This is a genomic window from Halomonas sp. TA22 (assembly GCF_013009075.1).
Taxonomy (GTDB): domain Bacteria; phylum Pseudomonadota; class Gammaproteobacteria; order Pseudomonadales; family Halomonadaceae; genus TA22.
On sequence record NZ_CP053108.1, the window covers coordinates 2,223,469 to 2,279,299 of the forward strand.

The 55,831-nt window shown below is 62.4% G+C and carries 53 protein-coding genes and 1 other RNA gene (2 of these 54 running past the window's edge); 31 read left to right on the forward strand and 23 right to left on the reverse strand.

Going from position 1 to position 55,831, the window contains the following annotated elements; all coding sequences use genetic code 11:
* The 3 genes from hemW to HJD22_RS10385 form a co-directional block, all read left to right on the forward strand.
* Positions 1 to 164: the final stretch of a radical SAM family heme chaperone HemW gene (gene hemW, locus HJD22_RS10375; protein WP_248730213.1), read on the forward strand. The gene continues 1,015 nt to the left of window position 1, outside the view; only the last 164 of its 1,179 coding nucleotides appear in the window; its start codon lies beyond the left edge, outside the window; its stop codon occupies positions 162 to 164.
* A gap of 40 nt (positions 165 to 204) precedes the next feature.
* Positions 205 to 879, forward strand: coding sequence for an OmpA family protein (locus HJD22_RS10380; protein WP_208655321.1), 675 nt, complete (start codon positions 205 to 207; stop codon positions 877 to 879).
* A 68-nt stretch (positions 880 to 947) separates the two neighbouring features.
* Positions 948 to 1,802 (forward strand): 23S rRNA (adenine(2030)-N(6))-methyltransferase RlmJ, encoded by an 855-nt coding sequence (locus tag HJD22_RS10385; protein WP_208655320.1) that lies wholly within the window; start codon positions 948 to 950, stop codon positions 1,800 to 1,802.
* 9 nt (positions 1,803 to 1,811) lie between these two features.
* Here the strand turns inward: HJD22_RS10385 and HJD22_RS10390 are convergent, their stop codons facing one another.
* The 5 genes from HJD22_RS10390 to rpmH form a co-directional block, all read right to left on the reverse strand.
* Positions 1,812 to 3,266: a sodium/glutamate symporter gene (locus HJD22_RS10390; RefSeq protein ID WP_208655319.1), complete on the reverse strand. Its 1,455-nt coding sequence runs from the start codon at positions 3,264 to 3,266 to the stop codon at positions 1,812 to 1,814.
* Positions 3,267 to 3,317: 51 nt separating this feature from the next.
* Positions 3,318 to 4,688, reverse strand: a complete 1,371-nt coding sequence (gene mnmE / locus HJD22_RS10395) for a tRNA uridine-5-carboxymethylaminomethyl(34) synthesis GTPase MnmE (RefSeq protein ID WP_208655318.1) — start codon at positions 4,686 to 4,688, stop codon at positions 3,318 to 3,320.
* A gap of 101 nt (positions 4,689 to 4,789) precedes the next feature.
* Positions 4,790 to 6,478 (reverse strand): membrane protein insertase YidC, encoded by a 1,689-nt coding sequence (gene yidC, locus HJD22_RS10400; protein WP_208655317.1) that lies wholly within the window; start codon positions 6,476 to 6,478, stop codon positions 4,790 to 4,792.
* A gap of 96 nt (positions 6,479 to 6,574) precedes the next feature.
* Positions 6,575 to 6,982, reverse strand: a complete 408-nt coding sequence (rnpA, locus tag HJD22_RS10405; RefSeq protein WP_208655316.1) for a ribonuclease P protein component — start codon at positions 6,980 to 6,982, stop codon at positions 6,575 to 6,577.
* Positions 6,983 to 6,995: 13 nt separating this feature from the next.
* Complete coding sequence (rpmH, locus tag HJD22_RS10410) at positions 6,996 to 7,130, reverse strand: 50S ribosomal protein L34 (RefSeq protein WP_010626003.1); 135 nt, start codon at positions 7,128 to 7,130, stop codon at positions 6,996 to 6,998.
* 491 nt (positions 7,131 to 7,621) lie between these two features.
* On the opposite strand from rpmH, the gene dnaA reads away from it, so the two are divergent.
* The 4 genes from dnaA (at position 7,622) to gyrB (ending at position 13,889) form a co-directional block, all read left to right on the forward strand.
* Positions 7,622 to 9,100 (forward strand): chromosomal replication initiator protein DnaA, encoded by a 1,479-nt coding sequence (gene dnaA / locus HJD22_RS10415; RefSeq protein WP_208655315.1) that lies wholly within the window; start codon positions 7,622 to 7,624, stop codon positions 9,098 to 9,100.
* Positions 9,101 to 9,146: 46 nt separating this feature from the next.
* Positions 9,147 to 10,250 (forward strand): DNA polymerase III subunit beta, encoded by a 1,104-nt coding sequence (dnaN, locus tag HJD22_RS10420; protein ID WP_208655314.1) that lies wholly within the window; start codon positions 9,147 to 9,149, stop codon positions 10,248 to 10,250.
* 67 nt (positions 10,251 to 10,317) lie between these two features.
* Positions 10,318 to 11,445, forward strand: coding sequence for a DNA replication/repair protein RecF (recF, locus tag HJD22_RS10425; RefSeq protein ID WP_208655313.1), 1,128 nt, complete (start codon positions 10,318 to 10,320; stop codon positions 11,443 to 11,445).
* A gap of 23 nt (positions 11,446 to 11,468) precedes the next feature.
* The gene (gene gyrB, locus HJD22_RS10430) at positions 11,469 to 13,889 is read left to right on the forward strand and encodes a DNA topoisomerase (ATP-hydrolyzing) subunit B (protein WP_208655312.1); all 2,421 of its coding nucleotides are present in this window, start codon (positions 11,469 to 11,471) and stop codon (positions 13,887 to 13,889) included.
* A 53-nt stretch (positions 13,890 to 13,942) separates the two neighbouring features.
* Here gyrB and gmhB read toward each other — a convergent pair whose 3' ends face one another.
* From gmhB to glyQ, 3 genes are all read right to left on the reverse strand, one after another.
* Positions 13,943 to 14,515: a D-glycero-beta-D-manno-heptose 1,7-bisphosphate 7-phosphatase gene (gmhB, locus tag HJD22_RS10435; RefSeq protein WP_208655311.1), complete on the reverse strand. Its 573-nt coding sequence runs from the start codon at positions 14,513 to 14,515 to the stop codon at positions 13,943 to 13,945.
* A gap of 178 nt (positions 14,516 to 14,693) precedes the next feature.
* Positions 14,694 to 16,760: a glycine--tRNA ligase subunit beta gene (gene glyS, locus HJD22_RS10440; protein WP_208655310.1), complete on the reverse strand. Its 2,067-nt coding sequence runs from the start codon at positions 16,758 to 16,760 to the stop codon at positions 14,694 to 14,696.
* A gap of 2 nt (positions 16,761 to 16,762) precedes the next feature.
* Complete coding sequence (gene glyQ, locus HJD22_RS10445; RefSeq protein ID WP_208655309.1) at positions 16,763 to 17,725, reverse strand: glycine--tRNA ligase subunit alpha; 963 nt, start codon at positions 17,723 to 17,725, stop codon at positions 16,763 to 16,765.
* Positions 17,726 to 17,841: 116 nt separating this feature from the next.
* Here glyQ and rfaD point away from each other — a divergent pair, with 116 nt between their 5' ends.
* Both rfaD and waaF read left to right on the forward strand, forming a co-directional pair.
* On the forward strand, positions 17,842 to 18,798 hold the full coding sequence (gene rfaD, locus HJD22_RS10450) for an ADP-glyceromanno-heptose 6-epimerase (protein WP_208655308.1): 957 nt from the start codon (positions 17,842 to 17,844) through the stop codon (positions 18,796 to 18,798).
* Positions 18,791 to 19,834 carry a lipopolysaccharide heptosyltransferase II gene (gene waaF / locus HJD22_RS10455; RefSeq protein WP_208655307.1) on the forward strand — a complete coding sequence of 348 codons (1,044 nt, stop codon included), beginning with the start codon at positions 18,791 to 18,793 and terminating at the stop codon, positions 19,832 to 19,834. Before rfaD ends, waaF begins: the two co-directional genes overlap by 8 nt.
* Before the next feature lie 8 nt (positions 19,835 to 19,842).
* Here the strand turns inward: waaF and HJD22_RS10460 are convergent, their stop codons facing one another.
* Positions 19,843 to 21,465, reverse strand: a complete 1,623-nt coding sequence (locus tag HJD22_RS10460; protein ID WP_208655306.1) for a sulfatase-like hydrolase/transferase — start codon at positions 21,463 to 21,465, stop codon at positions 19,843 to 19,845.
* A 127-nt stretch (positions 21,466 to 21,592) separates the two neighbouring features.
* Between HJD22_RS10460 and HJD22_RS10465 the strand changes: the two genes are divergently transcribed.
* Positions 21,593 to 22,375 (forward strand): glycosyltransferase family 2 protein, encoded by a 783-nt coding sequence (locus tag HJD22_RS10465; RefSeq protein WP_208655305.1) that lies wholly within the window; start codon positions 21,593 to 21,595, stop codon positions 22,373 to 22,375.
* Here HJD22_RS10465 and HJD22_RS10470 read toward each other — a convergent pair.
* Positions 22,326 to 23,414: a glycosyltransferase family 9 protein gene (locus tag HJD22_RS10470; protein ID WP_208655304.1), complete on the reverse strand. Its 1,089-nt coding sequence runs from the start codon at positions 23,412 to 23,414 to the stop codon at positions 22,326 to 22,328. The genes HJD22_RS10465 and HJD22_RS10470 overlap by 50 nt on opposite strands.
* 36 nt (positions 23,415 to 23,450) lie before the next feature.
* Here HJD22_RS10470 and HJD22_RS10475 point away from each other — a divergent pair, with 36 nt between their 5' ends.
* Together HJD22_RS10475 and HJD22_RS10480 are read left to right on the forward strand one after the other, a co-directional pair.
* A complete protein-coding gene (locus tag HJD22_RS10475; protein ID WP_248730214.1) occupies positions 23,451 to 24,626 on the forward strand; it encodes a glycosyltransferase family 4 protein in 1,176 nt (391 codons plus the stop codon).
* Positions 24,623 to 25,666: a glycosyltransferase family 9 protein gene (locus tag HJD22_RS10480; protein WP_208655303.1), complete on the forward strand. Its 1,044-nt coding sequence runs from the start codon at positions 24,623 to 24,625 to the stop codon at positions 25,664 to 25,666. The genes HJD22_RS10475 and HJD22_RS10480 overlap by 4 nt, the downstream gene beginning before the upstream one ends.
* Here the strand turns inward: HJD22_RS10480 and HJD22_RS10485 are convergent.
* Positions 25,618 to 26,376 carry a 3-deoxy-D-manno-octulosonic acid kinase gene (locus HJD22_RS10485; RefSeq protein WP_208655302.1) on the reverse strand — a complete coding sequence of 253 codons (759 nt, stop codon included), beginning with the start codon at positions 26,374 to 26,376 and terminating at the stop codon, positions 25,618 to 25,620. The genes HJD22_RS10480 and HJD22_RS10485 overlap by 49 nt on opposite strands.
* Between HJD22_RS10485 and HJD22_RS10490 the strand changes: the two genes are divergently transcribed.
* The 3 genes from HJD22_RS10490 to waaA are packed head-to-tail and all read left to right on the forward strand — an operon-like array spanning position 26,375 to position 30,151.
* Positions 26,375 to 27,448, forward strand: a complete 1,074-nt coding sequence (locus tag HJD22_RS10490; protein WP_208655301.1) for a glycosyltransferase family 9 protein — start codon at positions 26,375 to 26,377, stop codon at positions 27,446 to 27,448. The genes HJD22_RS10485 and HJD22_RS10490 overlap by 2 nt on opposite strands.
* Positions 27,438 to 28,868: a bifunctional D-glycero-beta-D-manno-heptose-7-phosphate kinase/D-glycero-beta-D-manno-heptose 1-phosphate adenylyltransferase HldE gene (gene hldE, locus HJD22_RS10495; RefSeq protein ID WP_208655300.1), complete on the forward strand. Its 1,431-nt coding sequence runs from the start codon at positions 27,438 to 27,440 to the stop codon at positions 28,866 to 28,868. The genes HJD22_RS10490 and hldE overlap by 11 nt, the downstream gene beginning before the upstream one ends.
* On the forward strand, positions 28,868 to 30,151 hold the full coding sequence (gene waaA / locus HJD22_RS10500; RefSeq protein WP_208655299.1) for a lipid IV(A) 3-deoxy-D-manno-octulosonic acid transferase: 1,284 nt from the start codon (positions 28,868 to 28,870) through the stop codon (positions 30,149 to 30,151). Before hldE ends, waaA begins: the two co-directional genes overlap by 1 nt.
* 7 nt (positions 30,152 to 30,158) lie before the next feature.
* Here waaA and rpiA read toward each other — a convergent pair whose 3' ends face one another.
* Entirely contained in the window at positions 30,159 to 30,830 is a 672-nt protein-coding gene (gene rpiA / locus HJD22_RS10505) for a ribose-5-phosphate isomerase RpiA (protein WP_208655298.1), read from the reverse strand.
* Positions 30,831 to 30,977: 147 nt separating this feature from the next.
* Between rpiA and ilvA the strand changes: the two genes are divergently transcribed.
* Positions 30,978 to 32,537: a threonine ammonia-lyase, biosynthetic gene (ilvA, locus tag HJD22_RS10510; RefSeq protein WP_302051031.1), complete on the forward strand. Its 1,560-nt coding sequence runs from the start codon at positions 30,978 to 30,980 to the stop codon at positions 32,535 to 32,537.
* A 323-nt stretch (positions 32,538 to 32,860) separates the two neighbouring features.
* Here ilvA and HJD22_RS10515 read toward each other — a convergent pair whose 3' ends face one another.
* The 3 genes from HJD22_RS10515 to HJD22_RS10525 all read right to left on the reverse strand — a co-directional run bounded on the left by HJD22_RS10515 (position 32,861) and on the right by HJD22_RS10525 (position 34,175).
* The gene (locus HJD22_RS10515; RefSeq protein WP_208655296.1) at positions 32,861 to 33,547 is read right to left on the reverse strand and encodes a 5-formyltetrahydrofolate cyclo-ligase; all 687 of its coding nucleotides are present in this window, start codon (positions 33,545 to 33,547) and stop codon (positions 32,861 to 32,863) included.
* 20 nt (positions 33,548 to 33,567) lie between these two features.
* Positions 33,568 to 33,752: non-coding RNA, 6S RNA (gene ssrS, locus HJD22_RS10520), on the reverse strand.
* Positions 33,753 to 33,875: 123 nt separating this feature from the next.
* On the reverse strand, positions 33,876 to 34,175 hold the full coding sequence (locus tag HJD22_RS10525) for a cell division protein ZapA (protein WP_208655295.1): 300 nt from the start codon (positions 34,173 to 34,175) through the stop codon (positions 33,876 to 33,878).
* Between the two features lie 124 nt (positions 34,176 to 34,299).
* Between HJD22_RS10525 and HJD22_RS10530 the strand changes: the two genes are divergently transcribed.
* From HJD22_RS10530 to ubiH, 3 genes are all read left to right on the forward strand, one after another.
* Positions 34,300 to 34,872, forward strand: coding sequence for a UPF0149 family protein (locus tag HJD22_RS10530; RefSeq protein WP_208655294.1), 573 nt, complete (start codon positions 34,300 to 34,302; stop codon positions 34,870 to 34,872).
* 61 nt (positions 34,873 to 34,933) lie between these two features.
* Complete coding sequence (gene pepP, locus HJD22_RS10535) at positions 34,934 to 36,271, forward strand: Xaa-Pro aminopeptidase (RefSeq protein ID WP_208655293.1); 1,338 nt, start codon at positions 34,934 to 34,936, stop codon at positions 36,269 to 36,271.
* A 104-nt stretch (positions 36,272 to 36,375) separates the two neighbouring features.
* Entirely contained in the window at positions 36,376 to 37,587 is a 1,212-nt protein-coding gene (gene ubiH, locus HJD22_RS10540; RefSeq protein WP_208655292.1) for a 2-octaprenyl-6-methoxyphenyl hydroxylase, read from the forward strand.
* A 60-nt stretch (positions 37,588 to 37,647) separates the two neighbouring features.
* Here the strand turns inward: ubiH and HJD22_RS10545 are convergent, their stop codons facing one another.
* Positions 37,648 to 39,033 (reverse strand): uracil-xanthine permease family protein, encoded by a 1,386-nt coding sequence (locus HJD22_RS10545; RefSeq protein WP_208655291.1) that lies wholly within the window; start codon positions 39,031 to 39,033, stop codon positions 37,648 to 37,650.
* Positions 39,034 to 39,220: 187 nt separating this feature from the next.
* On the opposite strand from HJD22_RS10545, the gene HJD22_RS10550 reads away from it, so the two are divergent.
* The gene (locus HJD22_RS10550; RefSeq protein ID WP_208655290.1) at positions 39,221 to 40,441 is read left to right on the forward strand and encodes a UbiH/UbiF/VisC/COQ6 family ubiquinone biosynthesis hydroxylase; all 1,221 of its coding nucleotides are present in this window, start codon (positions 39,221 to 39,223) and stop codon (positions 40,439 to 40,441) included.
* Between the two features lie 25 nt (positions 40,442 to 40,466).
* On the opposite strand, the gene HJD22_RS10555 is transcribed toward HJD22_RS10550, so the two are convergent.
* From HJD22_RS10555 to gpmI, 3 genes are all read right to left on the reverse strand, one after another.
* A complete protein-coding gene (locus tag HJD22_RS10555) occupies positions 40,467 to 41,750 on the reverse strand; it encodes a S41 family peptidase (protein ID WP_208655289.1) in 1,284 nt (427 codons plus the stop codon).
* A gap of 107 nt (positions 41,751 to 41,857) precedes the next feature.
* A complete protein-coding gene (locus HJD22_RS10560) occupies positions 41,858 to 42,967 on the reverse strand; it encodes a peptidoglycan DD-metalloendopeptidase family protein (RefSeq protein WP_340163042.1) in 1,110 nt (369 codons plus the stop codon).
* 61 nt (positions 42,968 to 43,028) lie between these two features.
* Complete coding sequence (gene gpmI, locus HJD22_RS10565; protein ID WP_208655288.1) at positions 43,029 to 44,600, reverse strand: 2,3-bisphosphoglycerate-independent phosphoglycerate mutase; 1,572 nt, start codon at positions 44,598 to 44,600, stop codon at positions 43,029 to 43,031.
* A 252-nt stretch (positions 44,601 to 44,852) separates the two neighbouring features.
* Here gpmI and HJD22_RS10570 point away from each other — a divergent pair, with 252 nt between their 5' ends.
* The 8 genes from HJD22_RS10570 to ruvX all read left to right on the forward strand — a co-directional run bounded on the left by HJD22_RS10570 (position 44,853) and on the right by ruvX (position 50,283).
* Entirely contained in the window at positions 44,853 to 45,275 is a 423-nt protein-coding gene (locus HJD22_RS10570) for a rhodanese-like domain-containing protein (protein ID WP_208655287.1), read from the forward strand.
* A gap of 44 nt (positions 45,276 to 45,319) precedes the next feature.
* On the forward strand, positions 45,320 to 45,826 hold the full coding sequence (secB, locus tag HJD22_RS10575) for a protein-export chaperone SecB (RefSeq protein WP_208655286.1): 507 nt from the start codon (positions 45,320 to 45,322) through the stop codon (positions 45,824 to 45,826).
* A gap of 36 nt (positions 45,827 to 45,862) precedes the next feature.
* Positions 45,863 to 46,588 carry a 16S rRNA (uracil(1498)-N(3))-methyltransferase gene (locus HJD22_RS10580; RefSeq protein ID WP_208655285.1) on the forward strand — a complete coding sequence of 242 codons (726 nt, stop codon included), beginning with the start codon at positions 45,863 to 45,865 and terminating at the stop codon, positions 46,586 to 46,588.
* A 37-nt stretch (positions 46,589 to 46,625) separates the two neighbouring features.
* Complete coding sequence (locus tag HJD22_RS10585; RefSeq protein ID WP_208655284.1) at positions 46,626 to 47,315, forward strand: S1 RNA-binding domain-containing protein; 690 nt, start codon at positions 46,626 to 46,628, stop codon at positions 47,313 to 47,315.
* A gap of 71 nt (positions 47,316 to 47,386) precedes the next feature.
* On the forward strand, positions 47,387 to 48,358 hold the full coding sequence (gene gshB / locus HJD22_RS10590; RefSeq protein WP_208655283.1) for a glutathione synthase: 972 nt from the start codon (positions 47,387 to 47,389) through the stop codon (positions 48,356 to 48,358).
* A 25-nt stretch (positions 48,359 to 48,383) separates the two neighbouring features.
* Positions 48,384 to 49,256, forward strand: coding sequence for an energy transducer TonB (locus HJD22_RS10595; RefSeq protein ID WP_208655282.1), 873 nt, complete (start codon positions 48,384 to 48,386; stop codon positions 49,254 to 49,256).
* 32 nt (positions 49,257 to 49,288) lie between these two features.
* The gene (locus HJD22_RS10600) at positions 49,289 to 49,846 is read left to right on the forward strand and encodes a YqgE/AlgH family protein (RefSeq protein ID WP_208655281.1); all 558 of its coding nucleotides are present in this window, start codon (positions 49,289 to 49,291) and stop codon (positions 49,844 to 49,846) included.
* The gene (ruvX, locus tag HJD22_RS10605) at positions 49,846 to 50,283 is read left to right on the forward strand and encodes a Holliday junction resolvase RuvX (RefSeq protein ID WP_208655280.1); all 438 of its coding nucleotides are present in this window, start codon (positions 49,846 to 49,848) and stop codon (positions 50,281 to 50,283) included. The genes HJD22_RS10600 and ruvX overlap by 1 nt, the downstream gene beginning before the upstream one ends.
* Here ruvX and HJD22_RS10610 read toward each other — a convergent pair.
* On the reverse strand, positions 50,247 to 50,957 hold the full coding sequence (locus tag HJD22_RS10610; RefSeq protein ID WP_208655279.1) for a hypothetical protein: 711 nt from the start codon (positions 50,955 to 50,957) through the stop codon (positions 50,247 to 50,249). The genes ruvX and HJD22_RS10610 overlap by 37 nt on opposite strands.
* A 128-nt stretch (positions 50,958 to 51,085) precedes the next feature.
* Positions 51,086 to 52,117 carry an aspartate carbamoyltransferase gene (locus tag HJD22_RS10615; protein ID WP_208655278.1) on the reverse strand — a complete coding sequence of 344 codons (1,032 nt, stop codon included), beginning with the start codon at positions 52,115 to 52,117 and terminating at the stop codon, positions 51,086 to 51,088.
* Positions 52,118 to 52,307: 190 nt separating this feature from the next.
* Between HJD22_RS10615 and HJD22_RS10620 the strand changes: the two genes are divergently transcribed.
* Entirely contained in the window at positions 52,308 to 53,162 is an 855-nt protein-coding gene (locus tag HJD22_RS10620) for an SDR family oxidoreductase (protein ID WP_208655277.1), read from the forward strand.
* A gap of 15 nt (positions 53,163 to 53,177) precedes the next feature.
* On the opposite strand, the gene HJD22_RS10625 is transcribed toward HJD22_RS10620, so the two are convergent.
* A complete protein-coding gene (locus HJD22_RS10625) occupies positions 53,178 to 54,035 on the reverse strand; it encodes an IclR family transcriptional regulator (protein WP_208655276.1) in 858 nt (285 codons plus the stop codon).
* A 94-nt stretch (positions 54,036 to 54,129) separates the two neighbouring features.
* Entirely contained in the window at positions 54,130 to 54,657 is a 528-nt protein-coding gene (gene uraD, locus HJD22_RS10630; protein ID WP_208655275.1) for a 2-oxo-4-hydroxy-4-carboxy-5-ureidoimidazoline decarboxylase, read from the reverse strand.
* Between the two features lie 109 nt (positions 54,658 to 54,766).
* Between uraD and uraH the strand changes: the two genes are divergently transcribed.
* Together uraH and HJD22_RS10640 are read left to right on the forward strand one after the other, a co-directional pair.
* Positions 54,767 to 55,120, forward strand: coding sequence for a hydroxyisourate hydrolase (gene uraH / locus HJD22_RS10635; RefSeq protein ID WP_208655274.1), 354 nt, complete (start codon positions 54,767 to 54,769; stop codon positions 55,118 to 55,120).
* 33 nt (positions 55,121 to 55,153) lie between these two features.
* A protein-coding gene (locus HJD22_RS10640) for a urate hydroxylase PuuD (protein WP_208655273.1) crosses the window boundary here: on the forward strand, positions 55,154 to 55,831 show its 5' portion. Its footprint extends 528 nt past the window's final position; the window shows 678 of its 1,206 coding nt (coding positions 1–678); its start codon is at positions 55,154 to 55,156; its stop codon lies off the right edge, out of view.

Sequence of the window (55,831 nt, forward strand, 5' to 3'; positions counted from 1 at the left end):
TTTCGACCTGGCAGGGAACCACCGGCCAAGAACTGAGTCTTCTCAGTCACCGCTTGAAGGAAGCTAGAAAAAAAGGACTTCTTGTGGAAGATGGGAAACGGCTTCAAGCTTCGCCGCGAGGCCTATTATTCTTGAACGAGTTGCTGGCACTAATTGATGAGTGAGCCAGTTCTCTACGTTCCGACTTCGAGGAGTCAAAACGCAATGCTCAAGGCACTTCGTCTGGCTTATCCCCTTGCCGCCGCGCTGCTGTTGGCGGGATGTGCGACTTCCGACCCCTACGGTGGACAGACTCAACGTGGTAGCACCGTGACCGGTGCCGGGATTGGAGCGGCGGTAGGCGCCGCTGCAGGGGCATTGAGCGGTAGTGGAAGTACCAGCCGTCGCGATCGCGCCCTGATCGGTGCTGCGGTAGGTGCCGCAGCCGGCGGTGGTATCGGTGCCTATATGGATCGCCAGGAAGCCCAGCTGCGCGAAAGCATGCAGGGCACGGGTATCCAGGTCGATCGCCAGGGCGACGACATCGTGCTCAACATGCCAAGCAGCGTCACCTTCGGTTTCGACTCAAGCGAACTGACCTCCACCGCCCGCTCCGCGCTCAACGATGTTTCCAGCGTGCTTCGTGAATATCCCGAGACGCGCATCAATATCGCCGGCCATACCGACAGCACCGGCTCGGCGGATTACAATCAGCGCCTCTCCGAGCGTCGTGCCGAATCGGTGGGCAGCTATCTGGCCCAGGGCGGCGTCGATCGCAGCCGCCTGAGCATGCGCGGCTACGGCTTCTCGCAGCCAGTGGCCAGCAACGATAGCGAAACGGGCCGTGCGCAGAACCGTCGCGTTGAGATCACCCTGACGCCGATCCAGCAGTCCATGTAACGACTGGCCTGGTACCGCGCGACCCGCGAGGCATTGCGCCTCGCGGGTCTTTTTTATGGAAGAGTGCCATGCTTGCCTATCAACACGTCTACCATGCCGGCAATTTTGCCGATGTTCATAAACACCTGACACTGTTTGCTACGCTCGAACATATATTACGTAAAGAATCTCCCGTTACGTATATCGACACTCATGCCGGTCGTGGTCTTTACCCGCTTGTCGCCGAAGAGACCCAGAAACTGCAGGAGTACCGGCAGGGAGTCGATCTGCTGTGGAAACACAGGGCGTCACTGCAGCGGTCGAACCCGCTATTGGGCGATTGGCTCTCCTGCCTGGCAGAGGTTCAGGCTTCCCGCGAGAGCGAGCTCAGCCACTATCCGGGCTCGCCCTGGTGGCTTGGTCGCAGGCTACGGCGTCAGGATCGATTGCAACTATTCGAACTGCACCCCGGTGAGCATCAACATCTCGAAGCCCAGTCGCTGCCGCGCAATGCCACTCGTACCTATGGGGATGGTCTGAAGGGAGTTGTGCAGATACTGCCGGCCGCGACACCCCGCATCTGCGTACTGATCGACCCCAGCTATGAGCAGAAGGCAGAGTATGCCCGCGTCGCCGACGTAGTGACCAGTATCGCGCGCAAGGCTCGCCATGCCCAGGTGCTGGTCTGGTATCCGCTGCTGCCGGCCGGGCGTCACCGTGAACTGCTCGAACGACTTCTCGACAGCGGACTGCGCAAGTTGTGGCGAAGCGAGCTGAGTCTGCGTGCCCCCGGCGATAGCCAGCATGGCATGTACGGTAGCGGCATGCTGATCTTCAATCCTTCCTGGGGGCTGGACGGGCTTTTAGGCGAGGCTCTCCAGCCTGTCGTTGCCTTGCTTGGGCGCGAGGCGCGCTACGAGGCCGACTGGTGGGTACCGGAGTGACGCCTCGGCTCACTCCTCACTCTCACGGGAGGGGTTGAGGCGGCCCCGCCCCCGGTTCGGCACCACTCTCCCGAAGTAGAGCAGTCCGAACAGCAGCCAGGCCAGGGTCAGTACAGAGGTGAGTGCCAGTATCGCCACGGGACCGAACTGCGCGATCAGCGGCAGGGCCGCCGCGGTGAAGAGCCCGCCGCCGACGATAGGCTCGAACATCAGCTGCTTGTAGCCGAAACTTTCCAGCGCCCCGGATTTGTTCTTGGGATCGGCCATGCGCATCAGCAGCAGGCCGGTCACCGTCACGCCCATGGATTGGCCGAAATCGCCGATGCCGCGTTCGAACCAATTCTCCGGAATCACTCTCGGCGCGATCACCAGCAGCACGAACAGCGACCAGCCAATGCCCGCCGCCGCCAGCAGCAGGAAAGGCACCAGGTAGTCACCAAGCGTGGTCAGGGAGAGCGTGGCCAGTGCGGCCACTATGGTGTAGTCCAGAGCGGTGCCGGAGATCCGTGACATGGTGCGCGACGATACCTGCCGCTCCCAGCCCTGCCGAATGATCACCAGTTGAAGCAGTACGCCACCGATCATCGCCATCGGAAACAGTGGCACATGCGCCATGATTTCGATGCCCCCGTCGCGGGCCCAGGTCAGCTGCTCGATGAGTTGCAACGCTTCTAGAATCAGCCAGCCGATCACGATGGCGATACCCACCAGACCTAGATGAAGGCTCATGGGGTCGGTGGTACCGGCTTCCAGTTCGAGATCCTTCTTGAACTCGCGATACTCCTCCTGGCTGGGCTGAGAGGCGTCGGCATGCATCAGTGCATCGGGATTGACGTCGCCGCTGGGACTGACGATCTGACGCCTGGCCGCGATATTGATCAATAGCGTGCCCATCAGCACGCCACCGACAATCCCTACCGTGGCAAGGCCCAGGGCCAAGTCGGCACCCTCCTCGAAGCCCAGCTCGGAGAACGTATCGGCCATCCCTGCGGCCGTGCCATGTCCGCCCTCGAAGCCGATTTCGATCAACGCCCCGGCCATGGGATTCATGCCGAAGAGCGGCGTCAGTACCAATAGAGCCAGGGTCAGGCCAACCACATATTGGCCCCAAGCCATGGTCTGCCCAACAGCCACCTGAGGACCAGCACGTAGCCAGATGGTGCGCAGTCCGGGAATCGGCTTGCCCAGAAAGAGCGCAGCGAAGACCACACTGATCAGCAGCCCGGGCAGTTCCGTCCAACTCTCCAACACGTAATCGGGAAACAGGCCGCCACCCTCATCGAAAGGGCTCTCGATGAAGTGGCCCAGCACCTCGGGGCCAAGCAGTAGCATGAACAAGCCACCGATGACGGAGCTTGGCAAGAACAGCTGCTGCATCCAGTCGGCCCTGGTTCGCAGCATATTACTGAGCAGCAGTACCAGGCCGATTAGCAGCAGGGCAACGAACAGATGGGCGACATTCATGCGGTGAGTAACTCCTTTTCCCACTGTCCGGTTATTAGCAAAGCGTAGCCGTTACTTGCCGATGCAGAAACTGCCGAATATCTCACCGAGCAGGTCATCGGCGCTGAACTCTCCCGTGATTTCGCCCAGCGCCTGCTGAGCATCGCGCAGGTCTTCCGCCAGCAGCTCGCCAGCGCCATAGCCTGCCAGCTGCGCTTCGCCGTTAATTAGTGCTCGCTTAGCACGATCCAGAGCGTCGAGATGACGGCGTCGGGCGGAGAATCGCCCTTCGGTGGTGGCGCTGAAACCCATTACCGACTTGAGATGATCCTTCAAGTTATCCACACCCAGGCCGGTCTTGGCGGAGAGCCTGATGACCGGTGTGGATGTGGATAATGCTATTCCGGGCGCCTCGAGGCTGGTATCGATCTTGTTGCGCACCAGCGTAAGACGTGAGGCATCCGGCAGCCGGGCGACGAACTCGGGCCAGATGGCCATCGGGTCGGTCGCGGTCGATATGGTGGCATCGACCAGTAGCAGTACGCGATCGGCGCGCTCGATCTCGTCCCAGGCACGGGCCACGCCGATCTTCTCCACGGCATCGGGAGTATCGCGCAGCCCGGCGGTATCGATGATGTGCAGTGGCATGCCATCGATATGGATGTGCTCGCGCAGTACGTCGCGGGTGGTACCGGCGATGTCGGTGACGATAGCGGTCTCCTGCTCGGTCAGGGCGTTGAGCAGGCTCGACTTGCCGGCATTGGGGCGTCCGGCGATCACCACGCTCATGCCTTCGCGCATCAGCGCGCCCTGGCCGGCCGCTGCACGCACCGCAGCAAGCTCGGTGGCGACCGACTCGAGCATTGCCGCCACCTTGCCGTCACCGAGAAAGTCGATCTCCTCCTCGGGGAAGTCGATCGCCGCCTCGACATAGATGCGCAGCTCGATCAGGCGCTGCACCAGGGCCGTGACTCGGCGCGAGAACTCCCCCTGTAGTGAGCGCAGGGCATTCTCGGCGGCAGCCTTGGAGCTGGCATCGATCAGGTCGGCAATGGCCTCGGCCTGGGCCAGATCGAGTTTGTCGTTGAGGTAGGCACGCTCGGAGAACTCGCCGGGACGTGCCAGGCGCGCACCGAGACCCACGCAGCGCTCGAGCAGCAGATCCATGATCACCGGTCCGCCATGGCCCTGAAGCTCCAGCACGTCTTCGCCGGTGAAGGAGTGGGGACCTTCGAAAAGCAGCGCGATGCCCTGGTCGATGACCGCCTGCTCGCCCTTGAACGGGCCATAGTGCGCTTGGCGGGGGGCGGGACAGCGGCCGAGCACCGCCTCGGCGATGAGGCGGCAGCCGGGGCCGGAGACGCGAATGATGCCCACGCCTCCGCGCCCGGGCGGGGTGGCAAGCGCGGCGATGGTGTCCTGGGTGTAGAGGGCGGTGGCCATGATCACTCCCTTGCTGGCAGAGCAGACATTGTCATGTCGCCTGCCTGGAAACGCCAGACCCCCGCCGGGGCGGGGGTCTGGAGAGGTGCGTGTGGCGGGCGTCAGTTCTTGGTCTTCATACCCTTGCCGACGCTTGGATCGTTTTCGATCTTTCGCGTGATGGTGTACTGCTGGATGATCGAGATGCAGTTGTTGACTACCCAGTAGATCACCAGGCCGGCCGGGAACCACAGGAAGAAGAAGGTGAAGACGATCGGCAGCATCTTCATGATCTTCGCCTGCATCGGATCCGGAGGCGTGGGGTTGAGCAACTGCTGCACGAACATCGAGGCGCCCATCAGGATCGGCAGGATGAACAGCGGATCGCGTACCGACAGGTCCTGGATCCAGAACATGAAGGGCGCGTGACGCAGCTCCACCGACTCTAGCAGCATCCAGTAGAGGGCGATGAACACCGGCATTTGTACCAGGATTGGCAGGCAGCCGCCCAGAGGATTGATCTTCTCCTTCTGGTAGAACTTCATCATCTCCTGGGACATCTTCTGGCGGTCGTCGCCATACTGCTCCTTGAGGCGCTGCATTTCTGGGCCCAGCTTGCGCATGCGGGCCATGGACTTGTAGGCCTTGGCGGAGAGCGGCCACAGGGCCAACTTGACTAGAATGGTCAGGAACACGATTGACCAGCCCCAGTTGCCGATCAGGTCGTGAATCTGGTCGAGCAGCCAGAACAGCGGGTTGGCCAGGAACCACAGCCAGCCGAAGTCGACGGTCAGACGCAGATTGGGGGCCACGGCCTCCAGGCGCTCCTGGATCTTGGGACCCATGTAGAGCGTGGCGCCTAGTGTCGCTTCGCCATCGGCCGCCACGTTGTAGACAGGACCGGCGAAGGCCGCCACGTTGCGGTCACGGGAGTCGGTAGTGGCGTAATAGAGGTTCTGCTGGTTCTGTGCCGGTGCCCAGGCAGTGGCGAAGTAGTGCTGGATGATCGCTACCCAGCCACCTTCGACGTCGCGGTTGTTGAAGCGGCCGCGCTGGATGTCGTCGAAGTCGATCTTTTCGTAGCGGGCATCCGGCGAGGAGTAGGCAGCGCCGAGATAGGAGCTCATGCCCATGGCCACGCCGCTGGTCGGGTCCGGACTGTTGTCGCGTGCCAATTGCCCGATGAAACGCGCTGTCACCGGCGCCTCGGTGTTGTTGGCCAAGTAGTAGTTCACGTCCACCGCATAGTTGTCGCGGCCGAAGGTGAAGCGCTTGACGATGTCGATACCGTTGACCTCGGCGGTGAGGTCCACCACCAGCGAGTCTTCGGTTTCCGTCAGGCGATACTCGGTCTGCTCCGTATCGAAGGCGATACGACCTTGGTGGCCTTCAAGCTGTAGACCGGATTTCGCCACATAACTGCGTGCTCCGCCGTCGGAGAGCAGCACGAAGGGGCGATCGGAGTCCAGTGTCAGCTTATGCTGGGGCAGGGCGGCATAGATGATATCTCCCCCCTGCGGGTCGATGCGCACGTCCAGCACATCGGTGATGACCGCGATCAGATCACGACCGGCGGTCTCCTGGTCAGTCTCGCCAGGCAGCGCCTCCGCAACCGTCCCGGTGGGGCTATCGCTGGGAACCGCCAGTCCACCATCGCCCTCATCGGCAACTCTGGGGCTCGTCTCACCGCTGGTGAAGGCGGGTGCATCCGGCTCAGGGGCAACCTGGCCGTAATCCTGATTCCACTGCACGACCAGCAAATAGGCCAGTACAGCCAGAGGAACCAGCAGAAGAAGTCGTTTTACATCCATGAGGGTCCTGCCCGATGGGTAATGAACATTCTACCGCGCAACCAATCTTCGCAGTCTCGTTACACACGAAAGCCTGCCGATGGCAGGCTAAGGTCGTCACCGTGTAGGTGACAGCGGCATGTCCTGAGAGGGGGGAGCTGCCGGCCGCTTGCGAACGTCCTTTTCCAGACGCCGCCACATGCCTGAAAGTTGGCGATGTAGGGTGGCGTTATCCAGCTCATGTACGCCTCGCCGCGAAAGGACAACGATATCCACTGCGGGGAGGCGATGCTGCCGAAGACGAATCGATTCGCGAACGAGTCGCTTGAGGCGGTTGCGGTCTACGGCACGCTTGACATTCTTCTTGCTGAACACAAGGCCGACTCGGGGAGCCTCCAGGCCGTTATCGCAAGCCAGGGCCAGTAATCCCTTACCGTGTACCTTGTGTGCAGCATGATCGAAAACGTGCCGGTACTCTCCGGCGTTCAGCAGTCGCAGGCGCCGAGGAAATCCCAGACAGGACACACGCAATCCGAGATCAGGCGCTCAGACGCTTGCGACCCTTGGCGCGACGACGCGCCAGGACGGCACGACCGTTCTTGGTGGCCATGCGGGCACGGAAGCCGTGCACGCGCTTGCGCTTGAGAACGCTAGGTTGAAAGGTGCGTTTCATAACGATTGATTCCCACGTGGTTAATTGGACTGAACGTCAATGGTGAGGCGCCCTGGCTCCGGCGGGGAACCTGGGGTGATTCGGCTCAAGACCGGAAATTCTAGAGAATTCGGCGCCTCGGTGCAATTTTTCCTGTCGCTTTAGGGTAGCTATTTGCATCGAAAGGGAAGGCAAGCGGCTGACTCGCTGACATAAGCTTCTCGCGGCAGCCGTCCGCTGACAAGGTATGCTTGTTTTCAAATATGTGGATAACCTTTGTAAGTTTTTGCCTATTTCTTTTTAAAACAATTAATTGGCTCTGTTTTAGATTACATGGGATTGTTGATAACAGTGACGCCAATTATTGGTCACCTGAAAGGGTGCGATGATCGCAGGAAAATGAATCCATGAGGCTTGAGTTTTCCACAGCGAGGCGAGGCGCCGGCTGTGTGGATAACTCGACCCTTGAGCGATACAATATTCGGCCATTCGTCAACGCAAGGTGAGGTCGCGTGTCGGTCGCTCTTTGGCAAGAATGTCTCAAATACCTGCAGGACGAGTTGAGCTCGCAACAGTTCAATACCTGGATCCGCCCCTTGCAAGCCGAGGTGGGCGATACCAACGAGCTCTGCCTGCTGGCACCCAACCGCTTCGTGCGGGATTGGGTGAGCGACAAGTATGTCAAGAGAATCAATGAGCTGCTCAGAGAGCTCGCACCTGCTAAACCGCTCAAGGTCTCTCTGGCGGTAGGTAGTCGGCGTGCCTCGACGGCACCTCAACCCCGCGACCTAGGCCATCCCGTATCGGCAGGCGCGAGACAGTCGGTTTCAGCTGCGGTACAAACCGCGTCGCGTACCGATGACGGTGAAGAGCGCGAGGTCGACCAGCTTCGTGAAGAGGGCGGCTCGAAGGCGCCTGGCCGAGGCGGTGCCAATCAGCGCCAGGTGCAAGTCGAGGGGAGCCTCAAGCACCAGAGTAGCCTGAACCCCAACTTCACCTTCGACACCTTCGTTGAGGGCAAGTCGAACCAGTTGGCCCGAGCGGCATCGCGTCAGGTATCGGAGAATCCCGGAGGCGCCTACAATCCGCTGTTTCTCTATGGTGGCGTTGGCTTGGGCAAGACCCACCTGATGCATGCGGTGGGCAATCAGCTTGCCAGCCGGCGCGAGAACGCCAAGGTGGTCTACCTACACTCGGAACGCTTCGTTGCCGACATGGTAAAGGCGCTCCAGCTCAACGCCATCAATGACTTCAAACGTTTCTACCGCAGTGTCGATGCCCTGTTGATCGATGATATCCAATTCTTCGCTGGTAAGGAGCGCTCCCAGGAAGAGTTCTTCCACACCTTCAATGCGCTGCTCGAAGGTGGTCAACAGATGATTCTGACTTCCGACCGATATCCCAAGGAAATCAATGGTGTAGAGGAAAGGCTCAAGTCTCGCTTCGGGTGGGGACTGACGGTGGCGATCGAGCCGCCGGAGCTCGAGACGCGGGTAGCGATCCTGATGAAGAAGGCCGATCAGGCCAAGGTAGATCTGCCTCACGATGCCGCGTTCTTCATCGCCCAGAAGATCCGCTCCAACGTGCGTGAGCTTGAAGGTGCACTGAAGAAGGTAATCGCTGACTCGCACTTCATGGGCAAACCGATCACGCAGGATTTCATTCGAGAGTCGTTGAAGGATCTGCTGGCCCTGCAGGACAAGCAGGTCGGGGTAGATAACATCCAGCGAACGGTCGCCGAGTACTACAAGATCAAGCTGTCGGACCTGCTCTCCAAGCGTCGTTCGCGTTCGGTGGCGCGCCCTCGCCAGGTCGCCATGGCACTCGCCAAGGAGCTGACCAATCACAGTCTGCCCGAGATTGGCGATGCGTTCGGTGGTCGCGATCACACCACGGTCCTGCACGCCTGCCGCAAGGTGCAATCATTGAAGGAAGAGAGCGCGGACATCCGCGAGGACTACAAGAATCTGCTGCGGTTGCTTACCAGTTGATCGCAACGCAAGCTATCGAAACTTCTGGATCTAGAGTGGAGCCCACATGAAATTTTCCATCTCCCGCGAAGCCTTGCTGCGCCCATTAACGCTGGTGGCGGGCGTGGTCGAGCGGCGTCAGACGCTGCCCGTGCTTTCCAATGTGCTGATTCAGGTTCAGGACCATCAGCTGGCGTTGACGGGTACCGACCTCGAGGTCGAGCTGATCGGACGTACCGCGCCCGCCCAGGTGGAGGAGCCGGGTTCGGCAACGGTACCGGCTCGCAAGCTGATGGATATCTGCAAATCGCTGCCGGAGCAAGCCGAGATCAGCTTCGCGCTGGAGGAGGGTCGAGCGGTACTGCGTAGCGGTCGGTCGCGTTTTACCCTCTCGACCCTGCCGGTCGCGGAGTTTCCCAATATCGAGGATAGCCAGGGCAGCGTCGAACTCAGTCTGCCCCGGGGTACGCTCAAGCACCTGATCGACTCCACCTCGTTTGCCATGGCACAGCAGGATGTTCGCTACTATCTCAACGGTATGCTGCTCGAGCTTCGCTCCAACCTGGTGAGAACCGTGGCGACCGACGGACACCGTCTTGCCGTGTGTTCACGCTCGGCGGACATCGAGATCGAGCCGGCACAGAAGCTGATCATCCCCCGCAAGGGAGTGCTCGAGCTGGTTCGCCTCCTTGATGACAGCGACGAGCCCGTGAGTCTGACGATCGGTGCCAGCCATGTGCGAGCGCATACCGGTGATTTTACCTTCACCTCCAAGCTGGTCGACGGCAAATTTCCCGACTATGAGCGTGTGGTTCCGCGCGGTGGCGACAAGGTCTTCATCGCCGAGCGTGCCGAGCTCCGCCAGGTGCTGTCGCGCACGTCGATCCTCTCCAACGAGAAGTACCGCGGCGTGCGTCTGCACCTCGAAGAGGGCAATCTGCGCGTGATGGCCAACAATCCAGAGCAGGAGGAGGCCGAGGAGAATGTGGCGATCGAATATAGCGGTGCCGCTATGGAGATTGGTTTCAATGTGGGCTATCTCATTGATGTTCTTGGTGTTTTGTCGGAAGATCGGGTTCAGATGACATTAGCGGACCCGAACAGCAGTGCGCTGATGGAGGAGCCGGGCGGTGGCGATGCCATGTACGTGGTCATGCCGATGCGCCTTTGAGCGTTTCGCTTAAGCCTCCCTCCAGGGGCGTCCCCAGTGGGTGCCCCCAATCCCGGGACCTCCTCCCATGACGCTTCGCAAGACGCTTGACCGTCTCTCCCTGATTGGTCTTCGCAACCTGGCTCCTCTGGAGATGCGCCCCCTTGACTGTATCAATCTGATCGTTGGGGACAATGGCAGTGGCAAGACCAGCCTGCTTGAGGGCATACACGTGCTCGGAATGGGACGCTCGTTTCGAACTCAGCAGCTCAAGCATGCCATTGCCCATGATGCTGATGTCATGACGCTCCACGGGCGGATCGCAGGCGACCCTCCGCTGCCCGTGGGGATTCGTCGTTATCGTGACGGTAGCGAGATGGAGATGCGCATGGCCGGTGAGCGAGTGTCACGCATAGCTCAGCTGGTCGAGGCGTTACCGCTGCAGCTTATCAATCCCGATGCGTTTCGCCTGCTGGAGGGGTCACCCTCGGCACGTCGCGAGTTTCTCGACTGGGGAGTGTTTCACGTGAAACATGACTTTCTCGAGATCTGGCGTCGCGTTCGGCGCGCCTTGAAACATCGGAACGCGCTGCTCAGGCATGGTAGAATGGATGATCGCTCCCTTGCGGTATGGGAGCATGAGTTCGCCCTTTGGAGCAGTCATCTGGATGAGTTGCGTCGTGATTACATGACGTCATTCACGCCGGTCTTCATGGAAACGCTTGCCGAATTGCTCCCCTTGCCGGGATTGAGCCTGCGTTATTCACGAGGCTGGGATCAGCAGCGCAATCTCGACGAGATACTGCATCAGTCGAGAGGCAACGACCGGCAGATGGGGTTTACCCAACAGGGGCCACAGCGCGCTGACTTGCGAATTCGGCTCAACAAGCGACCAGCGCTTGAGGTGCTTTCTAGAGGCCAGCAGAAGCTGGTCGTAAGTGCCTTGAAGCTCGCCCAAGGGAGATTGCTCGAGCAGGCGACGGGGCGAAACTGTATTTATCTGATCGACGATCTGCCGTCAGAGCTTGATGCACAGCATCGCCGAGGGTTCTGCCAATGGCTGGAGTGGATGCGCTGCCAAGTGTTCATTACCAGCATAGAGCACGACACTTTGGCCGGCTTATGGCAACCCGAGACATCTATTGCGATGTTTCACGTGAAACATGGCAGGCTGGAACCAGAGCCTGAGACGATGTTCTGCAGGAACACGCAATGAAGACTTCACGACGGAGTTAGTCAATGAGCGAACAAGCTTACGACTCATCGAGTATCAAGGTCCTCAAGGGACTGGATGCGGTACGCAAGCGTCCAGGCATGTATATCGGTGACACCGACGATGGGACGGGTCTGCATCACATGGTGTTCGAGGTTGTGGACAATTCCATCGATGAGGCATTGGCGGGACACTGCAGCGAAATCCGTATCATCATCCATCCTGATGAATCCATCACGGTCAGCGATAATGGGCGGGGCATCCCCACCGATATCCATGAGGAGGAGGGGGTCTCGGCTGCGCAGGTCATCATGACAGTGCTGCATGCTGGCGGAAAGTTCGATGACAACTCCTACAAGGTCTCAGGCGGCCTGCATGGCGTAGGAGTCTCGGTCGTCAATGCATTGTCGGAAGAGTTGAAACTGACGGTCTGGCGAGCGGGTCAGATCCATGAGCAGATTTATCACCATGGCGTCCCGACGGGTCCGATGGCGGTGGTAGGGAAGACCGAAAAGACCGGTACCCAAGTGCAGTTCAAGCCGTCGGCTAACACCTTTGCCAATATCGAATTTCACTATGACATACTCGCCAAACGCCTGAGAGAACTCTCCTTTCTGAACTCTGGCGTGGCGATCCGACTGCTTGATGAACGCAGCGGCAAGGAGGAGCTGTTTCACTACGAAGGGGGGCTCAAGGCGTTCGTCGATCACCTCAATAGCAACAAGGCCACCTTGAACCCGGTCTTCCACTTCAATGCCGATCGAGACGATGGCACAAGCGTCGAAGTGGCGATGCAGTGGAACGACACCTTTGTCGAAAATATCTTTTGCTACACTAACAACATCCCTCAGCGCGATGGTGGCACTCACCTGGCGGGCTTCCGTGCGGCACTGACCCGAACCTTGAACAATTATATCGAAGCCGAAGGGCTTTTGAAGAAGTCCAAGGTGAATACGTCAGGTGATGATGCTCGAGAAGGCCTTACCGCGATCATTTCCGTGAAAGTGCCGGATCCCAAGTTCTCCTCGCAGACCAAGGACAAGCTCGTCTCGTCCGAGGTCAAGACCGCAGTGGAGCAGGAGATGGGGCGGCTGTTTGCCGAATACCTGGTCGAAAAGCCCAACGAAGCCAAGGCTATCGTCAACAAGATGCTGGACGCTGCCCGCGCGCGTGAGGCGGCTCGCAAGGCACGCGACATGACGCGGCGCAAGGGCGCTTTGGACATTGCTGGCCTACCGGGTAAGCTTGCTGACTGCCAGGAGAAGGATCCAAGCCTTTCCGAGCTCTATCTTGTCGAGGGTGACTCAGCGGGGGGGAGCGCCAAGCAGGGTCGCGACCGGCGTACTCAGGCGATTCTTCCTCTCAAGGGCAAGATTCTCAACGTAGAGAAAGCGCGCTTCGACAAGATGCTGTCGTCTGCTGAGGTGGGAACCTTGATCACCGCGCTGGGCTGTGGCATTGGCCGTGAAGAGTTCAATCCGGACAAGCTTCGCTACCACTCGATCATCATCATGACCGATGCCGATGTCGATGGTTCGCACATCCGCACCCTGTTGTTGACCTTCTTCTTCCGCCAGATGGCGACACTGATCGAGCGGGGGCATGTGTTCATTGCCCAGCCGCCTCTCTACAAGATCAAGCGTGGCAAGCAGGAGAGTTATCTAAAGGATGAGCAGGCACTGGTCGACTACCTGACATCGACAGCGCTGGATGGCGCACGTCTCTATGTCAATCACGATGCGCCCGGGATTGCAGGGGAGCAGCTTGAATCTCTGGTCAATCAGTACCGTGATGTCATGAAGCGCATCGACCGGCTTGCCCGGGTCTATCCAAGCGAAGTGCTACGCAAGATCGTCCATGTGGCTCAGCTCGATGGCGAGACGAGCCTGAAGGATCGGATCACCATGCAGAATTGGATCGAGCATCTTCAGCGGGAGATGGATGAACTCATCGCTCATCAAGGTGGACCGCGTTATACGTTCCAGCTGAGAGAGGATAACGAGCGCGGTCTGTTCCTGCCGGAAGTCTCGTTGACGGCGCATGGTGTCACGACTGACTTCACATGGGGCGTTGATTTTTTCCGCAGTGCGGATTATCGCGCCATGGCATCGCTCGGTGAAACCTTGGAGGGATTGATTGAAGAGGGTGCATACATCGCCCGCGGCGAGCGAGAGCATCCCATTACCACTTTCTATGAGGCACTTGAGTGGCTGATGAAGGAGGCGCAGCGCGGCTTCTCTATCCAACGCTACAAGGGATTGGGCGAGATGAATCCGGATCAGCTCTGGGATACCACCATGAATCCGGAGACTCGTCGGATGTTGAGAGTGACGATCGAGGATGCGGTAGCGGCCGATATGATGTTCAACACTCTGATGGGGGATGAGGTCGAGCCGCGGCGCGATTTCATCGAGCGCTTCGCCTTGGTAGCCAATCTCGACGTTTAACGTTTCACGTGAAACTACGTGAAGCCAATGTAAGGCCGGCCTGAGCGCCGGCCTTATTCGTACTCAGGAAGAGTGTCCTGCGACAGCAGTGAGTCACAGAACGAAGCAAGATCGTCAAAGATCGCGACATCCCCGGTGTGCTCGAGCTTCGCTTCCGTTTGCGCTCCCTTGCCTGTACGTACCAGTACGCTTCGGCAGCCCATCGCTTCTCCCGCCTGTAAATCTCTCAGGCTATCGCCCACCATCCAGGCTCCTTCCAGACTCTCGAGTTCCAGCGCAATACGGATCTGCTCCAATAGCCCTGGCAGGGGCTTGCGACAGCTGCATTCGTCATTCGGCCCATGGGGACAATAGGCGATGGTGGCGATCTCTCCTCCCGCTGCCGCTACCAGCTGATGCAGGCGGTCATGCATCGCGGCGAGGGTTGTCTCGTCATACAGACTACGGGCAATGCCCGATTGGTTGGTGGCCACGGCGACGCTCCATCCGGCACGGGAAAGCTTGGCGATGGCTTCAATGGAGCTCGGGTAGGGTATCCATTCGTCGAGCGACTTGATGTAGGCGACGGAATCACGATTGATGACACCATCGCGGTCGAGAATTACCAGTTTGGGTGCGCTGATCATGGGTTAGCCCTACCGTCATGCAAAGAGAGGGGAAGTGTAGGCGGGAGTGGCGGGCGGGAACAAGGTGGCAAGCTCAATTTGTGAATGGAATGTTTCACGTGAAACATGTCGTCTGAAGTTTATTCTAATAGAAAAAAGGCCAGCGACGAGTCGCTGGCCTCCTTACTGCCCAATAGCGCTACTGCTGAAGCTCGGCGATATCCGCCACCTCTAGGAACAGGTCCTGCAGGTTGGCCAGCAGGGCCAGGCGGTTGTTGCGGACCGCTTCGCCTTCCGCCACGACCATCACTTCGTCGAAGAAGGCATCCACTGGCTTACGCAGGCTGGCAAGCGTATCCAACGCCTCACTGTAACGCGCCCCGGCAAACAGCGGCGAGACTTCATCACGGCGTGTCTGCAAGGCATCGGCGAGTGCTTTCTCGGCACTCTCCTGCAGCAGGGAGGGCTCGATCACGGTGCTACCATCATGTGCCTGCTTGGCAAGTATATTCGATACACGCTTGTTGGCGGCCGCCAGGGCGGAAGCCTCTTCGCGATGACTGAATGCCGCGACGGCACGCAACCGGCGAGCGAAATCCAGCGGCTTGGTCACCGGGCGTGAGCGCACCGCGAGATAGACCTCGACGGCGATACCTTCGTCCTGCGCCCAGGCGCGGAAGCGGTCGAGCATATAGCCGAGCACCACGTCTACCAGTCCTTCGGCCTTGGGAAGTTCCTTGTGCTGTGCGGTGGCGAGCTCAAGAAGTTCGCGCAGGTCGAGATCCAGCTCACCTTTGATGAGGATATTGAGTACGCCAATAGCGGCACGACGCAGGGCGAAGGGATCCTTGGCGCCGGTGGGACGCTGGCCGATACCAAAGATGCCCGTCAGGGTATCCAGGCGGTCGGCGAGCGCCAGGGCCAGGCCGGTACGGCTCTGCGGGATGGCATCGCTGGCGAAGCGCGGCAGATACTGCTCCTGCAGCGCTTGGGCGACGTCGTCGGCTTCGCCATCCTGGCGGGCGTAGTAGCAGCCCATCGTGCCCTGTAGCTCGGGGAACTCCAGGACCATCTCGGTGACCAGGTCGCACTTGGCGAGTTCGGCGGCACGTTCAGCGTGATCGCTATCGCCACCGATACGCTCGGCGATGAAGCGTGCCACCACGGCGCTGCGCTTGGCCTTGTCGGCCAGGGTGCCGAGCTTTTGCTGGAACACGACGCTTGCAAGTCCCTCGCGCCGTGACGCCAGCGAGTGCTTGCGATCCATGTCGTAAAAGAAGGCAGCATCGGCCAGGCGCGGGCGAATGACCTTCTCATTGCCTGCGATCACCTGCTGGGGATCCTGGCTAGCGATATTGGAGATGGTGATGAACAGCGGCTTGAGATTGCCTGCGTCGTCTAGCAGGTGGAAGTACTTCTGGTTGGCCTTCATCGACGAGATCAGGCACTCCGGCGGTACCTCGAGAAAGCTTTCGTCGAAGCTGCCGGTCAGGGCCACGGGCCACTCCACCAGACCGCTGACCTCGCTCAGAAGCGCCTCATCGATCACCGCAGTGGCATCGAAGCACTCGGCTTCGGCCAGTACCTGTTCACGGATACGCTCACGGCGACGCTGACGGTCGGCCAGTACATACGCATTTTCCAGTGCCTCAAGATACGCTTCGGCATGCTCGAGCTCGAGGGCCTGCGGGGCATGGAAACGGTGTCCGTAGGTGGTACGGCCGGCCTTGAGTCCCAGCACCTCGGCGTCGACGGTCTGGTCGCCATAAAGCATCACCAGCCAGTGAACAGGACGTGAGAACTCAATGCGCGAGGCGCCCCAACGCATGTTCTTGGGCACCGGCAGGGTAGCGATCGCTTTGCTCAGGATCGCCGGAAGCAGCTGAGTCGTCGCTCCCCCTTGCTGCTGTTCGCGATAGCCAAGCCAGGTACCCTTGTCGGTCTCCAGATGGATCAGCTCCTCCACCGAGACGCCACAGGATCGGGCAAACCCTTCGGCGGCCCTGGTCGGCTGGCCATCCTTGAACGCGGCAGCCAGCGCCGGGCCGCGACGCTCCACCTCGCGATCCGGCTGCTTATCGGCCAGCGCCTCGATGTGCAGCGCCAGGCGGCGGGGGGTGGCATAGGCACGGATCTCGCGGAAAGCGACCTCCGCTTCGCGCAGGCCCGAGGCTACGCCGTCGGCCAGGGCATCGGAGAGGCTATCGATGGCGCCGGGAGGAAGCTCCTCGACACCGAGTTCGATCAGTAACGTATTGATAGCCATGCTCAAGCTTCTCCCTGGTTGGCAAGTGGCTGTTCAGCCAGCAGTTCACGGCGCAGCGCCTCGGGGGCCATCGGAAAACCCGCAGCCTTGCGCGATTCGAAGTAGGCGTGGGCCACGTCACGCGCCATGGTACGCACCCGGAGGATGAAGCGCTGGCGTTCGGTTACCGAGATGGCGTGACGGGCATCGAGAAGGTTGAAGGTGTGAGAGGCCTTGAGCACCATCTCGTAGGCGGGCAGTGGCAGTCCAGCTTCGAGCAGCTTGGTGCACTCACGCTCCTGGTGATCGAAGGCGGCGAACAGTGCCGGTACGTCGGCATGTTCGAAGTTGTACGCTGACTGCTCGCGCTCGTTCTGCAGATAGACGTCGCCATAGGTGACCCTGCTGCCATCCGGAGCAATGGTCCACACCAGGTCGTAGACGCTATCGACATCCTGCAGGTACATGGCGATACGCTCGAGACCGTAGGTCAGCTCGCCAGTCACTGGATAGCATTCGATGCCGCCGGCCTGCTGGAAATAGGTGAACTGGGTCACCTCCATGCCGTTGAGCCACACCTCCCAGCCAAGGCCCCAGGCGCCCAGGGTGGGAGACTCCCAGTTGTCCTCGACGAAACGGATGTCATGGACCAGCGGGTCGATGCCCAGCCGCTCAAGCGAGCCCAGATAGAGGGCCTGCAGATCCTTGGGTGAGGGTTTCATCACCACTTGGAACTGGTAGTAGTGCTGCAGGCGGTTGGGATTCTCGCCATAGCGACCATCGGTGGGGCGCCGCGACGGCTGCACATAGGCGGCGTTCCAGGTTTCCGGACCGATGGCGCGCAGGAAGGTGGCGGGATGAAAGGTGCCGGCACCAACTTCCATATCCAGGGGTTGCATGATGACGCAACCCTGTTCAGCCCAGTATTGCTGCAGGGCGAGTATCAGGCCCTGGAAGGTTTTTCCATCTGGCGTCGACTGTGTCATTGGTGAAGCACCTTGGCCCATGAATTCACGAACCGCCAAGTATACAATTACCAGCTAATCGGTTATAGGCGCGGTGGCATGTGTCTGCGTCTTGCCATACCAGAGAGGGGAAAGCGATGATCGTAGTGACAGGCGGTGCCGGCTTTATCGGGGCGAATCTGGTCAAGGCACTGAACGCACGCGGCCGCGACGACGTGCTGGTAGTCGATGATCTCACCGATGGGACCAAGTTCGTCAACCTAGCCGACTGTACCCTGGGCGATTATCTGGACAAGGACGACTTCCTGATGCGCGTCGAGGCTGAGCTGCGCGGTGAGGAGGCGGGCCTGCCGCCCATCGAGGCAATCTTCCACCAAGGCGCCTGCTCCGATACCACCGAGTGGGATGGCCGATTCATGCTCGAGAACAACTTCGAGTACTCCAAGGTGCTGCTGCACTACTGCCAGCTCAAGAGCATCCCGTTTCTGTATGCCTCGTCGGCGGCGACCTACGGCGGCAGCGAGGTGTTCGTCGAGGCACCGGAGCATGAAAAGCCGCTCAATGTCTATGGTTACTCCAAGCTGCTCTTCGATCAGTATGTGCGTGCCCGTCGAGATGAGTTCACCAGTCAGGTGGTGGGCTTTCGCTACTTCAATGTCTATGGACCGCGCGAACAGCACAAGGGCAAGATGGCGAGCGTCGCCTACCATCACCATATCCAGGTGAGCGCTGGTGAGAATCCCAAGCTGTTCGGTGCCTGGAATGGCTATGAGGCGGGAATGCAGAGCCGCGACTTCGTCTATGTGGGCGACGTGGTCGGCGTCAATCTCTGGTTCCTCGACCACCCGGAGCGCTCGGGCATCTTCAACTTGGGGACTGGCCGCGCCGAGCCGTTCAAGGCGATCGCCGAGGCGGTGATCGCCTATCACGGCAAGGGCGATATCGACTTCATCGACTTCCCCGACGAGCTCAAGGGGCGCTACCAGAGCTATACCCGAGCCGATATCACCCGGCTGCGCGAGGCGGGATACACGGCCGAGTTCAGGAGCGTCGCTCAGGGCGTGCGCGAATACTTGGAGTGGTTGAATGGATGATACGCAGGCCCAGCCTGGGTTGCGCCTGCTGGTGGTGGGACCCTCCTGGGTCGGTGACATGGTCATGGCGCAGAGCCTATTCATGACGCTCAAGGCTCGCCACCCCGGTTGTCGACTCGGCGTGGTGGCGCCCAGCTGGTCGCAGCCGATCCTTGAGCGCATGGCGGAGGTCGACGAGGTGGTGCCGCTCGATGTGGACCATGGCCAGGTCGGCTGGAAACTTCGCCGTACCATTGCCACCACTCTGCACGGTCGCTTCGACCGCGCCATCGTATTGCCGCGCTCATGGAAATCGGCATTGGTACCCTTCCTGGCCCGGGTGCCCGAGCGAGTGGGGTTCACTGGCGAGCAGCGCGTCTTCCTGCTCAATGAGCGGCGGCGACTGGACAAGTCGCGTCTCGACCAGACCGTCAAGCGCTTCGTCTCCCTCGGCCTACCCTTGGACGAAGTGGAGCAGGGAAGCTTCGCGATTCCCACGCCGCGGCTCGCCGTCGACCTCGACAACCTGATTGACTTGCGCCTGGCGCACCGGCTCTCTTCACGGCCGGCGATCGGTATGATGCCGGGGGCCGAGTTCGGCCCGGCCAAGCAGTGGCCGCTCGAGTACTTCCATGAGTTGGCGGGAAGACTGGTCGATGAGGGGTACGAAGTGCGTGTGTTGGGCGGCCCCAAGGAGCAACAGGCGGGCGAGACGATCGCCGCGGAACGGACGCATATCCACAACCTGTGCGGCAAGACGCGTCTGGCCGATGCCGTGGATCTGCTGGCCGACTGTACCCAGGTGGTGACTAACGACTCTGGCCTGATGCATGTGGCCGCCGCCGTGGGTACCTGGGTTCAGGCGATCTATGGTTCGTCGTCACCGGCGTTTACGCCGCCCTTGACCGACAACGCTCGCATCCACTTCCTGGGTATCGACTGCTCGCCCTGCTTCTCCCGAACCTGCCCCTTGGGGCATACCAACTGCTTGAAGGGGATCGCCCCGCAGCGACTGCTCGAGGCAGTGCTTTCCGACGCTTCTTCAGCTGCCACCTAGCCCTTGCATCACTCGGAGGTCTCCTCCAGCACCTCTCCATCCCCCTGGTGCTGAGGAGCCAGGCCGTCCCAAAGGCGTTGCTGCAGCGCCCGCTCGGCATGCAGCTTGGCATTGATCTGCACTTCGCCGTGCCGCTCGACCAGGGTCTGTACCGATGAGAGCAGCGAAACGCCGAGCCCCGCACGATGCTGATTGATGGTAAAGCCCATCGCCTCGAGCACGGTGGGAAAGAGATCCAGCATCGAGGATTCGCGCTGGACGCGTCCGGGGGGCATCGCACTGCCCATCAGGATGAAGGTATTGTCACGCTCGGCGCCGATCAGCTGCTCCCAGGCCGAGACCCGCATGGTCAGATGGTCGCTTGCGATCACCACCACGGTGTTGTCGAGTAGGCCCTGGGCGTTGAGGCGCGCCAGCAGTTGCCGAGTGAGCCAGGCGTTGCACTCCACCGAGTAGAGGATGTCGATGCCATCGAACTCCCCCTGGCGCTCCAGGCAGGCGGTGGCCGGGTGACCATGGGGGGCATGGCCACCAATGGTGAGGGTGAACAGGCCCCAGGGACCCTCTTGGGCATCGAGTGCGCGGATCTCCTCCTCGACCAGATCGAACAGGGTGTCGTCGTAGAGTCCCCAGCTGTTGAGATACTCGGGGTCGTCCAGATGCGGCAGCAGCTCCTCGCGGCCATAGACGTCATCAAAACCGTGGCCATAGTAGAAGAGGCCCTTGCCGGCGAAATTCTTGCTCGCCCCGCCGAGATAGCTGAGGCGATAGCCCTCCTCGCTGAGCAAGTCGCCCATGCAGGTCACGCCCGGCACCACCGCTTCGAGCGGTTCGAATTGCCGGTCGTGCAGCAGCCCCGCGGGCATCAACGGGGTGCCGCACTGGCTTGAGATCATTCCGGCCATGGTCCAGCCGGTATTCTCGAGTTGGCGGACCCCTTCGAACACCACGCCCCCCTCACCCACCGCCTCGAGATCGGCATAGGCGTCGCCAAAACGTTCACGGTCGCTGTAGGTGCGCTCGATGCTTTCGAGATAGATCAGCAGCAGGTTGGGCGGTTCGCTAGGGCGCTCGAGGACGGTCGGCTCCATATAGCGGCGATCGAGCCAGGCGCCATCCTCGGCGACGATGGCGGCACTGCGCTGGGTAATGCCAAACAGCAGCGGGTTGGTCGCCAACAGCAGCATGGCCAGCATGCGCTCCCACAACCGCCAGCGCTGGTCGTGTCGCGCCAACCAGGTGAAGGCGACCAGGCTGATGAAACCGCAGGCGGTATAGATGAAGGCCGCCATCACCCGACCGGCACCACCGTGATCGGTGATCCCCGCCTGTAGGTGGAAGAAGATGGCGCCCAGATCGACGATGCCGAAGCTGTCGGCCAGATAGATATAGAGCCACCATAGGGCGAGTGGCAGCAGTGACCAGGGCAATACCCGTCTCACCCGGGGATAGCGCGGGCGGCCCCAGCGAAACAGCCAGGCCATGGCCAGCCACAGCGCGACGATCAAGGGTATCCACCAGCGGTGGATGACCAGCAGGGTTGTCACGGCATAGCCCAGGCAGAGCCCCAGGAACGTCAGGGCCAGCCAGCGAGGCTGGGCAAGGCTGCGGTACTCGAACAAGGCACGCATCGACGATATCGCTCGGTATTGCGCAAATGGAGAGTAAGCTTATCAAGGCTGGTCGGGTGTGGCACGTTTGCCGAGCACCCATCATGTCCTTACACTCCATGCGACATGCCGCTGCAAGGAGCCCGCCATGAGCGTGGCCGCCGTCCTGATCGTCAAGAACGAGGCCGAGCATCTCGAGGCCTGCCTGCGTACGCTGGATTGGGTCGATGAAATCGTCGTGCTCGATAGCGGCAGTACCGATGCCACCTGCGATATCGCCCGCTGCTTCACTGCCAAGGTGGAGATGAGTAAAGACTGGCAGGGCTTCGGTATCCAGCGCCAGCGCGCCGAGGCACTGGTGGAGAGCGACTGGATCCTGATGATCGATGCCGACGAGCGGGTGACGCCTGAATTGAGGGCCAGTATCCAGGCTGCAGTAGCCGATCCCGCGCCTGCGATCTACACCGTGGCGCGGCTCTCATGGTGCTTTGGCGCCTACATTCGCCACAGCGGCTGGTACCCGGATCGCGTGGCGCGCCTCTATCCGCGTGGTCGAGCGGGCTACAATGCCGCGCTGGTGCATGAGAAGCTCGAGAACAGCGAACGCCTACCTGTCAAGGCGCTCGACGGCGATCTGCTGCACTTCACCTATCGCGATCTTCGGCATTATCTCGAAAAATCTGCGCACTATGCCCAGGCCTGGGCCGAGCAGCGCCAGGTGCGCGGCAAGCGCGGCAGCCTGGTTGACGGGATAGTGCACGGTATCGGTTGCTTCCTGCGCATGTACGTGTTCAAGGCCGGCTTCCTCGATGGTCGGCCGGGCTTCCTGCTGGCGCTGCTGTCGGCGCACTCGACTTTTGCCAAGTACGCCGATCTGTGGGTCAGGACCCGGGCGCCGGCACCGCCCGGCGAGCCACCACCAGCGCACTGATCTGTTGCGCCGCCTGCGTCAGGTCGATGCGCGACATGTCGCTCTCGCTGTCGCTAGGAGGCGAAAAGGCCAGACGCCGATCCTCGGCATTGCAGGTCTCCCAACGCAGCGGTGTGGAGGAGCGCTTGGCCGGATAGAAGCCCGCTGTCGGAAGGTTCAGGCAGCCCGCCATGTGCAGCGGTCCAGTGGAGCCGGCAATGAGCATATCCGCGGCGGCAAGGGTGAGGGCGAAATCTTCAAGCCCCTCGCGGGGCGGCGGCACACCAACGGCGAGGCCTTCGTCGCCCAGCGTGTCGGCGAGCTTCCGAGCGGCCTGCTCTTCGCCGGGGCCGGCGGTCAGCAGCCACTGCGGTACGATCGAATTGCTGGCCAGCGTCCGCTCGATGGTAACGGCCAGCTGCGCATACTGCGCAAGCGACAGGTTCACCGCCGAGCCGCCACTGCCGGGATGGATGAACAGCCACGGGCGATTCCCGTCGAGGCCCAGCTCATCGGCAAGCCGCGCGCGCTGGGCTGGGCGAGTGCCGCTCGGCAACGGCCAGTAGGGAGGAGCCACGGGCTTGGAAGGTTGACCGAGGCGTGCCAGCAGGGCCTCGGCCAGCTCGAGGTTGTAGTGGTACTCCGGTTTTTGCGAGCGTGACCTACGCTGGGTAATGCGATGGTTGTAGAATAGCTGGGCCCATTTGGTTGCCGGGGCCAGACGCAGGGGAATGCCTGCCCGCCAGCCAAGCCAAGCGACTCTTGAGGTCGAGAACAGCGTCAGCAGGGCGGTGAAGTCGGCTTCCCGCATGCGTGCGAGTAGCGTCTGTTGCGCCTGGCGGCCGGCGTGCTTGCCGGGATCGACGATCACCTCGTCGATCCAGGGACAGGCACTCGCCAGCGATGCCGTGTAAGCGGGTACCAGCACGCTGACGTGATTGTCCGGATTGGCGCGCTTGAGGCACGCCAACACTGGCCAGGCCAGCATGAAATCGCCAAGCTTGTCATTACGAACCACCAGAATGCGTGGTGCGCGGTGTTGCTCCGAAGACCTGGTCATCGAGACTCCCGTGCCCCACACCGCAAGGAGCTAGCCTTGTCGAACAACGTGCCGAGCAAGGTGCTGCACATCTGTCTCTCGCGCGGCTGGGGCGGACTTGAAATGTATCCTGCCCGAATTATACCCGAGCTTGCCCGCAAGGGCTGGCAGGCTCATGGCCTGGCGCTCGAGAACTCGCGAATCGCCGAGAGCTTTCGCGACGCCGGCATCGAACCGCTGACCGTCTCCTCCAAGGGGCGGGCAGTATGGGGCGTGTGGCGTATCCTCGACTACCTCAAGCGTCATGACATTCAGGTGGTGCATTGCCATAAGTCCAGCGACTTGCAGGTGGGCGCGCTGCTTAAGCAGTTGCACCCCACGCTGCGGCTGTTCTTCACCGACCACATGGGCGTGACCCGGCCCAAGAAGGATCCCTATCATCGCTGGAGTTACGGCAAGCTGACGCGGCTGTTCTCGATCAGCGAGGCGACCCGCCAGCGCAATCTCAACGCCTTTCCCTTGCCCCCCGAGCGCATCCAGCGGCTCTATCTGGGCATCGATGTGGCCGAGTATGCACCCAAGCTCGATAGAGCAGGGCAGGCAACGCTACGCGCCGAGCTGGGCGTGCCGGAAGGGGCCGTGGCGATTGGCCTGCCGGGGCGGCTGACGCCGGGCAAGGGGCAGGATACCTGGCTCGAGGCGCTGGCACTGCTGCGCAAGCGCCATCCCGAACTCACGTTTCATGGCGTGATCATCGGCGGGCTGCTGGCCAGCGAAGGGAGCGACGAAGCCTACGTGGCAAGGCTCAAAGGGCAGGCCGCTAGCTTGCTAAGCGAAAGGCGACTAACCTTCACCGGCTATCGGCATGACCTGCCGCGCCTGCTCGAGGTGCTGGATCTGGTCTGCGTGCCCTCGACCAACGAAGCCTTCGGGTTGACGGTCATCGAAGCGATGGCCGCCGGCAAGGCGGTGATCGGCGCCGACAGCGGGGCGATCCCGGAACTGCTCGATGAGACCTGCGGTCGGCTGGCGCCCCCGGACGATGCCGGCGCCTGGGCGGATATCATGGCCCTGCTGGTAAGCGACGCTACGCTGCGTCAGACACTGGGTGACGCGGCTCAGCGCATGGCTCGCCAACGCTTTTCAGTAGTCGCCCATATCACGGCGCTGATCGAGGCCTATGCCGGTTCAAGCAAAGCCCATCCCGATTCAAGCAAGGAGAGTGTGGAGTGAAAGCCTGGGTGGAGAAGGGGGGATACCTCAACGATACGGGTAGACGCTGGCTATCGCGGCTGCATGTGGAAAACGTCAAGCGCATCCTGGTGATTCGGCAGTGTGCGTTCGGCGACATGATGGCCACGCGCCCGTTCCTGGTCGAGCTGAGACGCTTCTTTCCGGGAGCCCATATCACGCTGAGCACGATCAGTCGCTATCAGTATGCTCTGCCTGAGGAGCTGGTCGATGAGGTGCACGTCCTCGATACTCAGGGCTCGCTCATCGAGCAGTGGCGTTCGCTCAACTCCCTGCCACAGTACGATGTGCTGTTCGACCTGGCCGACACGGCTCGCTCGCGGCTGCTGACGCTGGTCACCAAGTCGCGCGTCAAGCTGGGTTTTCCCTACCACCAGATCCTCAACCGTGTGCTGTTCGATATCGGCATCCTGCGCTCCGACTTCCACTACGAAGCGGAGGTGCTGCTCGATTTCCTCAAGATCATGGGGCACAAGCCGCGCTATCCGCTGGAATTCGCCATGCCGCGCCATCAGCGCGCCTCGGCGCAGCCGCGCATCGTCTATTTCCCCTTCGCCGCGGATGCCGAGAAGTCGCTCTCAGCGGGCTCCTGGTGTCAGGTCGTCGAGCATGCCGCGACCCAGTTCCCGCACTACCGACATGTACTGCTGGAGGGGCACAAGGAGGAGGAGAGCGGCGACTTCATGGCCGAAGTGATCGCCCGGCACGCCAACGTCGAAGTGCAGCCGCGCATATCGCTCGAAGCGCTGGGTGACTTCATGGCGCAGTCCAGCGTGCTGGTTTCGGGCGACACCGGAGTCCGTAACCTGGCACTGGCCACGCATACCCCGACGCTGGGGATCTTCTTCATGACGGTGCCGTTTCGCTACTGGCCGCGCTATGAGGATTTCCACGAAGCGGTGTTCCATCGGGATGGGCAGGTGCCCGGCAAGAGCGACATCATTACCGGGCTTGCCACCCTACTCGAGCGGCTCTATCCCGAGCGCGGGCCCTTCGAGGCGGAGTGTATATCCCCACCATAACCCTCGCGGATCGGCGCCATGGCCTGGCCAGCGCCAAACTTCTCCAGCGAGCGTGCCAGACGCTGCAGGTTGGCTTCGCGCCAGGCGCCATCGCGGCGCAGTCGGCAACGGTCGAGGTCGATCAGCCATACCCGTTCATCGCCATCGATCAGCAGATTACGGGCATTGAGATCGACATGATCGAGCCCCGCCTCGTGAAAACGGCGGATGGTGGCGCCTACCTCATGCAGCAGTGCTTCGCGGGCCTGCGCCGAACTTTTATCAAGGTCCTCATCCAGCCATGCCGCCAGGGCGCGGGCGCCGCGCAGCCGCACCGTGATCAGCGCAGCCTCGTAGGTGGCGCCGTGGCGCCAGACGCAGGCACCTACCGGAGGAGGCACCGGCAGCTTCAGGGCGCGTAGCTCGGCCGTCAGGCGCAGTTCGCGAAAGGCACGGCTACGCTCGAGTCCCGTCCACAGGTAGCGTTTATTCGCCAGCCGGGCGGCGAGCCCGCCACGCCGGTAGGGACGCAGCACCCACTGTTGCTGGCTGGCCTGGAGGAACAGGCTGGCGCCTCGCCCCGGCGCCTCGCCGATGACGGCGCCTTCGGTGCGCCAATGATCGGCAGTAAAGTGCAGCGGGCTGATTTGTGACGAGCCAAGCGCCTCACTTACACTAGGCTCATCATATAGAATGAACGCCTTTTCCCTCTGGAACGTTGCCAAGCGCATGAAGCATCCTCTGCCCACCCGCCCCAAGCACATCGGCGTGCTGAGACTCTCCGCCCTGGGCGATGTGTGTAATCTGGTGCCCACCGTGCGTGCCATGCAACGCCAGTGGCCGGACGCCCGCATTACCTGGATCATCGGCAAGGGCGAGCATAGTCTACTGGCGGGACTCACAGGGGTCGAGTTCGTGGTCTACGACAAGGCCACGGGACTTGCCGGCATGCGCGAGGTCTGGCATCAGCTCGCCGATACACGCTTCGACGTGCTGCTGCACATGCAGCAGGCGCTGCGGGCCAGCGTGCTGGCGCTGGGGCTCAAGGTCGACGTGCGTGTCGGATATGACAAGGAGCGCAGCAAGGATGGGCAGCGCTGGTTCACACATCGCAAGTTGCCGCCCAATTCCAATGTCCATGTGGTGGAGTCATTCATGGATTTCGCCCGACTACTGGGAGTTGAGGACACATCGCTCGAGTGGCGTCTGCCGATTCCCGAGGTTGCCCGGGACGAGGCCTTGCGGCTCACCGGCGAGGCGTCCTACCTGCTGATCAGTCCCTGCAGCAGCGTGCGCTTGCGTAACTATCGCAACTGGTCGGCGGAGGGATTTGCCTCGGTGATCGAGCACGCCTGGTCCCAGTATCGTCTGAAAACGATGCTGACCGGGAGCGGGACGACGGTGGAGCGCGAGATGGGTGCGCGCATTGCCGCTCTGGCACCTCGGGAGGCACTGATCGATGGCATCGGCCGTGTCTCGCTCAAGGGGCTGCTGGCGCTGATCGAGCGGGCGCGAGTGGTGATCGCCCCGGACTCCGGCCCGGTGCACATGGCCAATGCCTTGGGTACGCCCACCATCGGCCTCTATGCCACCTCCAATCTCGAGCGCACCGGCCCCTACTGCTGGCGGCATAAGGCGGTGGATCGTTATCCCGAGGCCGTGCGTACCTATCTGCACAAGGAGCCCGAGGAGCTCTCCTGGGGGGAGCGAGTCCGGCATCCCAATGCCATGTCACTGATTCACGCCGAGGATGTGATCGAACGCCTCGACGACTTGCTAGCGGAGCTCTCCAATGAAGCTTGATTTTACTGCCCTGGAACAGGCGCGCCTTCTGGTGATCGGTGATGTCATGCTTGATCGCTACTGGCACGGCGGTACCTCGCGCATTTCGCCGGAGGCGCCGGTGCCGGTGGTCAAGGTCAATGGTGCCGACGACCGTCCCGGCGGTGCGGCCAACGTGGCGCTCAATATCGCCTCGCTGGGGGGGCACGTGGGGCTGGCCGGGCTGGTTGGCGACGACAGCAACGCCCAGCTGCTCACTGAGTGTCTGGAGAGTGCCAATGTGAGTACTCACTTCCAGCGTAGCCCCGATGTACCGACGATCACCAAGCTGCGGGTAATGAGCCGCAACCAGCAGTTGATCCGTCTCGATTTCGAGGAGCCGCTCGGTCAGGTCGACACTCGCGCCTTGACCATGAAGGTCGAGGAGGCGCTGCAGGACGTCGATCTGATCATTCTCTCCGACTACGGCAAGGGGACGCTCAACCGGGTCGAGGAGCTGATCGCATTGGCGCGGAGGACCGGCAAGCGGGTGCTGATCGACCCCAAGGGTAGCGATTTCGGCAAGTATCGCGGTGCCAGCGTGATCACTCCCAATCTCAGCGAATTCGAAGGCGTGGTCGGCGAATGCCGCGATGATGACGAACTGGCCGCCAAGGGCGAGGCGCTGCGGGCCGAGCTCGGTCTAGAGGCGCTGTTGATCACGCGCAGCGAGAAGGGCATGACGCTGATTCGCGAGGCGCACGCTCCCCTGCACCTGCCGACCAACGCCCGCGAAGTGTTTGACGTTACCGGTGCTGGGGATACCGTGATCGGCGTGCTTGGCCTGGCGCTGGCCGCCGGTCACGGTTTTCCCGAGGCGATGATGCTGGCCAACCTGGCAGCGGGCCTGGTGGTCGCCAAGCCGGGCACCGCCACGCTCTCGATTGCCGAACTCTACACCGCCCTGCATGGCGACAAGCTGGCCGAGTTCGGCGTCATCGACGAGGCGCCCCTGGTGGAGGCCGTGCGCGCCGCCCAGGCCCGCGGTGAGCGTGTGGTGATGACCAATGGCTGTTTCGACATCCTGCATGCCGGCCACGTGGCCTACCTGGAGCATGCCCGTCAGCTCGGCGATCGGTTGATCATCGCCGTCAACGACGACGACTCGATCGGCCGCCTCAAGGGGCCCAAGCGACCCATCAATCCTCTGACGCGACGCATGCAGGTGCTGGCTGGGTTGGGTGCGGTAGACTGGGTGGTGCCCTTCAGCGAGGATACCCCGCAGCGGCTGATCGAGGCGGTGCTGCCCGATATCCTGGTCAAGGGGGGCGACTACCGCCCCGACGAGATCGCTGGTGGCGAGGCGGTGATCGCCAACGGGGGCGAAGTGATGGTGCTCGGCTTCGAGGATGGCGTCTCGACCACGGCGATGATCTCCACCATCCTCGATCGTGAGCGTTGATGAGCGCACCGAGGTGGCCGCGTTGGCTCTATTCGGCGGCACTCTACCTCCTGGCGCCGCTGATCTGGAAACGGGTCTGGCGCGAGCAGGCGGCTCATCACCCGCGCCGCCAACGCCTCGGCCTTGGCGTGGAGCGCCCCGAGGGGGCGGTGATCTGGCTGCACTGTGCCTCGGTGGGGGAAGTGCTGGCCGCACGCCCCTTGATCGAGGCACTGCTTGCGCACTACCCTGATCATCACCTGCGCGTGACCACCATGACCGCTACCGGCGCCGATCGCGTGGCGGTGCTGGCCGCTTCCCCGGCATTCAACGGGCGAGTGAGTCACTCCTTTCTGCCGCTGGATTTCCCTGGCGCGGCGCGCCATTTCGTTTGTCAATTGCGCCCCTCACTGGTGCTGCTCTTCGAGACCGAGCTGTGGCCCAACCTGCTGCACGCCTGTCATCGTCAGCGGATACCGGTAGCGGTGGTCAATGGGCGTCTATCGGAGCGCGCCTTCAGGCGTTACCGCCACTTGAAGCCCCTGATGCGAGGCGCGCTGCAGCACATCGGCTGGCTGGCAGCCAAGTCCGAGGCCGATCTCGAGCGCTTCGAGGCGCTCGGCATGGCGCGTGAGCGAAGTCAGGCGGTAGGTTCGCTCAAGTTCGACCAGCGTGTCGATACCAAGGAACAGGAGGTGAGTGAGCACTTACGTACCTGTCTCGGCGAGCGACCGATCTGGGTGGCGGGCTCCACTCATCCCGGCGAGGACGAACAGCTGCTCGCGGCCCACGGGCGACTGCGGGAATCGTTCCCCGAGGCGCTGCTGATCCTGGTGCCGCGTCACCCGCAACGCTTCGATGCGGTGGCCGCCTTGTGCCGTGAGCGCGGCGTAGAAGTGGCAAGGCGCTCTCGCAACGCGTGGCCCGGAACTGATTCGGCGATCTATCTCGGCGATACCATGGGTGAGCTAGCGGGTCTGTATGGCGCCGGTGATATCGCCTTCGTGGGGGGCAGCCTGATTCCGGTGGGTGGCCATAACCTGCTTGAGCCCGCCGCACTGGGAGTGCCGGTGATCAGCGGGCCGTCAATGGACAATTTCCTGGATGTCGTCGAGGTCATGCGAGATGCCGGTGCGCTCATCGAGGTGGATGACAGCGAGGCATTGGCGGACGAGCTGCGTCGTCTGTTTGGCGACGCTGAGACCCGCCAGCGACTCGGCGATGCGGGACGGGGCGTGGTCGAGGCCAAGCGTGGTGCCCTTGAGCGCACCATGCATGGCCTCCGCGCGCTCTATTCAAGATAGTGAGCGCTTACTTGGCAAACCTCTCGACGCCCGTTTCGGTACCCAGCAGCAGGATATCCGCCCCCCGCACAGCGAACAGGCCGTTGGTGACCACACCGACGATGGCGTTCAAGCGGGCCTCCATGGCCACCGGATCCTCGATCATGAAGTCGAAGCAGTCGATGATCTGGTTGCCGTTGTCGGTGGTTACACCTTGCCGGTAGACCGGGTCGGCGCCCATTTTGACCAGCTCGCGAGCCACATAGGAGCGCGCCATGGGGATCACCTCGACGGGAAGCGGAAAGGCGCCCAGGGTCGCGACACGCTTGGAGGCATCGGCGATGCAGATGAAACGTTCGCTGCAGGCGGCGACGATCTTTTCACGAGTCAGCGCTGCCCCTCCGCCCTTGATCATGTTGAGCTGGGCATCGATCTCGTCGGCACCGTCGATATAGAAAGGAACGCTGCCCACTGAATTGAGTTCGAACACCTCGATCCCGTGGCCTTCGAGGCGCTGGGCGGTAGCTTCGGAGCTTGCCACGGCACCCCTGAACTCGCCGTGCAGCTCGGCGAGTCGGTCGATGAACAGATTGGCGGTTGAGCCGGTCCCGATGCCAAGCATGGTAGCGCGGGTGAGCCAGGGGCGAATCTCGTCGATGGCGGCTGCGGCAACCGCGTCCTTGAGTTCATCTTGCGTCATGAAAGCTGTCCTGTGGTTGGGCGGTAATGCACGAGCACCTAATCGTGAGTGCGGCCCATTATAGGCGACCGAGGCCGCGCTGTAGATGGAAGAGGTGCGCGGCGCTGGACGTCGGCACATACAACTGCTACCTATAGGGTTTTCTCGATCAAGGGCTTACGCTCAAGCTCGCGCCATTGCCAGGACATCAGGATGCTCGAAGATACCGTCAAGAAGATACTCCAGGCCAAGGTCTACGATGCGGCGCGCGAAACGCCGATCTCCCCGGCATCCTTTCTCTCCCGTCGCTTCAACAACACCATCCTGATCAAGCGCGAGGACCTCCAGCCGGTCTACTCCTTCAAGATTCGTGGCGCCTACAACAAGATGACACTGCTGACCGAGGCGCAGAAGGCGAAAGGCGTGATTGCCGCCTCGGCGGGCAATCACGCCCAGGGGCTGGCCATGGCCGCCAAGCAGATGGGGGTCAAGGCGGTAATCGTGATGCCGCGCATCACGCCGGACATCAAGGTTCAGGCGGTGCGCGCTCGTGGCGCGAAGGTAGTGCTCAAGGGCGACGCCTTCGGTGAGGCGCTCGAGCACGCCCGGGAGCTGATCGAGGAGCACGACTACACCTATATCCCGCCTTTCGATGATATCGACGTGATCGCAGGCCAAGGCACCATCGCCGTGGAGATCCTGCGTCAGCACAGTGGGCCGCTGGATGCGATCTTCGTGCCGGTCGGTGGCGGTGGGTTGATCGCTGGGGTGGCGGCCTACGTCAAGTACCTGCGGCCGGACATCAAGGTGATCGGCGTCGAGGCGGACGACAGCGCCTGCCTGAAGGCGGCCCTGGCCGCAGGCAAGCGGGTGGTGCTGGACCAGGTGGGAGTGTTCGCCGAGGGAGTGGCGGTGGCGCAGATCGGCGAAGTGCCCTTTACCATCATGCGCGATCTCGTCGACGAGATGATCACCGTGACCACCGACGAGATGTGTGCCGCGGTCAAGGATATCTTCGAGGATACCCGGGCGGTGGCCGAAACCTCCGGGGCGCTGTCGCTGGCTGGACTCAAGAAGTACATCCAGCAGACCGGTGTCGAGGGGCAGACCCTGCTGTGCATCAACTCCGGGGCCAACACCAATTTCGATCGACTGCAACATATCGCCGAGCGTACCGAACTTGGCGAGCAGCGCGAGGCGATCCTGGCGGTGACCATCCCCGAGCGGCCAGGCAGCTTCAAGAAATTCTGCAAGACCATCGGCAAGCGGATGGTCACCGAGTTCAATTATCGCTATGCCGATCGCGACAATGCGCATATCTTCGTCGGCGTGCAGGTTAAGCCGGGTGGTGAAGATCGCCAGGCAGTGATCGACAAGTTGCGCGACGCCGGCTATCCGGTGGAGGACTTGACCGATGACGAGTTGGCCAAGCTGCATATTCGCCATCTGGGAGGTGGTCGACCCAAGGAGCACTTCGACGAGGAGGTTTATCGTTTCGAGTTTCCCGAACGCCCGGGAGCGTTGATGAATTTCCTGACCCATTTGCCGGGGGACTGGAATATCTCTTTATTTCATTATCGTAACCATGGCGCCGCTTATGGTCGCGTTCTGGTAGGGATGCAGCTCCCCAATGGCGATCGTATTCATGTCGAAAAGTATTTTGATGAGATCGGCTACCGCTACTGGAAGGAGACGGATAATCCCGCATATCGCTTATTTATGGCGTGATGCTCAATGCTTGATAGTGAGCGTTAACTAACTTGATAAAAGTGATTAAGACTGACTTTCATGCGTTATTCGAGGCATCGCAATAGTTGTCATTCATTCCTCTTGGCCCTATAGTCGGCGGGGCCTTGGGACGATATTAATGTTTCTTAATGTAACAAGAATTGTGGAGTAGCCGATGAAGCGCAAGCCCGATCTGGTCATGGCACTGTCTCTGGTATTTGCCATTGGTGTAGTTGCCACCGGCTATGCCCAGGCGTTGGTGGGGAGTTAAGTCGAAGCCAGCGCCATGACCAGATAGCCGAGTCAACCGGCCGATGAACCGCTCATCGGCCGGTTTTTTTTGCCTCTCGATTGCGCATCGGACGAATCACCTGGCGGTCGCTTACGATAGCATCCAGCGAAACGTCCCAAGGGGCGATGGGCAGCGCGGCAACCTGTTGGCAATGATGCCCAAGGCCGATCAGCGTCGGGCAGGGACCGCGCTGGCGGGCAAAGGCGAAACTGCGATCATAGAAGCCGCCACCCATGCCCATGCGCTGGCCGTCGGGATCGAAGCCGACCAGCGGCATCAGTACCAAGTCCAGTGCCCAGGCGGATAGCCGCCGGGCACGATGGGCACCGTGCCGGGTATCGGGCTCGCGGATGCCGAAGCGGTTGCGGATCATGGGCGTTTCAGGGTGGTGATGCACGAACCATAGCCGATGGTGGGCAAGCGGTTGCAGCACTGGCAGATAGATACGGGCGCCACGGCGCCGCAGCCATCTAATGAGGGGGGTGGGATCGATCTCGCCGTCATTGGGCAGGTAGAGGGCGACACGTCGCGCTCGCTGCACCTCCGGCAGGCGTTTCAGCCGCTGGCACAGGGCAAAGGAGGCCTGCTTGCGTTGTCGGGTGCTCAATGCGCGTCGGCGCCGCCGTAAGATGTGGCGAAGCTCGCTACGCACCGCCTGGCGATCGCTGTTGGCGATATCGCCTGGCAAGCATTGGTCACTGTCTCGTTGTGAAGTCATGTTTCACGGCAATGATTCAAGAGTTCCCCAGAGTGCCGCTGTCGTTCTGGCCCTTGAACCCAACGGTTCAAGGTGGGTGGCCGCAGACAGACCGTCAGGCTTTCCGACGCACGGACATGCACACGGGTCTGTCTAGCATTTGGCCCCCTGGGTACTGCGCATAGGCTCGAGGGACTATAACGACTGGCGCACACCCCAGGGAACCTCTTCATCCTAACAGAGGCTTGCTGCAGTCCCAAAGGAAAGCGCCAATTAATCGGCAAGGGGCGCAGGAGAGCGCGGATGGCTTGTCTGTACGTGCGCTCGGCCACACGTGCGCAGTGCACCGCTAGCGGGGCGGTGTATCGTGAAGGGCCTTGTCGAGACGCTCGTTCAGACGGGCGATGCTAGCTTCGCCCTCCTTGCGCTCCTCGAGGCTCTGCAGCAGCTCATGGGTGATATTCAGTGCGGCCATGATGGCTACCTTCTCTGCGCCAAGCACCTTTCCGCGTGAATGGATGCCTTGCATGGCGCGATCGAGATAACGCGCCGCACGCTTGAGCGGCTCCTGCTCGCTTGGCTGACAGGCAATGACATAGGCCTGCCCCAGCAGCGTGATTTCAGTGGTGGGCCGGGTTTCATCGGTCATGGCGGGCTCCCGGATGGGCCAAGAATGGGGCAGATGGGTTAGGCTAGAGAGACGATCATAAGAGAGCCCCTTGCAGGCGGTCAACGCGGCATGTCGGCTCGCCTCTTTTCCATGGAAGACTCACATGTCATTGATTAACGATCGTTACGACTTTTCCGACGTCGCCGATACCTTCCTTCTGCACGGTAGCCTGCAGACCCCCGCCTTTCTGGATGGGCGCCTGGCGGCCATGCTGGCGCTGCACGATATCACGGCCGAGGCCTGGCTCGAGGACGTCTGCGCGGCGCTGGGTATCGAACAGCCGCATGACGAGGAGAGCGCCGCCGTGCTGCTAGGTTGGCGCCGCCAGAGTCTCGAGGCGCTCGTGGCCGCCGAACTCAATTACGAGCCGCTGCTGCCCGATGAGATCTACTCGCTGAGCGAGCGGGCGCGTGGCCTGCAGGAGTGGGCGCTAGGCTTCATCGAGGTGCTGGGCGAGGTCGACGCCTCGCGCCGCGAGGCGTGGTCCGTCAACCTGCGCGAGGCGTTGGACGATCTTGAAGTGCTGAGTGGCATCGATACCGAGCTCGAGGAGAGCAGCGAGAACGAGAACGATCTGTTTGCGCTCACCGAGCATGCGCGCATGGCGGCGATGCTGCTCTACACCGAGCAGCACCCCGGCAAGCCGCAGATCGAGCAGAGCAAGGTGCCGCACTGACTCATGCCCTACGATGCCGCTTCGACGATACCACCTGCCTACCGACCTTCCAGGAGAGCCGATGACCGCCAACGCCGCGCCGCGCCCCGCCCCGATAACGCTCGATGAGTATCGTGCACGCCGCCAGGCGCTGATGGCAGCCCTGTCGCCGAACAGTGCCGTGCTGTTGCCCTCAGCGTCGCTTGCGACCCGCTCCCGCGACAGCGACTACCCCTTTCGCCAGGACAGCGATTTTCACTACCTGACCGGCTTTCCCGAGCCGGAAGCCCTGCTGCTGCTGCTGCCAGGACGCAAGGAGGGCGAAACGGTACTGTTCTGTCAGGACAAGGATGCCACGCTGGAGGCGTGGACTGGGTTCCGTCTTGGGGCGGCCGGGGCCGTCGAGAGGTTCGGCATCGATCAGGCCTTCGAGAACAGCGAGCGGGAGGCGCGGCTGTCGGCACTGCTCGATGGCTGCGAGACGCTCTACCTGCCGCTGGACGATGCCGACAGCATGGCGCTGGCCGATTCGCTGCGCAGCGAGCTGCTCTCCCGCCAACGCCAGGGTGCCGTGGCGCCGCGCATGTTGGGCGATGTCGCCTCGCTCATCCACGAGCAGCGATTGATCAAGAGCGAGGCAGAACTGGCATTGATGCGCCATGCCGCCGCGATATCCGCCCTCGCCCACCGGCGCGCCATGCGCGTCGCGCGACCTGGCCTGTTCGAGTATCAACTGCAGGCGGAACTCGAGCATGAGTTCGCCTGGCACGGCGCATCCGCACCCGCCTACAGCAGCATTGTCGGGGGGGGAAGCAATGCCTGCGTGCTGCACTACATCGAGAATCGTGATGAGCTTCACGCAGGTGAGCTGGTACTGATCGACGCAGGCGCCGAATACGAACTCTATGCCGGTGACATTACTCGCACCTTCCCGGTCGATGGTCGCTTCACCGCCGCCCAGCGGGCGCTTTATGAGGTAGTGCTGAATGCCCAGATGCGCGCCGTGGAAGCGGTCTCCCCGGGCTCAACGCTTATGGCGATTCACCAGGGGGTAGTAGAGGACTTGACCCGCGGCCTGATCGAGCTCGGCCTGCTTGAGGGCGAACTCGAGAGCAATATCGAATCCGAGAGCTATCGCCGCTTCTACTTGCACTCGACGTCCCACTGGCTGGGGCTGGATGTGCATGACGTGGGAAGCTATCGGCTGGGCGGCGAGCCGCGGCGTCTGGTGCCGGGCATGGTACTGACCATCGAACCCGGTCTCTACATCCCCGATGAAGAAGATATACCTGCAGCCTTTCGCGGCATCGGTATCCGTATCGAGGATGACGTGGTGGTAAGCACCAGCGGACGCGAGGTGCTGACCGCCGCCGTGCCCAAGCAGCCTGACGATATCGAGGCACTAATGGCGGAAAAATGACCATATCGAAAGCAGTTGAAACGGTGATTACGTAAAATACGTAATAATAGACAAGGACAGTTTGCGAGACATGCCTAGAGAGGCTGCCTTGGAGTCAAGAGAGCATGCAGATACAGTCAATGTCGGTGGATATCGCCATAGTCGGTGGCGGTCTGGTAGGCGCCAGCCTGGCGGCGGCGCTGGCGCCGATCATGGCTCGCAACGCCCTGAAGGTTGCGGTGATCGAGGCGGCGACACTCTCCCGCAAGGCGCCGCAGTCCGAGTATCAGCCTAGTTTCGACGCCAGGGCGAGCGCCATCGCCCAAGGCTCCTGCGAGCATTTCAGAACCTTGGGGTTGTGGCCGGCCCTGGCCCAGCAGGCCGAGCCGATCCGCCAGATTCATGTCAGCGAGCGGGGGCGGCTCGGAGTGGCCCGATTGAGTGCCGAGGAGCTCTCGGTCGAGGCGCTGGGTTACGTAATACCCAATGTCTGGCTGGGGCGCGTCCTGCACCAGCGCCTGGCATCACTGGACTTGCGCTGGCACTGTCCGGCACGTGTCGAGAAGATGACCGCCACGCGAATGGGGCATCGATTGAAGCTCTCCAATGGCGAGGAGCTAGAGGCGGGGCTGACCATTCTGGCCGACGGAGGTCGCTCGGGGCTCAAGGAGCAGCTGGGAATTGCCAGTCGTGAGGCGCCCTACGAGCAGGTTGCGGTGATTGCCAATCTCGAAGTCAGCCGACCGCACGAGGGGGTGGCGTTCGAGCGTTTCACCACGCAGGGGCCACTTGCACTGCTGCCGCTGTCGGGCCAGCGCATGGAGCTGATCTGGACCCATCGGGCCGGTGACGAGGCGCAGACGCTGGCGCTTGAGGATGGAGACTTTCTGATGCGCCTTCAACACGCCTTTGGTGATCGCGCCGGACGCTTCCGGCGAGTGGGAACGCGCCACGCCTATCCGCTGTCGCTGGTCACTGCCATGGAGCCGGTGCGCCCCGGCCTGGCGGTACTGGGCAATGCCGCCCATGCCCTGCACCCGGTGGCGGGGCAGGGATTCAATCTGGCGCTGCGCGGGGTAATGGACCTGATCGCCGCCCTGGAGACGGCCGAGGCGCGCGGCAGCGCCTGGGGCAGCATGACGACCCTTGGTGATTTCGAGGCGCGACGTACCGCCGACCGACATAATGTCATTCGTTTCAGCGATGGGCTGATCCGGTTGTTCGGCATCGATCACCCGTTGCTGTCGCATGCCCGGGCCGCCGGCCTGGTGGGACTGAATCTGGTTGGACCGCTACGCCGCAGCCTGGCCAGGCGCGCGATGGGGATGGAAAGATAAGCGCCCCGCAAACGCAAATGTCCCGAAGCTATTTCTCCGGGACATTTGCGTTGTGTCGGATTAGAGATTGGATTTGGCGTTTTCGCTCTTGGCCGCCACGGCCTCTTCGCTTTGCTGAATGCGCTCTGGTTTGCCGGGCAACAGGGCATCGAGCAGTAACGCGGCAGCGGCGGCAGGTACGAGTCCAGATTTCAACAGCAGGCCGACCTGGCCAGGCAAGGTTTCGGAAATCGCTTCGACCGCCGGTAGCCCGATGCCCAGGCTCAGTGACACCGCAATGATCAGCATGGCGCGCTGGTCGAGCTCGCACTCCTTGATGATCTTCAATCCCGCCGAGGCGATCATGCCGAACATCACCACGCCGGCGCCGCCCAGAACAGCGTGAGGCATCGCTGCGACCAGTCCGCCCAGCTTGGGAAACAGCCCCATGGCGATCAGCAGCACGCCGCCGATGGTGACGACATGCCGGCTCACCACGCCAGTCAGGGTGATCAGGCCGACGTTCTGGGCATAGGCAGTATTGGGCAGGGTGTTGAAAACCGCAGCGAAGGAGGTCGCTACCCCGTCGGCCATCACTCCGCCGGAAAGCTCCTTGTCCTTGGCCGGGCGGCCGGCGCCGCCCATGGTGATCGCCGAGATATTGCCAATGGTTTCCAGGCCAACCACGAACATGATCAGCGTCATGCCGATGATCGCCGTCAGCGAGAACTCCATGCCGTAGACGAAGGGGCGGGGCAGGGCGAACCAGCTGGCTTCGGTGATCGAGTTGAAGTCGACCATGCCGAGCATGATGGCGACCAGATAACCGGCCGCCAGGCCGAGCAGGATCGAAGAGGCCTTGATGAAGCCACGGCCGTACTGATGGACGACAATGGTGATGACCAGCACGAACAGCGCCAGTCCCAGGTTGATGGGTGAGGCGAAATCGTCGCTGCCAACGCCGCCTGCCGCGTAGTTGAGGCCTACCGGCATCAGGGTGATGCCGATCAGCAGGACCACGATGCCGGTCACCACCGGCGAGAACCAGTGACGTATCTTCTTGAGAAAAGCCCCCAGCACTATCTGAAGCAGCCCGGCAACGAATGAGGCTCCCAGCACGGCGGGAAGCCCGAAGCCTGAGGCCAACGGCAGCGCCACCGGCAGAAAGCCGAAGCTGGTGCCCTGGACAATGGGCAGGCGCGAGCCGATGGGGCCCATGCCGATGGTCTGGATTAATGTCGAGAAGCCGGCCACGAACAGCGCAACCTGGATCAAAAATATCTGCTCGGCGGGATTGGCACCGATCACGCCTGCAATAATGATGGGAGGTGTCACGTTGCCGGCGAACATCGCCATGATGTGCTGCAGGCCGAGCGGGATCGCCTTGCCCAGCGGGGGCATGGCGTTGGGGTCCTGGTCTTGGGTATGGAGAGTGCGCGCACCCTGCGAGTCGTCATCCGGGGTCATGGGAGCCTCTGACAAGCTTTTTGTATACATTGCTTGGAGTATTAAGAGCAATAGACCCTAGCATGCTGTACACAAAGCAGTCATTAATGATGAACAGATTATGAAGAGGGGAATATTCGATAGCGGGACGCAGCGCTTGACCTGCAGCCGTGCGACAATTCCAGTGTAGACAAGTAAGGAGACAGCGATGCAGGCGGAAGTGATCGTCGTCGGTGGCGGTATGGTCGGCGCTACCCTGGCCGCTTTATTGGGGGAGGCCGGCGTGCGGGTCGGGGTGCTCGATGCACGCCTGACACCGCTGGTGGAAGCGCGCATTCCCGGCGAACGCCTGTCATTACGCGTCAGCGCTTTGACGCCGGTCTCGCAGCGCTTGCTGAACCACTTGCAGGTCTGGCCCTCGATGGCGGCCAGGCGCGTGACTCCCTATGCGGGTATGGAAGTATGGGACAGCCAGGGCAGCGGGCGCATCCGTTTCACCGCCGACCAGGCCGGCGTGGCCTGCCTTGGCCATATCGTCGAGAACGACATCACCCTGGCGGCCCTGGAGGCGCGCTTGGCGGAGTTGCCGAGCGTCGAGCAGTGGTATGACGCCAGGGTGACATCCATGCAGGGCGAGGCGCCGTTGCGCGAGCTCATCTTGGCCGACGGGCGCCGCTGCCAGGCACCGCTGGTCGTTGCTGCCGATGGGGCGCGCTCCTATCTTCGCGACCTGGCCGGCATCGATACCGCTGCCCGCGACACCGGACAGGTGGCCGTGGTGACCACGGTGCGGGTATCGCGCGGCCATGGCGGCGTGGCGCGCCAGGTCTTCCTGCCCACTGGACCCCTGGCTTTCCTGCCTCTCACCCTCAACGGTGATGCGCACTACTGCTCGATCGTCTGGTCGACCACGCCGGAGGAGGCCATGCGGCTAGGCGCACTTTCGCGGCAGGCGTTGGGAAATGAAATGGCCAGTGCCTTCGAGCACCGGCTGGGAGATGTCGAGGTGATCGACGAGGCGGTCAGCGTGCCACTGGTCCAGCGCCATGCGCGTGAATATGTGCAGCCAGGGCTGGCGTTGATCGGCGATGCGGCGCATAGCATCCATCCGCTGGCCGGACAGGGAGTGAACCTGGGATTGATGGACGCCGCGGTACTCGCCGAGGAGCTGCTCGAGGCGCGCCGGCGCGGGGCGTCGCTTGGCGACGAGCGGATCCTGTCGCGCTATGCCCGGCGTCGGCGTGGTGACAACGCCACTATGCTGACGCTGATGGATGGCTTTCGGCTGCTCTTCGGCACCGAGAATCCGGCGCTGCAACTGGCGCGCAATCTGGGACTCTCCGGCGTCGACCGCCTGACGCCGCTCAAACGCATGATCATGCGCCAGGCGGTCGGCGAGCGAGGGCGATTGCCTGCCTCCTGCCGCTGAGCGACAAGAGGCAAGGCGTGAAAGATTAGCCTGCGCGGGAGCGCGTCCCCAGGACGTTGAGCGCCTTCAACAGGTTGAGCGCCTCGCCGAGTTGGTAGTCGTCGCGTAGCCGTTCGCTGCCCTCGCGCCGCTCGCGGGCCTGTTCGCGGGAGCGCAGATGCCCTTCGAGGTCGGCCTCGCGCAGCTGCGGGCTACCATTCTCGGTGATCTCCAGGCGACCGCGGACAACTTCGACATCGGGCACGATGCCCTGGGCCTGGATCGAGCGGCCATCCGGCGTGTAGTAGAGCGCGGTGGTGAGCTTGAGCCCATCGCCGTTGCCCAGCGGCATGACCTGCTGCACGGAACCCTTGCCGAAGCTCTCGGTGCCCATCACCACCGCGCGCCGCTGATCCTGCAGGGCGCCGGCAACGATCTCCGCTGCCGAGGCGCTGCCACCATTGATCAGCACCACCATCGGCACATCGGGGGCGGCGGTATCGGCGGTCGCCGAGAAGCTCAGCTCGCTGTCCGTCAGCCGTCCTTCGGTATAGACGATCAGCCCGCTATCCAGGAACGCATCGGCCACCGCGACCGCTGCCTGCAGCACGCCACCGGGATTGTTGCGCAGGTCGAGGACCAGGCCGCTTAGCGGAGCATCCTGCTCCATGCTGGCCAGAGCGCGGCGCACCTGCTCGCCGGTGCGGTTCTGGAATTGGCTGACGCGCAGATAACCGTAGCCGGGTTCGAGCAGTTCGCTTCTGACACTTTCGCTACGGATGATCTCGCGGGTCAGCGTCAGTTCGCGGGGGGCTTCCTCGCCCCGGCGCATGATGGTGATGCGCAGCTCGCTGCCCGGCTCGCCACGCATCATGCCCACGGCCTCCTGCAACGACATGCGATCGGTTGAGGTGCCTTCGACGCGCAGGATGATGTCGCGCGCCTGTAGTCCTGCCCGCGCCGCCGGCGTGTCGTCGATGGGAGTGATGACGGTCAGCTGACCATCCTCGGTACCCACTTCGATGCCGATGCCGCCGAACTGCCCCTCGGTGGATTGGCGCAGGCTCTGGAACTCCTCGCTGTCGAGGTAGGCCGAGTGTGGATCGAGCTCGCTGAGCATGCCGCGCATGGCGTTGCGCAGCAAGGTGCTGTCATCGACCTCGTCGACATAGGCGCGCTTGATGCGTTCGAAGATCTCGGCGAAGGTCTGCACGTCTTCCACTGGGAGCCCGTCTCCCTCGTTCGGCGCAGCCAGGCTGTTAAGCGGCATCGACAGCAGTGCCAGCGAGACGGCCGAACCGAGGAGATGCTTGGTCAATTTGTCTAACATGCGGACTCCAGTGACAGTAAAACGCAGCGTTATGGCAGCATAGTCGCTGCGCTGCAAGATAATCCATAGCGCATCTTCTGTATGTGCATTGCTTCGACCGCGCAAATTCAGCGACGTGCGATCCAGGGCTGGGGGTCGATGGGGTCGCCGTTTCGGCGTACCTCGAAGTAGAGCGCCGGACGGTTGCGCCCCCCGGTGTTGCCTACCGCCCCCAAGGTGTCGCCAGAAGCGATCGCTTCTCCGGCCGCGACCGAGAAGTGCTGCAGATGCGCATGCAGCGTCATGATCTGATCGCCATGATCGACGATCAGCAGATTGCCGAAGCCGCGCATCCAGTCGGCGAATACCACCCGGCCGCCGTGCACGGCAGTCACGGGCGTGCCTTCCCGGGCCTCGATCAGGATGCCGTTACGGCTGACCCCGTCGCCGCTGCCGAAGGTCGAGGTCACGCTACCTTGGACCGGCCAGGGCAGATCGCCACGGGTCTGATCGATGGCAGTGGAGGGAGGTGGCCGCTCGAGCCGGGCCAGCTCCTCCTGGACCTCCCTGAGTACCCGCTCGGCACGGGCCCGGTCGGCATCGAGCGACGCGAGGCGCGCCTGCTCGCTCGAGAAGCGTGAATCGAGCTCGGCAACGAGCCGTTCGCGCTCGCGCATGCGGCTCGCCAGTTCGGCGCTGCGCTGCCCCAGCTCATCGCCGAGGTCGGCCAGTTGTCGATCGCGTTCGTCCAGCGCGCGGCGATTGCCAAGCAGATGTTCGTCGAGGGCGGCGATCGCATCCAGCCGCTCGTTGCGCGCCTGGGCCAGGCGGTTGAGGTAGGTCTGCAGGCGATCGAGACGGTAGGGGTCGTCCTGGTTCAGCAGCAGCTTGAGCTGCGGCGTCAGCCCCAGGCGATAGAGGGCGTCGAGCTGAGCATTGAGTGCGGCGACCTGCTCGCTGCGCTCCTCCTCGAGACGCTCGCGATGCTGCTCGAGCGAAGCAAGCTCGTCGGCGACCTCGCGGCGTTCGGCCTGCAGCGCATCGAGCCTGAGGTGAGTGTCGGCCAGGCGAGTCTCCACCTCGCGCAGCTCTCGGCTGGCATCGCCACGGGTGTCGCGGGTACTCTCCAGGCGCCGCGTGAGCGCCTGTATCTCGCTGCCGATGGCGTCGACACGGGCGCGGGCGTCTCGTTCGCTAGGCTGAGCGGCGAGCGATGGCGCCACGAGGATCAGCAACACTGCCAGCCACCCGCCTCTGCGATGTACTCTACTCACCGCCACCTCGGGGTCGCGAACGGGCTCACGAGAAGTCGATCAACACCTGGCCGGTCATCTCCTCGGGCACTGCCTCGCCCATCATGGCCAGCAGGGTCGGGGCGATGTCGCACAGGCGGCCATCATCGTGCAGCGTGATTCGGCGCTTGCCGACATAGACCAGCGGCACCTGGAAGGTGGTGTGCGCGGTCTGCGGGTTGCCGGTCTCGGGGTGCACCATCTGTTCGGCGTTGCCGTGGTCGGCGGTCACCAGGCACTCGCCACCGACACGCTCGATGGCTTCGACCACGCGTCCCAGGCAGGTATCGACGGCCTCGATCGCCTGGACTGCGGCGTCGAAATTGCCGGTATGGCCGACCATGTCGCCATTGGCGTAGTTGCACACGATCAGGTCGAACTTGCCCGAGTCGATTGCCTCGACCAGGGTGTCGGTCAACTCGAATGCGCTCATCTCGGGCTTCTCGTCATAGGTCTTGACGTCCTGGGGCGAGGGGATCAGGGCGCGGGTCTCGCCGACGTATTCGTTCTCGCGGCCGCCGGAAAAAAAGAAGGTGACGTGGGCGTACTTCTCGGTTTCGGCGATGCGCAGCTGGGTCTTGCCATACTGCTCGACCACCTCCCCAAGGGTATTGTGCAGCTCGTTCGGCGGGAAAGCCGCCGGCGCGGCGATATCGGCGGCGTACTGGGTCAGCATCACCAGGCCATCGCCGGCAAGCCTGGGGCGTGCCTGCCGGGTGAAACCGCTGAAGTCGTCATCGGTAAAGGCGCGGGTCAGCTCGCGGGCGCGATCGGCACGGAAGTTGAGGAACAGTGCGGCATCGCCATCCTCGATCTCCACTGCACGGCCGGCGGGACGTACGCTGGTCGCGGCAACGAACTCGTCGTTCTCGCCCCGCTCATAGGCGGCGGCGAGGCCTGCCTCGGCACTCTCGACGACATGTTCGCCCTCGCCCTGGGTGACCAGGCGGTAGGCCTTCTCGACGCGGTTCCAGCGATTGTCGCGATCCATGGCAAAGTAGCGACCGATGATCGAGGCGACGAAGCCATTCTCATGGCCCACCAGCTCGGCGAGCTTGGCGTTGGCGCGCTCAAGGGAGGCAAGGGCGCTCTTGGGCGCGGTATCGCGGCCATCGAGAAAGGCATGCAGATAGATCCGCTTGGCGCCGCGGCTGGCGGCAAGCTCCGCCATCGCCAGGATATGATCTTCATGGCTGTGAACGCCACCCGGGGAGAGCAGGCCCAGCAGATGCACGGCGTGCCCTGACGCGACGGCGGCATCGATGGGCGTGGTCAGGATGGGATTGGAGGCCAGTTCGCCATCCTCGATCGCCTTGGTGATACGCGTGAAGTCCTGATAGACGATGCGCCCGGCGCCGAGGTTCATGTGTCCGACTTCGGAGTTGCCCATCTGCCCATCGGGCAGGCCAACGTGCCGGCCGTCGGTATTCAACAGGCTATGCGGATAGTCGCGCTTCAGGCGGTCCATCACCGGGGTGATGGCGGCGGCCACGGCATTGGCGGTGGGATCTGCGTTATGGCCGTAGCCATCGAGAATGATCAGTGCCACCGGACGTGGTGCTGCGGAATTATCGGACATGCGATTGCCTCCTTGATAAGGTCGCGGCTTGGCGGGAATACAGGGCACACCCATGGTCGCGACGCACGACTCCTTAGGGCATCATATCGCACGGCGATAGCGGGCGTCAGCCAGCGCACTCGCTACCGGACGCGCCGTTCAGGCTTGTGTATACTGGGCGCCGCCCGGCGCAACCGATGCCGGTTTGGCCAGGCTATCATTCGGCGTTATCAACACGCCTCCGGTGTTATTCAACAAGAGTTATTCGGAGCCATGATCGATCAGCTGTTCGAATTCGTGCAAAACCATCCGCTGCTGGTAGGTGCCTTCCTGCTGGTATTGACCGCCTGGATCGCCTATGAGGTGAAGGGCAGCAGCGCCAGCGGCGTGACGTCCAGCGAGGCCACTCAGCTGATCAATCGTGAAGACGCCATCGTAGTCGATATCCGCGAGGCGAACGACTTCAAGGCGGGTCACATCGCGGGTGCCAGAAACATCCCTCAGAGCCGCCTCGACGACCGCATCACTGAGCTCGAGAAGTCGAAGGCCAAGCCGATCATCGTGGTCTGCAAGCATGGGCAGTCCTCGGGCATGGCCCAGGCCAAATTGACCAAGGCCGGCTTCGAGCGCGTCTACAAGCTCAGAGGTGGCATGATGCAGTGGCAGACCGACGGGCTGCCGCTGGTGAAGAAATAGTAACGCCTTACACACTCACGACAGGCAGTTAAGGAAATTTCAGCATGGCCGAAGAGAACAATCAGACCGAAGCTGGTGCTCAGGGCGCCGGCCAGCAGAACTCGCCGCAGGTACAGTTCTCGCTGCAGCGGATCTACGTCAAGGATATCTCCTTCGAGTCGCCGAACGCGCCGGCGGTATTCCAGCAGCCGTTCAAGCCCAAGGTCGGCCTCGATCTGAACACCACCAGCAGCCAGATCGGTGACGATACCTACGAGGTGGTGGTCAAGGTCACGGCTCAGGTGTCGCACAGCGAATCGGGCCAGACCTCGTTTCTGGTCGAGGTCGAGCAGGCCGGCATGTTCCGCATTGGCGGCCTCGAAGGGCAGCAGCTCGAGCACACCCTGGGCGCGTTCTGCCCCAACGTGCTGTTCCCCTACGCCCGCGAGTGCATCGACAACCTGGTCAGCCGTGGTGGCTTCCCGCCGCTGATGCTGGCGCCGGTCAACTTCGAGGCGATGTACGCCCAGAAGAAGAAGCGTGAAAGCCAGGCCAGCCCGACCGAGCAGTAAGCGCTCGCCGCCTCAGCGCGTTGCGCGAGGTTTGGCATGAGCGGCCCGCGTATACACGTCGCCGCCGACTTCACCGTCGGCGGCGACGTCGTGTTGCCCGAAGGGCCGGCGGGACATGTGGCGCGGGTGCTGCGTATGCGCGAAGGCGCGACGCTCACCCTGTTCGACGGTCATGGCCAAGAGGCGCAAGCGGTGCTGGTCGAGGCGGGTCGCAAACGTGTGGTGGTGCGCATCGAGTCGACGGCCAGTGGCCGGGGCGAATCACCGCTTGCGGTACATCTCGGCCAGGCAATCTCCAAGGGCGATCGCATGGATTACGCGATCCAGAAAGCCGTCGAATTGGGTGTCGCCGTTATTACCCCGCTCTATACCGAGCATGGCGACGTGCGGCTCAAAGGCGAACGTGAGATGAAAAAACTCGCTCACTGGCAGGGCGTGGCGGCGAGTGCCTGCGAGCAGTGCGGACGCGCCACGATCCCGCCCATTCTTCCCCCGCAGCTACTCGACGACTGGCTGGCCGAACGCGACGAGCCGCTGCGTCTGGTACTGCACCCTGCCACCGACGGCGCCTTCGAGACGGCCGAGACGCCTGCCGGCGTTGCGCTGTTGATCGGCCCGGAAGGGGGGCTATCCCGCGGCGAAGTCGATGCCGCTCAGGCCGCCGGCTTCTCTCCTCTTACCCTTGGCCCGCGCATCCTGCGCACTGAAACCGCTCCTGTGGTAGCGCTCTCTCTGTTGCAGTATCGATTTGGTGATATTTAGCTGGCGTTGGGCTTCCTTAACCTTGAGTGATTTTGTCATGTCTGATGCATCACGGGATCGAACCCACCGCGACGCGCCAACAGCCGAGGTCGGCCAGGTGGCCTACCTCGAGGTGGTCACGGTCAACGATACCGGCGCCTTCCTCGCCTGGGGCAGGCCCAAGGATCTGCTGCTGCCCTATGGCGAACAGCGCTTTCGTCCCACCCTAGGCAAGCGGGTGCTGGTGATGATCAACGTCGATGACCGTGGGCGTCCGGTGGCCTCGCAACGCCTCGACCGCTTCATCAAGGATGAGGCCGAAGGGCTCGCCGCGGGCGATGGGGTGACGCTGGTGATCGCCGAGCGTACCGATCTGGGGCTCAAGGCGGTGGTCAATCATCGCTACTGGGGCGTGCTCTACCAAGACGAACTGACTCGCATGCCTCGGCGCGGCGATCGCCTGCAGGGGTATGTGAAACGTGTGCGCGACGACGGCCGGCTCGATCTCGCGCTGCTGCCACCGGGCTCGGCGCGCCTCGATGTGGTCGGCGACAAGGTGCTGGCCGTGCTTACCCGTGCAGGGGGGTACCTGGCACTCTCCGACAAGAGTGCGCCCGAGGAGATCAAGGCGCGGTTGGGGGTGAGCAAGAGCGCCTTCAAGCAGGCGATCGGGCGTCTCTACAAGCAGCGCCGCATCGTGATCGAGGAGGCGGGTATTCGCCTGGTCGAAGAGGGCGAGCAGGGGTAGTCGACCGCTTGGTCTCCCCTTCGGGCTGCGTCATACTGCGCTCATCATTTCCCATTGTGGACTACGAATCGATGAGCGAACGCGCACTCAAGGTGGGTGTGGTGATGGACCCCATCGCCGACATCGCCTACAAGAAAGACACTACCCTGGCCATGCTGTGGGCCATCCAGGAGCGTGGCTGGTCGCTCTCCTATCTGGAGCAGGAGGATCTATTCCTGCACGATGGCCGTGCCTTCGGCCGCATGCGCGATCTCGAGGCGTTCCGCGATCCTGACTGCTGGTATCGCCTCGGCGAACCCAAGCCGACAGCGCTTTCCGAGCTTGACGTGATCCTGATGCGCAAGGACCCGCCGGTCGACAGCCACTTCCTCAATGCCGTGCACCTGCTCGGGTTTGCCGAACGCGAGGGGGTGCTGGTGGTCAATCCCACCCGGGCGCTGCTCGAGTGCAACGAGAAGCTGTTTGCCCAGCAATTTCCGCAGTGCTGCGTGCCGAGTACGGTGTCGTGCAGCGAGCCGGTGCTGCGAGCCTTCCATGCCGAGCACAACGACGTAATCTTCAAGCCGCTGGATGGCATGGGCGGTACCGGGATCTTCCATGTCCAGCCCGAGGGTCGCAACCTCGGCGCGATCATCGAGACACTCACCGAGCGTGGCCAACGCCAGATCATGGCGCAGCGCTACATCCCCGAGATCAGCGAAGGGGATACCCGTATTCTTCTGGTCGATGGCGAGCCGGTGCCCTACGGCCTGGCGCGGGTGCCGATGGCCGGCGAGACACGCGGCAACCTGGCCGCTGGCGGCCGCGGAGTGAGTCGCGAATTGACCGCTCGCGACTACTGGCTGATCGAACAGGTCCAGCCGATGATCCGCGAGAAGGGGCTGATGTTCGTCGGTCTCGACGTGATCGGCGACTACATCACCGAGATCAACGTGACCAGCCCCACCTGCGTGCGCGAGATCGACGACCAGCGCGGTACCGACATCGCAGGCCTGCTGATGGAGGCCATCGAACGTCGCGTGGCTGGGCAGCGATCTGCCTGAGCTGAGTGAGCGAGATAGCGCGCCAATGGCCTCTTCGCTGGGCGATCCGATTCGCTACGCCCCGGTCACCCGATCACATCGTCGATTGCTCGCCTGGGCGCTGGCACTGCTGTTGCATCTGGCGCTGATTGGCCTATTTGCAGGCTGGACGCTTGTGCCCGAGCTGGCTGACCCTGTGCGTGAGCGGCGCAGCCTCGATGTCGTTCTGGTTGGCCAGGCTGCCTCTGAGCCAGTCGAGGCGGAGGCGATCGCCGAGGCCAGCCAGCACTCACTTGGCGAGCAGGCGCGGGAGCCTGGCGAGGTGCTCGCCCCCTCTTTTCCCCAGCCTGCCCCCGCGCGCGCTTCTCTCCCATCTTCTCTTCCGCAGCCTTCTCACCCACCGCTGCCCGACCTCGTTACGGCCGAGCAGGCCAGGGAAGCGATGCCTGCAACACGCGTGGCGCTGGCCCTGGCGGATGTGGGCCTCGCCCTGCCGCGCCTCGACTCACGGCCCCTGGATGCTGAGGCAAGCGAGACAACAAGCGTGCACCGTGCCGTGCAGCATGCCGCGGCGGTGCCTGACGATAGGCGTCAGCAGGCGGCCCGCGAGGCGGCGGAGGCGCGCTATGTCGAGGCTTGGACAAGGCGCATCGAGGAGTACGGCAATCACGACTACCCGGTTCCGGCACGGCTGCAGGGCGAAGTGCGAATTCGTGTCGTGATTGGCCACGACGGGGAGCTACGGCAGGCAGAGGTGGTACAATCGTCGCATCATCCCGAAATCGATCGGGTAGCGATGGCGACCGTGCAAGGCGCGGCACCCTATCCCCGCTTCGATCGCGGCATGGAAGCGCTAGACTCGCTCTCCATCACTCGCGTCTGGCGTTTCGGGAACGGCAACGATTTCGGCGTGCAATAGGGGCGGTCACGGCCCTGACGCCCGGGAGGCCCATGCAAAGTTTGAGAAACCACTTTCTTCTGGCGATGCCTCATCTCGAGGATCCCCACTTCGCCGGTAGCCTGAGCTACCTGTGCGATTATGACGAACACGGCACCATGGGCGTGATTGTCAATCGTCCTCTTGAGTTGATGCTGGACACCCTGTTCGAGCAACTCGAGCTTAGCGGCGATGAAAGCCCGCACCGCTCGGCTCCGGTCTACTTCGGCGGCCCTGTGCACAAGGATCGTGGCTTTATTCTCCACCGTGGCAGTGCCGCGGCCTGGGACTCCAGCCTGCAGGTCGGCGACGATATCGCGCTGACCACTTCCATGGACGTGCTCAAGGCGCTGGCCGATGGCACCGGTCCCGAGCATTTTCTGGTCTGCCTGGGGTGCTGCGGCTGGGAGGCCGGCCAGCTCGAGAATGAGCTCAAGGAGAATACCTGGCTGACCATCGAGGCCCAGGCCAGCATTCTGTTCGATGTGCCGCCGGAGCAGCGGCTGCAGGCGGCTGCCGGAAGTCTCGGCGTCGACCTGAACCTGATGAGCCGTGAGGCCGGCCACAGCTGATGGCGGGACAGCGCCTGATCCTGGCCTTCGACTTCGGCACCCGGCGCATCGGGGTGGCGGTGGGCAACGAGATGATCGGCCGGGCCACGGCGCTGGAGCCCTTGCCGGCCCGTGACGGCATTCCCGACTGGCGGGTGATCACACGGCTGGTGGAGGAATGGAAGCCGGACCTGTTCGTGGTTGGCCTGCCGCTCAACATGGACGGCAGCGAATCGGAGATGAGCACCCGGGCGCGCAAGTTCGGCAAGCGTCTCTATGGGCGCTTCGGCAAGCCCTGCGAGATGGTCGACGAACGGGGTTCGACCCGCGAGGCCAAGGAGATCGCCCGTGCGGCCGGGCATCGGGGCAATTATCGCGAAGCGGGGGTCGATGGCCTGGCCGCGCAGCTGATTCTGGAGAGCTACTTCGCCTCGCTCGAAGGGTTGCCGCCGCGCTGAGCCACGGCATGCGGGGGTACACCCGCACCGTAGTCGGCAGTGCGGGAGGAGGAGCCGGAGTAGTGCTTGGCGAAGTCCTTGACCGTGATGCAGGTATAGGTCTCGATAAAGTCGGCCAGGGTCGCAAGGCTTGCAAAGCGCTCCTCGAACTCCTCCCTGCTACCCTCCCGACACCGGATCACCCTGGCGCGATAGCGCTCGCCCACGGTGGAGAGCGTGACGGTGGCGTGTCGCTCCCCCTCCTGCTTCTCGACGGTTAGCGTCTCATGCTTGGCAAGCAGATCGCCAAGCACTCGGCCCGCGACGATATCGTCCCACGACGCCCAGAGCTCCTGATCGCGGTCGCCATACTGATAGAGAATGGCGACCAGCAGTGCCGAGAACACTGCGCTGATCAACATCCAAGTGATTTCGGTATTGGAGAGCGAGGCGAAGAAAACCAGCAGCAGCTGCCCCACTACCGCCGCGCCCAGTACGAAGGCCAGCGGCCGCCATACGCGGGGGTTGAGAAAGCCCTTCTTCAGCGTGTAGCCCCATAGTCCAACCACCGCCATGCCCCCGATGCCGAGCTGTACCAGCGACAGCAGCGAGCCGCCTCCCATCAACAGAGCGACCACCCCCAATAGCACCAGCAGGCTGTAGAAGGCACCCAGCGAGATATATGCGCGATTCATGTTCATTGGCCCCACATCCTCCGTTACGACCGACAATGGCTGTTGTTGTTGGCTGACGTCGTATTGGCAGTCTGGCATATTTCTCGCCGCACATGGGTTATGCAATGGTCATACGGAGCCTTCGGCGATCATAGTTGCCGGTCGTCGACGCCGGTCTTGCTTGGCACGAACCAGCGCACGTCGCGCAGATCCTTCTCGATCAGCTCCTCGACCTCGAGCAGTGTGGCAAATATCGCCATGCGCACCGGAATGCCGTTGTCGGTCTGGCGAAAGATCGCCAGGCGCGGGTCGCCATTGAGGTTGACGCTGAGGTCGTTGGCGCCGGGGCGGCTGTCGCGGGGAAGCGGATGCATGACGATAGTGGTGGGCGAGCAGCACTGATCGAGAAAGGCGCGCTCGACGATGAAATCCTGGGAGATGCCGGCGAAGCTCTCGGACATCTCGTCTGTGAAGCGCTCACGCTGGATACGCGTGGTGTAGACCACATCGAGATCGGAGAAGTCGCTTGCCAGGCTCTCGCGCTGCTCGACGCGGTGGCCTCGCGAGACGACCATATCGACGAGATGGCTCGGCATCTCGAGTCCCGGCGGCGAGACCAGCGTGATGCGCATGGGATCGTAGAGCGACAGCAGCTTGATCAGCGAGTGCACGGTACGCCCGTACTTGAGATCGCCGGTCATCAGCAGGTGGGCACCTGCCAGGCGCTTGCCGAGCCGGGTGAACTCCTTGTCGATGGTGTAGAGGTCGAGCAGCGCCTGGCTGGGGTGCTCGCCGGGGCCGTCGCCGCCGTTGATCACCGGCACGTTGGTGGCCTGGGCAAACTCGGCCACCGAGCCCTGGTCCGGGTGGCGCATGACGATGGCATCCACATAGCCGCCCATCACCCGGCTGGTGTCATAGAGCGACTCGCCTTTGGCCATCGACGAAAAGGTGAACCCGGTGGTGTCGCATACGCTGCCGCCCAGACGGCAGAAGGCGGCATTGAAACTGATGCGCGTGCGTGTACTGGCCTCGAAGAACAGGTTGCCGAGCACCGCCCCCTCCAGCACCCGAGTCACTTTTCTGCGCTGGGCAATCGGCTCCATGCGGGCGGCGACGCGCAGCAGGTGATCGACGTGTTCGCGGGAGAGAGAATCGACGGAGAGCAGGTGGGATGTCATCGGAGCCTCGCAGAGCGACAAGGAAGTGGCCGCTAGTGTAACCGGCAATTCACCGGGCATCACGGGCTGTGACGATGAGATGCACGCTCATGCTTGTGATCTGCAACCAGGCTCTTCTATCTTTCATAAAGGTTGACGGCGTCAGGGAGTTGGCGCCGGTTCATTACGTGTGACAAAGGAGTGCAAGCACATGAGCGATCAGAACCAACCACCGCAGCATCAAGACAAGCAGCCCGGCGAAGAGCATGAGATGCGGCCCGAGCCGGAGTACATCCGCGCAAGCTACCGCGGCAGCGACAAGCTCAAGGGCAAGGTGGCGATAATTACTGGCGGTGACAGCGGCATCGGTCGTGCGGTGGCGGTGCACTACGCCCGTGAAGGGGCAGATAGCGTCATCGTCTATCTCGACGAGCAGCGTGATGCTGAGGACACCCAGGCGCTGATCGAGGCCGAAGGCCGGCGCTGCCTGCTGATCAAGGGCGATGTCGGCGAGGCGTCGTTCTGTCGCGAAGTGGTCGACAAGGCCCTGGAGACCTTCGGCAAGATCGATATCGTGGTCAACAACGCCGCCGAGCAGTATGACTGGGACGACATCACCGATATTCCCGACGATCAGTTGCAACGCACCTTCCAGACCAACATCTTCAGCCATTTCTACATGATCAAGGCGGCGCTGCCGCACATGCGCGAGGGGGGGGCGATCATCGCCAGCTCCTCGATCAACGCCTTCAAGGGCAATCCGTCACTGATCGACTACAGCGCGACCAAGGGCGCCATCCAAGGCTTGATCCGCTCGCTGGCAATCCCGCTGGTCAGCAAGGGGATTCGCATCAATGCCGTGGCGCCCGGCCCGGTGTGGACGCCGCTAATTCCGGCCAGCTTCGATGAAGAAAAAGTCGCGAGCTTTGGCGACCAGGTGCCGATGGGACGTGCGGCCCAGCCCAGCGAGATGGGCCCGGCCTATGTCTATCTGGCCTGCGAGGACTCCTCCTACATGACCGGCCAGACGATGCACCTCAATGGCGGCGTGGTGCTCAATACCTGACACGCCGGCAGGCACTCAAGCGCGTCTGGCGATCTCTTCCTGAGCCTGCATGCTGGTCGGCAGGCGTCCACCGATCAGTAGGGTAATCTCTTGGGCGGCACGGCTGACAAGGCCGCCCAGTTCGGTCAGGCGCGATTCGGGAATCCGTGCCATGGGACCGGAGACCGAAATGGCACCGATCGGCAGAGTCTGCTCGTCGTGAATCGAGGCCGCCACGCAGTGCAGGCCGACGGCATGCTCCTCGCGGTCGCAGGCATAACCCTGGCGGCGAATCTCGGCAAGCCCCTCGCGCAGACGCGAGGGTGTATCGATGGTGTTGTCGGTAACGCGAGGCAGGCCACGTGCCTGAAGGATGCGCTCGATCTCCGTGTCTGGTAGCCAGGCCAGCAGGGCCTTGCCGACGCCTGAGGCGTGCAGCGGTGCGCGGGAGCCGAGCCGGGTGATCATGCGCATCATCTGCGGCGACTCGCTTTGTGCCAGGAAGACCGCCCAGCCATCATCGCGAATGCCCAGATTGGTCGACTCGCCGCTCTCGTTGGTGAGCTGGCGCAAGTAGGGGCGTGCAGTCGCCACGAAATCCCGCGCCTCGAGGAAGGTATTGCCGATCTGGAAGGTCTTGACGCCGATCTTCCATAGCCCGAGTTCACTGTCCTGTGTGATGAAGCCCTGCTTGTGCAGCGCCTGCAGTAGGCGATGCGTGGTGGAGGGCGCCAGCCCTACGATCTGAGCGATATCCGAGAGCGCAAGCCCCATGGGCGCGGCAGCCAGGCCTTCGAGGATATTGAGCCCGCGCACCAGCGACTGGCTATGGCCACCACTGCTCTTGCTCGCGCCGGCAGGCCGACCCACCGGCTTACGTTTGCTCTCGGTCACGCCCGATCTCCCAGGTTACCCACGCCTACATGCTTCTCGGCATAGGATACACACTCGTCCAAGAGCTGTCGTGCCAGCGGAAACCCTTTCCATTTTAATTTCCGGCACGCGCCTGCAGGCGCAGCAGGGCGATACGGTTGACCTGCTCGATCGCGGTGCGGCGCTCCTCGTCCAGGCTATTGTCGAGGCGTGTCGCAAAGGCCGTGAGAATGGCGTACCTGTCCTGCCCCTTGACCGCCATCACGAAGGGAAAGCCGAAGCGGGCCTTGTAAGCTTCGTTGAGACGTTCGAAACGGGCGAACTCCTCCGGGGAGCACTGGTCAAGACCGGCGCCGGCCTGCTCGCGGCTCGAGTCCTGGGTCAGCTTGCCGGCCAGTGCCGCCTTGCCGGCAAGGTCGGGGTGGGCACGTATCACTTCGAGCTGGCGCTCGGCACTCGCGGCGTTGAGCACCTGCCCCATGGCGCTGGCAAGGCCGGCGGGGGTGTCCTGGGCCTGGCTCAGTCCAGCTTCCCAGGCTAGCGCGGCGATCCACGGCGAGTGTTCATAGATCTCGCCATACACCTGGACGAACGCATCGCGGGACAGGCTACTGGGGGCAGGTAAAAGAGTGAGTTCGCTCATCGAAGCTCCTAGAGATGTAAGAGTGGGTTAACGTCGATACCATGACTGTATACAATAATTTTTGGAATGTACTCTTGTAGTCAAAAAGGTGGATGGAGAGGAAAATGATATGGGACGTCTGACCACGCATGTACTCGATACCTCGCTGGGCCGCCCGGGGCACGGCATTCGTATCGAGATCTTTCGTCTGGAGGGCGAGCAGCGCACCCGCCTGGGCGAGACGGTGACCAACGACGATGGTCGCTGCGATGCGCCGCTGCTGGAGGGCGAGGCATTCAGCGTAGGCGAGTACGAGCTGCTGTTCCATGCAGGCGACTACCTGCAGCGCCAAGGTGTCGTGGCTCGCGAGCCATGTTTTCTCGATCGTATCCCGCTGCGCTTCGGCGTGGCCGATGCCGGTGAGCACTATCATGTGCCGCTGCTGCTATCGCCCTACAGCTACTCCACCTACCGTGGCAGCTGACCGACAACGATGAACCACAACGAGCGCTAGTCCATGCAAGCCTACCTGCTTGAGTTTTCCAACATGCTGCTGCGCTGGCTGCATGTAATCGCCGCCATCGCCTGGATTGGCGAGTCGATCTATTTCGTGATGCTGGACAACAGCCTGCGTACGCCGCGAGACGAGGGCGATCGCCGCAAGGGGGTGTTCGGCGAGATGTGGGCCGTCCACGGGGGCGGCTTCTACCATAACCAGAAGTACGCCACGAGTCCCGCGAAGCTGCCCGACGACTTGCACTGGTCGTTCTGGAAGGCATACACCACCTGGTTATCGGGATTTGCGCTGTTCGTGCTGCTTTACATGGCCAACCCCGGCTTCTACTTGGTCAACCCCAACAGCAGTTGGGCATGGGCCGCCAACATGAGCGGTTGGCAGGCCAATATCGCCGCCTTGCTGTTCCTGCTGCTTGGCTGGGTGGTCTATAACGAGCTGTGCAAACGCATCAGCCCCAACATGGAGCGGGACGGAATCCTGAGCCTGGCGGTGGCGGTGATGATCGTGGTGGTGGCCTATCTGAGCACCCAGATATTCTCCGGACGCGCGGCCTTCCTGCTCACCGGCGCGGTGATGGCCACCGCCATGTCGGCCAACGTCTTCTTCTGGATCATTCCCGGCCAGCGGCGCATGGTCAAGGCGATGAAGGCGGGTGAGGCGCCCAATCCGCTGGATGGC

Excerpts from the sequence above, each read along its gene's own strand:
- HJD22_RS10555 (WP_208655289.1), bottom strand. The coding sequence starts at position 41,750 with ATGTTAGACAAATTGACCAAGCATCTCCTCGGTTCGGCCGTCTCGCTG.
- HJD22_RS10595 (WP_208655282.1), top strand. The coding sequence starts at position 48,384 with ATGGCCTCTTCGCTGGGCGATCCGATTCGCTACGCCCCGGTCACCCGA.
- glyS (WP_208655310.1), bottom strand. The coding sequence starts at position 16,760 with ATGGCTATCAATACGTTACTGATCGAACTCGGTGTCGAGGAGCTTCCT.
- ubiH (WP_208655292.1), top strand. The coding sequence starts at position 36,376 with ATGCAGATACAGTCAATGTCGGTGGATATCGCCATAGTCGGTGGCGGT.
- HJD22_RS10525 (WP_208655295.1), bottom strand. The coding sequence starts at position 34,175 with ATGACCGATGAAACCCGGCCCACCACTGAAATCACGCTGCTGGGGCAG.
- gpmI (WP_208655288.1), bottom strand. The coding sequence starts at position 44,600 with ATGTCCGATAATTCCGCAGCACCACGTCCGGTGGCACTGATCATTCTC.
- rpmH (WP_010626003.1), bottom strand. The coding sequence starts at position 7,130 with ATGAAACGCACCTTTCAACCTAGCGTTCTCAAGCGCAAGCGCGTGCAC.
- dnaN (WP_208655314.1), top strand. The coding sequence starts at position 9,147 with ATGAAATTTTCCATCTCCCGCGAAGCCTTGCTGCGCCCATTAACGCTG.
- HJD22_RS10620 (WP_208655277.1), top strand. The coding sequence starts at position 52,308 with ATGAGCGATCAGAACCAACCACCGCAGCATCAAGACAAGCAGCCCGGC.
- uraD (WP_208655275.1), bottom strand. The coding sequence starts at position 54,657 with ATGAGCGAACTCACTCTTTTACCTGCCCCCAGTAGCCTGTCCCGCGAT.
- gmhB (WP_208655311.1), bottom strand. The coding sequence starts at position 14,515 with ATGATCAGCGCACCCAAACTGGTAATTCTCGACCGCGATGGTGTCATC.
- waaA (WP_208655299.1), top strand. The coding sequence starts at position 28,868 with ATGAGCGCACCGAGGTGGCCGCGTTGGCTCTATTCGGCGGCACTCTAC.
- mnmE (WP_208655318.1), bottom strand. The coding sequence starts at position 4,688 with ATGGCCACCGCCCTCTACACCCAGGACACCATCGCCGCGCTTGCCACC.
- glyQ (WP_208655309.1), bottom strand. The coding sequence starts at position 17,725 with ATGACACAGTCGACGCCAGATGGAAAAACCTTCCAGGGCCTGATACTC.
- recF (WP_208655313.1), top strand. The coding sequence starts at position 10,318 with ATGACGCTTCGCAAGACGCTTGACCGTCTCTCCCTGATTGGTCTTCGC.
- HJD22_RS10460 (WP_208655306.1), bottom strand. The coding sequence starts at position 21,465 with ATGCGTGCCTTGTTCGAGTACCGCAGCCTTGCCCAGCCTCGCTGGCTG.
- gyrB (WP_208655312.1), top strand. The coding sequence starts at position 11,469 with ATGAGCGAACAAGCTTACGACTCATCGAGTATCAAGGTCCTCAAGGGA.
- yidC (WP_208655317.1), bottom strand. The coding sequence starts at position 6,478 with ATGGATGTAAAACGACTTCTTCTGCTGGTTCCTCTGGCTGTACTGGCC.
- rpiA (WP_208655298.1), bottom strand. The coding sequence starts at position 30,830 with ATGACGCAAGATGAACTCAAGGACGCGGTTGCCGCAGCCGCCATCGAC.
- HJD22_RS10545 (WP_208655291.1), bottom strand. The coding sequence starts at position 39,033 with ATGACCCCGGATGACGACTCGCAGGGTGCGCGCACTCTCCATACCCAA.
- HJD22_RS10390 (WP_208655319.1), bottom strand. The coding sequence starts at position 3,266 with ATGAATGTCGCCCATCTGTTCGTTGCCCTGCTGCTAATCGGCCTGGTA.
- HJD22_RS10570 (WP_208655287.1), top strand. The coding sequence starts at position 44,853 with ATGATCGATCAGCTGTTCGAATTCGTGCAAAACCATCCGCTGCTGGTA.
- HJD22_RS10380 (WP_208655321.1), top strand. The coding sequence starts at position 205 with ATGCTCAAGGCACTTCGTCTGGCTTATCCCCTTGCCGCCGCGCTGCTG.
- ruvX (WP_208655280.1), top strand. The coding sequence starts at position 49,846 with ATGGCGGGACAGCGCCTGATCCTGGCCTTCGACTTCGGCACCCGGCGC.
- HJD22_RS10515 (WP_208655296.1), bottom strand. The coding sequence starts at position 33,547 with ATGACTTCACAACGAGACAGTGACCAATGCTTGCCAGGCGATATCGCC.
- HJD22_RS10580 (WP_208655285.1), top strand. The coding sequence starts at position 45,863 with ATGAGCGGCCCGCGTATACACGTCGCCGCCGACTTCACCGTCGGCGGC.
- uraH (WP_208655274.1), top strand. The coding sequence starts at position 54,767 with ATGGGACGTCTGACCACGCATGTACTCGATACCTCGCTGGGCCGCCCG.
- HJD22_RS10615 (WP_208655278.1), bottom strand. The coding sequence starts at position 52,117 with ATGACATCCCACCTGCTCTCCGTCGATTCTCTCTCCCGCGAACACGTC.
- HJD22_RS10610 (WP_208655279.1), bottom strand. The coding sequence starts at position 50,957 with ATGAATCGCGCATATATCTCGCTGGGTGCCTTCTACAGCCTGCTGGTG.
- HJD22_RS10600 (WP_208655281.1), top strand. The coding sequence starts at position 49,289 with ATGCAAAGTTTGAGAAACCACTTTCTTCTGGCGATGCCTCATCTCGAG.
- secB (WP_208655286.1), top strand. The coding sequence starts at position 45,320 with ATGGCCGAAGAGAACAATCAGACCGAAGCTGGTGCTCAGGGCGCCGGC.
- HJD22_RS10465 (WP_208655305.1), top strand. The coding sequence starts at position 21,593 with ATGAGCGTGGCCGCCGTCCTGATCGTCAAGAACGAGGCCGAGCATCTC.
- HJD22_RS10530 (WP_208655294.1), top strand. The coding sequence starts at position 34,300 with ATGTCATTGATTAACGATCGTTACGACTTTTCCGACGTCGCCGATACC.
- waaF (WP_208655307.1), top strand. The coding sequence starts at position 18,791 with ATGGATGATACGCAGGCCCAGCCTGGGTTGCGCCTGCTGGTGGTGGGA.
- HJD22_RS10470 (WP_208655304.1), bottom strand. The coding sequence starts at position 23,414 with ATGACCAGGTCTTCGGAGCAACACCGCGCACCACGCATTCTGGTGGTT.
- pepP (WP_208655293.1), top strand. The coding sequence starts at position 34,934 with ATGACCGCCAACGCCGCGCCGCGCCCCGCCCCGATAACGCTCGATGAG.
- HJD22_RS10490 (WP_208655301.1), top strand. The coding sequence starts at position 26,375 with ATGAAGCATCCTCTGCCCACCCGCCCCAAGCACATCGGCGTGCTGAGA.
- HJD22_RS10550 (WP_208655290.1), top strand. The coding sequence starts at position 39,221 with ATGCAGGCGGAAGTGATCGTCGTCGGTGGCGGTATGGTCGGCGCTACC.
- hldE (WP_208655300.1), top strand. The coding sequence starts at position 27,438 with ATGAAGCTTGATTTTACTGCCCTGGAACAGGCGCGCCTTCTGGTGATC.
- rfaD (WP_208655308.1), top strand. The coding sequence starts at position 17,842 with ATGATCGTAGTGACAGGCGGTGCCGGCTTTATCGGGGCGAATCTGGTC.
- HJD22_RS10585 (WP_208655284.1), top strand. The coding sequence starts at position 46,626 with ATGTCTGATGCATCACGGGATCGAACCCACCGCGACGCGCCAACAGCC.
- HJD22_RS10485 (WP_208655302.1), bottom strand. The coding sequence starts at position 26,376 with ATGCGCTTGGCAACGTTCCAGAGGGAAAAGGCGTTCATTCTATATGAT.
- gshB (WP_208655283.1), top strand. The coding sequence starts at position 47,387 with ATGAGCGAACGCGCACTCAAGGTGGGTGTGGTGATGGACCCCATCGCC.
- HJD22_RS10385 (WP_208655320.1), top strand. The coding sequence starts at position 948 with ATGCTTGCCTATCAACACGTCTACCATGCCGGCAATTTTGCCGATGTT.